Source organism: Pantoea sp. Ae19-2 (assembly GCF_059801205.1).
On record NZ_JBCHWE010000001.1, the window covers coordinates 1,898,939 to 1,955,226 of the forward strand.

Annotated in this window: 59 protein-coding genes (2 of these 59 running past the window's edge); 34 read left to right on the forward strand and 25 right to left on the reverse strand. The window is 53.8% G+C overall.

What is annotated here, in order from left to right:
* On the forward strand, positions 1-343 hold the 3' end of the coding sequence (locus tag AAIE03_RS08700; RefSeq protein ID WP_014605923.1) for an electron transport complex subunit E. It extends 362 nt beyond the left edge of the window; only the last 343 of its 705 coding nucleotides appear in the window; its start codon lies beyond the left edge, outside the window; the stop codon is at positions 341-343.
* Complete coding sequence (gene nth / locus AAIE03_RS08705) at positions 340-972, forward strand: endonuclease III (RefSeq protein WP_015700384.1); 633 nt, start codon at positions 340-342, stop codon at positions 970-972. Before AAIE03_RS08700 ends, nth begins: the two co-directional genes overlap by 4 nt.
* A 55-nt stretch (positions 973-1,027) precedes the next feature.
* On the opposite strand, the gene AAIE03_RS08710 is transcribed toward nth, so the two are convergent.
* Complete coding sequence (locus AAIE03_RS08710) at positions 1,028-1,726, reverse strand: CTP synthase C-terminal region-related (seleno)protein (RefSeq protein WP_014605924.1); 699 nt, start codon at positions 1,724-1,726, stop codon at positions 1,028-1,030.
* Between the two features lie 599 nt (positions 1,727-2,325).
* Between AAIE03_RS08710 and dtpA the strand changes: the two genes are divergently transcribed.
* Together dtpA and gstA are read left to right on the forward strand one after the other, a co-directional pair.
* Positions 2,326-3,810, forward strand: coding sequence for a dipeptide/tripeptide permease DtpA (dtpA, locus tag AAIE03_RS08715; RefSeq protein ID WP_028715090.1), 1,485 nt, complete (start codon positions 2,326-2,328; stop codon positions 3,808-3,810).
* Positions 3,811-3,963: 153 nt separating this feature from the next.
* The gene (gene gstA / locus AAIE03_RS08720) at positions 3,964-4,569 is read left to right on the forward strand and encodes a glutathione transferase GstA (protein WP_014605926.1); all 606 of its coding nucleotides are present in this window, start codon (positions 3,964-3,966) and stop codon (positions 4,567-4,569) included.
* A 28-nt stretch (positions 4,570-4,597) separates the two neighbouring features.
* Here gstA and pdxY read toward each other — a convergent pair whose 3' ends face one another.
* The 5 genes from pdxY to uraH all read right to left on the reverse strand — a co-directional run bounded on the left by pdxY (position 4,598) and on the right by uraH (position 8,643).
* Positions 4,598-5,458 (reverse strand): pyridoxal kinase PdxY, encoded by an 861-nt coding sequence (gene pdxY, locus AAIE03_RS08725; RefSeq protein WP_013025653.1) that lies wholly within the window; start codon positions 5,456-5,458, stop codon positions 4,598-4,600.
* A 56-nt stretch (positions 5,459-5,514) separates the two neighbouring features.
* Entirely contained in the window at positions 5,515-6,789 is a 1,275-nt protein-coding gene (gene tyrS / locus AAIE03_RS08730) for a tyrosine--tRNA ligase (RefSeq protein ID WP_014605927.1), read from the reverse strand.
* 137 nt (positions 6,790-6,926) lie between these two features.
* Positions 6,927-7,583: a pyridoxamine 5'-phosphate oxidase gene (gene pdxH, locus AAIE03_RS08735; RefSeq protein ID WP_015700385.1), complete on the reverse strand. Its 657-nt coding sequence runs from the start codon at positions 7,581-7,583 to the stop codon at positions 6,927-6,929.
* Between the two features lie 23 nt (positions 7,584-7,606).
* Positions 7,607-7,921: an MliC family protein gene (locus AAIE03_RS08740; RefSeq protein WP_013025650.1), complete on the reverse strand. Its 315-nt coding sequence runs from the start codon at positions 7,919-7,921 to the stop codon at positions 7,607-7,609.
* 302 nt (positions 7,922-8,223) lie between these two features.
* The gene (gene uraH / locus AAIE03_RS08745) at positions 8,224-8,643 is read right to left on the reverse strand and encodes a hydroxyisourate hydrolase (protein ID WP_013025649.1); all 420 of its coding nucleotides are present in this window, start codon (positions 8,641-8,643) and stop codon (positions 8,224-8,226) included.
* 230 nt (positions 8,644-8,873) lie between these two features.
* On the opposite strand from uraH, the gene AAIE03_RS08750 reads away from it, so the two are divergent.
* From AAIE03_RS08750 to ycgZ, 4 genes are all read left to right on the forward strand, one after another.
* Positions 8,874-9,107 (forward strand): YgdI/YgdR family lipoprotein, encoded by a 234-nt coding sequence (locus AAIE03_RS08750; RefSeq protein WP_014605928.1) that lies wholly within the window; start codon positions 8,874-8,876, stop codon positions 9,105-9,107.
* Positions 9,108-9,138: 31 nt separating this feature from the next.
* Positions 9,139-9,366, forward strand: coding sequence for a YgdI/YgdR family lipoprotein (locus AAIE03_RS08755; protein WP_014605929.1), 228 nt, complete (start codon positions 9,139-9,141; stop codon positions 9,364-9,366).
* Positions 9,367-9,935: 569 nt separating this feature from the next.
* Positions 9,936-10,205, forward strand: a complete 270-nt coding sequence (locus tag AAIE03_RS08760; protein WP_014605930.1) for a hypothetical protein — start codon at positions 9,936-9,938, stop codon at positions 10,203-10,205.
* 233 nt (positions 10,206-10,438) lie between these two features.
* On the forward strand, positions 10,439-10,678 hold the full coding sequence (gene ycgZ / locus AAIE03_RS08765) for a regulatory protein YcgZ (protein WP_024471826.1): 240 nt from the start codon (positions 10,439-10,441) through the stop codon (positions 10,676-10,678).
* 166 nt (positions 10,679-10,844) lie between these two features.
* On the opposite strand, the gene AAIE03_RS08770 is transcribed toward ycgZ, so the two are convergent.
* From AAIE03_RS08770 to umuD, 5 genes are all read right to left on the reverse strand, one after another.
* Positions 10,845-11,048 carry a hypothetical protein gene (locus AAIE03_RS08770; protein ID WP_013025644.1) on the reverse strand — a complete coding sequence of 68 codons (204 nt, stop codon included), beginning with the start codon at positions 11,046-11,048 and terminating at the stop codon, positions 10,845-10,847.
* A 153-nt stretch (positions 11,049-11,201) separates the two neighbouring features.
* A complete protein-coding gene (locus tag AAIE03_RS08775; RefSeq protein ID WP_014593623.1) occupies positions 11,202-11,843 on the reverse strand; it encodes a TetR/AcrR family transcriptional regulator in 642 nt (213 codons plus the stop codon).
* 140 nt (positions 11,844-11,983) lie between these two features.
* The gene (gene hchA / locus AAIE03_RS08780; RefSeq protein WP_015700389.1) at positions 11,984-12,829 is read right to left on the reverse strand and encodes a glyoxalase III HchA; all 846 of its coding nucleotides are present in this window, start codon (positions 12,827-12,829) and stop codon (positions 11,984-11,986) included.
* A gap of 148 nt (positions 12,830-12,977) precedes the next feature.
* Positions 12,978-14,240 carry a translesion error-prone DNA polymerase V subunit UmuC gene (gene umuC / locus AAIE03_RS08785; RefSeq protein WP_015700390.1) on the reverse strand — a complete coding sequence of 421 codons (1,263 nt, stop codon included), beginning with the start codon at positions 14,238-14,240 and terminating at the stop codon, positions 12,978-12,980.
* A gap of 2 nt (positions 14,241-14,242) precedes the next feature.
* Entirely contained in the window at positions 14,243-14,662 is a 420-nt protein-coding gene (gene umuD / locus AAIE03_RS08790; RefSeq protein WP_014605933.1) for a translesion error-prone DNA polymerase V autoproteolytic subunit, read from the reverse strand.
* An 890-nt stretch (positions 14,663-15,552) separates the two neighbouring features.
* On the opposite strand from umuD, the gene AAIE03_RS08795 reads away from it, so the two are divergent.
* A complete protein-coding gene (locus tag AAIE03_RS08795; RefSeq protein WP_029569959.1) occupies positions 15,553-15,831 on the forward strand; it encodes a helix-turn-helix transcriptional regulator in 279 nt (92 codons plus the stop codon).
* Between the two features lie 144 nt (positions 15,832-15,975).
* Here the strand turns inward: AAIE03_RS08795 and AAIE03_RS08800 are convergent, their stop codons facing one another.
* Positions 15,976-16,863 (reverse strand): LysR family transcriptional regulator, encoded by an 888-nt coding sequence (locus AAIE03_RS08800; protein WP_196492566.1) that lies wholly within the window; start codon positions 16,861-16,863, stop codon positions 15,976-15,978.
* A 278-nt stretch (positions 16,864-17,141) separates the two neighbouring features.
* Between AAIE03_RS08800 and bla the strand changes: the two genes are divergently transcribed.
* Complete coding sequence (bla, locus tag AAIE03_RS08805) at positions 17,142-18,023, forward strand: class A beta-lactamase (RefSeq protein WP_015700395.1); 882 nt, start codon at positions 17,142-17,144, stop codon at positions 18,021-18,023.
* 240 nt (positions 18,024-18,263) lie between these two features.
* Positions 18,264-19,055 carry a BPL-N domain-containing protein gene (locus AAIE03_RS08810; RefSeq protein WP_013025636.1) on the forward strand — a complete coding sequence of 264 codons (792 nt, stop codon included), beginning with the start codon at positions 18,264-18,266 and terminating at the stop codon, positions 19,053-19,055.
* Between the two features lie 106 nt (positions 19,056-19,161).
* Here the strand turns inward: AAIE03_RS08810 and AAIE03_RS08815 are convergent, their stop codons facing one another.
* Complete coding sequence (locus tag AAIE03_RS08815; protein WP_014605937.1) at positions 19,162-19,386, reverse strand: hypothetical protein; 225 nt, start codon at positions 19,384-19,386, stop codon at positions 19,162-19,164.
* Between the two features lie 675 nt (positions 19,387-20,061).
* Between AAIE03_RS08815 and AAIE03_RS08820 the strand changes: the two genes are divergently transcribed.
* A complete protein-coding gene (locus AAIE03_RS08820) occupies positions 20,062-20,319 on the forward strand; it encodes a biofilm development regulator YmgB/AriR family protein (protein ID WP_014605938.1) in 258 nt (85 codons plus the stop codon).
* A 363-nt stretch (positions 20,320-20,682) separates the two neighbouring features.
* Positions 20,683-20,871, forward strand: coding sequence for a ferritin family protein (locus tag AAIE03_RS08825; protein WP_022622461.1), 189 nt, complete (start codon positions 20,683-20,685; stop codon positions 20,869-20,871).
* A gap of 47 nt (positions 20,872-20,918) precedes the next feature.
* Here AAIE03_RS08825 and AAIE03_RS08830 read toward each other — a convergent pair whose 3' ends face one another.
* The gene (locus AAIE03_RS08830; RefSeq protein WP_028715085.1) at positions 20,919-21,887 is read right to left on the reverse strand and encodes a UV damage endonuclease UvsE; all 969 of its coding nucleotides are present in this window, start codon (positions 21,885-21,887) and stop codon (positions 20,919-20,921) included.
* Positions 21,888-22,216: 329 nt separating this feature from the next.
* Between AAIE03_RS08830 and AAIE03_RS08835 the strand changes: the two genes are divergently transcribed.
* The 6 genes from AAIE03_RS08835 (at position 22,217) to budC (ending at position 32,999) form a co-directional block, all read left to right on the forward strand.
* Complete coding sequence (locus AAIE03_RS08835) at positions 22,217-22,393, forward strand: con-10 family general stress protein (RefSeq protein ID WP_014605940.1); 177 nt, start codon at positions 22,217-22,219, stop codon at positions 22,391-22,393.
* 520 nt (positions 22,394-22,913) lie between these two features.
* Entirely contained in the window at positions 22,914-25,178 is a 2,265-nt protein-coding gene (katE, locus tag AAIE03_RS08840; protein WP_029568738.1) for a catalase HPII, read from the forward strand.
* Between the two features lie 472 nt (positions 25,179-25,650).
* Positions 25,651-27,438, forward strand: a complete 1,788-nt coding sequence (treZ, locus tag AAIE03_RS08845; RefSeq protein WP_014605941.1) for a malto-oligosyltrehalose trehalohydrolase — start codon at positions 25,651-25,653, stop codon at positions 27,436-27,438.
* Positions 27,435-29,966, forward strand: coding sequence for a malto-oligosyltrehalose synthase (gene treY / locus AAIE03_RS08850; RefSeq protein ID WP_028715082.1), 2,532 nt, complete (start codon positions 27,435-27,437; stop codon positions 29,964-29,966). Before treZ ends, treY begins: the two co-directional genes overlap by 4 nt.
* A 59-nt stretch (positions 29,967-30,025) precedes the next feature.
* Positions 30,026-32,098 carry a glycogen debranching protein GlgX gene (glgX, locus tag AAIE03_RS08855; protein ID WP_013025627.1) on the forward strand — a complete coding sequence of 691 codons (2,073 nt, stop codon included), beginning with the start codon at positions 30,026-30,028 and terminating at the stop codon, positions 32,096-32,098.
* 136 nt (positions 32,099-32,234) lie between these two features.
* Entirely contained in the window at positions 32,235-32,999 is a 765-nt protein-coding gene (gene budC, locus AAIE03_RS08860; protein WP_013025626.1) for a meso-2,3-butanediol dehydrogenase, read from the forward strand.
* A 221-nt stretch (positions 33,000-33,220) separates the two neighbouring features.
* Here the strand turns inward: budC and AAIE03_RS08865 are convergent, their stop codons facing one another.
* On the reverse strand, positions 33,221-33,496 hold the full coding sequence (locus AAIE03_RS08865; RefSeq protein WP_014605943.1) for a hypothetical protein: 276 nt from the start codon (positions 33,494-33,496) through the stop codon (positions 33,221-33,223).
* Positions 33,497-34,217: 721 nt separating this feature from the next.
* On the opposite strand from AAIE03_RS08865, the gene AAIE03_RS08870 reads away from it, so the two are divergent.
* Complete coding sequence (locus tag AAIE03_RS08870; RefSeq protein WP_013025625.1) at positions 34,218-35,429, forward strand: diguanylate phosphodiesterase; 1,212 nt, start codon at positions 34,218-34,220, stop codon at positions 35,427-35,429.
* Between the two features lie 229 nt (positions 35,430-35,658).
* On the forward strand, positions 35,659-35,892 hold the full coding sequence (locus AAIE03_RS08875; RefSeq protein ID WP_006119000.1) for a DUF4060 family protein: 234 nt from the start codon (positions 35,659-35,661) through the stop codon (positions 35,890-35,892).
* A gap of 32 nt (positions 35,893-35,924) precedes the next feature.
* Here the strand turns inward: AAIE03_RS08875 and anmK are convergent, their stop codons facing one another.
* Positions 35,925-37,061 (reverse strand): anhydro-N-acetylmuramic acid kinase, encoded by a 1,137-nt coding sequence (anmK, locus tag AAIE03_RS08880; RefSeq protein WP_028715081.1) that lies wholly within the window; start codon positions 37,059-37,061, stop codon positions 35,925-35,927.
* 284 nt (positions 37,062-37,345) lie between these two features.
* Between anmK and slyB the strand changes: the two genes are divergently transcribed.
* The gene (gene slyB, locus AAIE03_RS08885) at positions 37,346-37,813 is read left to right on the forward strand and encodes an outer membrane lipoprotein SlyB (RefSeq protein ID WP_013025623.1); all 468 of its coding nucleotides are present in this window, start codon (positions 37,346-37,348) and stop codon (positions 37,811-37,813) included.
* Positions 37,814-37,857: 44 nt separating this feature from the next.
* Here the strand turns inward: slyB and slyA are convergent, their stop codons facing one another.
* Positions 37,858-38,295, reverse strand: coding sequence for a transcriptional regulator SlyA (gene slyA / locus AAIE03_RS08890; protein WP_013025622.1), 438 nt, complete (start codon positions 38,293-38,295; stop codon positions 37,858-37,860).
* 141 nt (positions 38,296-38,436) lie between these two features.
* Between slyA and AAIE03_RS08895 the strand changes: the two genes are divergently transcribed.
* The 3 genes from AAIE03_RS08895 to AAIE03_RS08905 are packed head-to-tail and all read left to right on the forward strand — an operon-like array spanning position 38,437 to position 41,539.
* Positions 38,437-38,679: a DUF1656 domain-containing protein gene (locus AAIE03_RS08895; RefSeq protein ID WP_013025621.1), complete on the forward strand. Its 243-nt coding sequence runs from the start codon at positions 38,437-38,439 to the stop codon at positions 38,677-38,679.
* Positions 38,680-38,684: 5 nt separating this feature from the next.
* Positions 38,685-39,542 carry an HlyD family secretion protein gene (locus tag AAIE03_RS08900; RefSeq protein ID WP_197665913.1) on the forward strand — a complete coding sequence of 286 codons (858 nt, stop codon included), beginning with the start codon at positions 38,685-38,687 and terminating at the stop codon, positions 39,540-39,542.
* Positions 39,539-41,539, forward strand: a complete 2,001-nt coding sequence (locus tag AAIE03_RS08905) for an FUSC family protein (RefSeq protein ID WP_028715080.1) — start codon at positions 39,539-39,541, stop codon at positions 41,537-41,539. Before AAIE03_RS08900 ends, AAIE03_RS08905 begins: the two co-directional genes overlap by 4 nt.
* Here the strand turns inward: AAIE03_RS08905 and AAIE03_RS08910 are convergent, their stop codons facing one another.
* The 4 genes from AAIE03_RS08910 to AAIE03_RS08925 form a co-directional block, all read right to left on the reverse strand.
* Entirely contained in the window at positions 41,540-42,007 is a 468-nt protein-coding gene (locus AAIE03_RS08910) for a hypothetical protein (protein WP_014593614.1), read from the reverse strand. It abuts the gene before it with no gap.
* A gap of 136 nt (positions 42,008-42,143) precedes the next feature.
* On the reverse strand, positions 42,144-42,662 hold the full coding sequence (sodC, locus tag AAIE03_RS08915) for a superoxide dismutase family protein (protein ID WP_014593613.1): 519 nt from the start codon (positions 42,660-42,662) through the stop codon (positions 42,144-42,146).
* Between the two features lie 81 nt (positions 42,663-42,743).
* Positions 42,744-43,640: an aldo/keto reductase gene (locus tag AAIE03_RS08920; protein ID WP_498562954.1), complete on the reverse strand. Its 897-nt coding sequence runs from the start codon at positions 43,638-43,640 to the stop codon at positions 42,744-42,746.
* A gap of 68 nt (positions 43,641-43,708) precedes the next feature.
* Positions 43,709-43,948: a DUF1289 domain-containing protein gene (locus AAIE03_RS08925; RefSeq protein ID WP_071785158.1), complete on the reverse strand. Its 240-nt coding sequence runs from the start codon at positions 43,946-43,948 to the stop codon at positions 43,709-43,711.
* Between the two features lie 175 nt (positions 43,949-44,123).
* Here AAIE03_RS08925 and AAIE03_RS08930 point away from each other — a divergent pair, with 175 nt between their 5' ends.
* The 4 genes from AAIE03_RS08930 to rnt all read left to right on the forward strand — a co-directional run bounded on the left by AAIE03_RS08930 (position 44,124) and on the right by rnt (position 47,178).
* Complete coding sequence (locus tag AAIE03_RS08930; protein WP_014605950.1) at positions 44,124-44,726, forward strand: TetR/AcrR family transcriptional regulator; 603 nt, start codon at positions 44,124-44,126, stop codon at positions 44,724-44,726.
* Positions 44,727-44,771: 45 nt separating this feature from the next.
* On the forward strand, positions 44,772-45,869 hold the full coding sequence (locus AAIE03_RS08935) for an alkene reductase (RefSeq protein ID WP_250331012.1): 1,098 nt from the start codon (positions 44,772-44,774) through the stop codon (positions 45,867-45,869).
* 110 nt (positions 45,870-45,979) lie between these two features.
* On the forward strand, positions 45,980-46,387 hold the full coding sequence (gene gloA, locus AAIE03_RS08940; RefSeq protein WP_110286828.1) for a lactoylglutathione lyase: 408 nt from the start codon (positions 45,980-45,982) through the stop codon (positions 46,385-46,387).
* Positions 46,388-46,506: 119 nt separating this feature from the next.
* On the forward strand, positions 46,507-47,178 hold the full coding sequence (gene rnt / locus AAIE03_RS08945) for a ribonuclease T (RefSeq protein WP_029569947.1): 672 nt from the start codon (positions 46,507-46,509) through the stop codon (positions 47,176-47,178).
* A 46-nt stretch (positions 47,179-47,224) separates the two neighbouring features.
* Here rnt and AAIE03_RS08950 read toward each other — a convergent pair whose 3' ends face one another.
* Positions 47,225-47,560 carry a Grx4 family monothiol glutaredoxin gene (locus tag AAIE03_RS08950; protein ID WP_170934913.1) on the reverse strand — a complete coding sequence of 112 codons (336 nt, stop codon included), beginning with the start codon at positions 47,558-47,560 and terminating at the stop codon, positions 47,225-47,227.
* A gap of 364 nt (positions 47,561-47,924) precedes the next feature.
* On the opposite strand from AAIE03_RS08950, the gene AAIE03_RS08955 reads away from it, so the two are divergent.
* Complete coding sequence (locus tag AAIE03_RS08955) at positions 47,925-48,746, forward strand: C40 family peptidase (protein ID WP_019105305.1); 822 nt, start codon at positions 47,925-47,927, stop codon at positions 48,744-48,746.
* Between the two features lie 64 nt (positions 48,747-48,810).
* Here the strand turns inward: AAIE03_RS08955 and cydH are convergent, their stop codons facing one another.
* Positions 48,811-48,900, reverse strand: a complete 90-nt coding sequence (cydH, locus tag AAIE03_RS08960) for a cytochrome bd-I oxidase subunit CydH (RefSeq protein ID WP_019105306.1) — start codon at positions 48,898-48,900, stop codon at positions 48,811-48,813.
* A 280-nt stretch (positions 48,901-49,180) separates the two neighbouring features.
* On the opposite strand from cydH, the gene purR reads away from it, so the two are divergent.
* Positions 49,181-50,206: an HTH-type transcriptional repressor PurR gene (gene purR, locus AAIE03_RS08965; RefSeq protein WP_014605954.1), complete on the forward strand. Its 1,026-nt coding sequence runs from the start codon at positions 49,181-49,183 to the stop codon at positions 50,204-50,206.
* On the opposite strand, the gene punR is transcribed toward purR, so the two are convergent.
* Entirely contained in the window at positions 50,203-51,108 is a 906-nt protein-coding gene (punR, locus tag AAIE03_RS08970) for a DNA-binding transcriptional activator PunR (RefSeq protein ID WP_014593608.1), read from the reverse strand. The two genes, purR and punR, sit on opposite strands and share 4 nt — an antisense overlap.
* Positions 51,109-51,216: 108 nt before the next feature.
* Between punR and punC the strand changes: the two genes are divergently transcribed.
* Positions 51,217-52,419 (forward strand): purine nucleoside transporter PunC, encoded by a 1,203-nt coding sequence (gene punC / locus AAIE03_RS08975; protein ID WP_013025605.1) that lies wholly within the window; start codon positions 51,217-51,219, stop codon positions 52,417-52,419.
* 286 nt (positions 52,420-52,705) lie between these two features.
* Complete coding sequence (gene cfa / locus AAIE03_RS08980; RefSeq protein ID WP_024471835.1) at positions 52,706-53,854, forward strand: cyclopropane fatty acyl phospholipid synthase; 1,149 nt, start codon at positions 52,706-52,708, stop codon at positions 53,852-53,854.
* A 291-nt stretch (positions 53,855-54,145) separates the two neighbouring features.
* On the opposite strand, the gene AAIE03_RS08985 is transcribed toward cfa, so the two are convergent.
* The gene (locus tag AAIE03_RS08985; RefSeq protein ID WP_014605957.1) at positions 54,146-54,817 is read right to left on the reverse strand and encodes a riboflavin synthase; all 672 of its coding nucleotides are present in this window, start codon (positions 54,815-54,817) and stop codon (positions 54,146-54,148) included.
* Between the two features lie 204 nt (positions 54,818-55,021).
* On the opposite strand from AAIE03_RS08985, the gene AAIE03_RS08990 reads away from it, so the two are divergent.
* A protein-coding gene (locus AAIE03_RS08990) for an MATE family efflux transporter (RefSeq protein ID WP_014605958.1) crosses the window boundary here: on the forward strand, positions 55,022-56,288 show its 5' portion. 107 nt of this gene lie beyond the right edge of the window; the window shows 1,267 of its 1,374 coding nt (coding positions 1-1,267); the start codon lies at positions 55,022-55,024; its stop codon lies beyond the right edge, outside the window.

Sequence of the window (56,288 nt, forward strand, 5' to 3'; positions counted from 1 at the left end):
AAGCAGCATCCCTCTTGCAGCCCTTGATGGTTTTGCCATTGGGATGGGCGCAACCTGCGCAATGGTGGTGTTGGGTTCCCTCCGTGAAATTATTGGCAGCGGGACGCTGTTTAACGGTGCAGACCAGCTGTTAGGCCCGTGGGCAAAAGCATTAAAAATTGAGGTGATTCATCTGGATTCACCGATGCTGCTGGCGATGTTACCACCAGGCGCCTTTATTGGTCTGGGCATGATGCTGGCGGGTAAATACCTGATCGATCAAAAAATGAAGCAGCGTGCTGTGCGCCGTGCTGAAGAGCAGGCGCTGGCTGCACCGCAAGGCAATACCGGAAAAGCCGTGTGAACCAGACAAAGCGTACCGAGATCCTCAGCCGTTTGCAGCAGGCTAATCCTCATCCTACGACCGAGCTGCAGTTTAGCTCGCCGTTTGAATTATTGATTGCGGTTCTGCTCTCTGCCCAGGCCACCGACGTCAGCGTGAATAAAGCCACCGCAAAGCTCTATCCGGTCGCGAATACGCCCGCTGCAATGCTGGCGCTGGGCGTGGACGGTGTGAAGGAATACATTAAAACGATCGGACTGTTCAACAGCAAGGCAGAGAATGTCATCAAAACCTGCCGCATTCTGCTGGAACAGCACGGCGGTGTGGTGCCCGAAGATCGTGTAGCCCTGGAAGCGCTGCCCGGTGTGGGCCGTAAAACGGCAAACGTGGTGCTCAACACCGCCTTTGGCTGGCCCACCATCGCAGTGGATACCCATATTTTTCGCGTCTGCAACCGGACAAATTTCGCCCCCGGCAAGAATGTCGAGCAGGTCGAAGAAAAACTGTTAAAGGTTGTGCCTAAGGCATTCAAAGTGGACTGCCACCACTGGCTGATTCTGCACGGTCGCTATACCTGTGTGGCCCGTAAGCCGCGCTGTGGCGCCTGTCTGATTGAGGACCTGTGCGAATACCCGGATAAAGTGGAATAACGCGAAGGTGTTGTCTGATAAAGCCTGTGAACACACAGGCTTTTTATTTTCTGATCTAACGCTGATCCAGAGCCGCCTGCATCCAGGCAATCACCAGCGGAGAATCCTTATCCTGTAAGGCTGCACGCTCGGACTGGAAGAGCGTGGCGACGTAAAAAGGATGATCGGTCAGTTCTATGCCGCGTACATCGCCATTGAGATCCCAGGCGGTGATACGCAAATTGTTGCCTTCCAGCGCTGCACTGAAGTCCGGGTTAACGCCAAAGTTGCAGTGATAGCCTTCATCGCTGGAGAGGCTGTCGTAGGCGGTGGCAATACGTGAACCGGGTTCAAATGTCACCTCACCGCGCTGCTCCACCAGCGAGCAACTTAACGGCGCAATCACCATCCGCCCTTCATCGCTGGTTTCTGCATGATTCGCATCATGCCAGCCCAGTACGTGACGTGCATAGTCGATAACGGCATACTGAAAACCGCCACAGGAACCCAGAAAAGGTTTTTCCCCTTCCCGTACCCAGCGCAGCATACTGAAGACGCCCTCATCATTTTTATAGGGACTTCCCGGCACCAGCCATACGGCATGGCTTTGCCTGATGGCGGTTAAATCGCCCAGCTCAGGTGTTGGGATCCACTCAGGTTCAATATCGATAGCAAGATGGGCAGCGGCACGGGAAAGCGCCAGGGGAATAGCCTGATGCGCAACGGCTTCCGGACGATAGTCGCCGACTAACGCGAGACGTAAAGGTAACGGCATAGCAAAATTCCTCTTAACGAAATAAGGATGCTACGGCAGGGGGCAACGGATGTCGAGTCCCGAAGTGCGGCTCTGTCGTGTCTCCCACCCGATACAGCGAAGCGCTACGGGCACGCCGTACCCAGATAAGCTTTTTTCTCTGCCTGAATTAACAGGCAAAAATGTGACCTTAATCAATCTTTTTACGCCTTTGGTGGAGATTAACGTCATAATACGCAGACTATTTCATCAAATCGGCGTCAAAACCTGCTTTATAGCCAGATTGTCCTGAGAAAATATCACTTTCCGTTGTAAAGCTCGGCGTAACGCCGCTTTAGTAGTTAATGTCATTATTAACACTCCTGCAACCCCACCGCGACGTCATTACTTCACATAAACGCTTAAAATCAGAATTAAATTCCAACTAATAATATTTATTTAGGTTTTAACGCCACACGATCGCTTTCCGGCAGAAGGTAGAAAACGCTTGCCCTGTCGCCTTTATTCAGCCAAATTAGTCGCCGTTTTTCCCATCTAATAAAAATCTGGCCCATGGTCTGATCACATGGCGCGGACTTAATTCCTGTCGCGACACAGGATATGAAATAACAGAGGTACAAGTGTCAACTGCAAACAAACACACCGACGAGGCCGTCAGCCTTAACGCGTTCAAACAGCCCAAAGCGTTTTACCTGATCTTTTCTATCGAATTATGGGAACGTTTTGGTTACTACGGCCTGCAGGCCATTATGGCGGTTTACCTGGTGAGACAACTGGGGATGTCGGAGTCCGACTCTATTACCCTGTTCTCCTCATTTAGCGCCCTGGTATATGGCCTTGTCGCCATCGGTGGCTGGCTGGGTGACAAAGTCCTCGGGACCAAACGCGTCATCGTTCTTGGCGTGCTGGTTCTGGCAATAGGTTATGCCCTGGTGGCCTTCTCGGGCCACAACGTCAGCATCGTTTATGTTGGTATGGCGACCATTGCCGTGGGAAGTGGCTTGTTTAAAGCTAACCCCTCTTCGCTGCTCTCGACGTGCTATGACAAAGACGATCCCCGTATTGATGGGGCCTTCACCATGTTCTACATGTCCATCAATATCGGTTCGCTGTTTTCAATGATGCTGACTCCGTGGTTAGCGGAGAAGTACGGCTACAACGTGGCGTTTTCGCTCTCGGTTGTCGGCCTGGTCATCACGCTGCTTAACTTCCTGTTCTGCAAACGCCTGGTGAAAGACTTCGGCTCTAAACCGGACTTTGCCCCACTACAGTTCGGCAAACTGTTGATGACCCTGGTGGGAATCGTCGTCCTGGTCGCCCTGGCAAACTGGATGCTGCACCACCAGTCAATCGCCCGCATGCTGTTAGGCGTGATAGCGTTAGGTATCTTTGTCATCTTTGCCAAAGAAGCCTTTGCCCTTCACGGCGCAGCCCGTCGTCGTATGATTGTTGCGTTCCTGCTGATGGTGGAAGCCATCGTGTTCTTCGTGCTCTATATGCAGATGCCAACGTCGCTTAACTTCTTTGCGATTCGCAACGTTGAGCACAGCATTTTGGGTATCACCTTTGCCCCTGAGCAATTCCAGGCGCTGAACCCGTTCTGGATCATGCTTGCCAGCCCGATTCTCGCCGCCGTCTACAACAAGCTGGGCGATAAACTGCCCATGCCGCACAAGTTCGCCATCGGTATGGTGCTGTGTTCCGCAGCCTTCCTGGTGTTACCGGTCGGCGCGAAGTTTGCCAGCGATGCGGGGATTGTGTCTGTTAACTGGCTGATTCTCAGCTATGGCCTGCAGAGCATTGGTGAACTGATGATTTCCGGTCTTGGCCTGGCGATGGTGGCGCAGCTGGTTCCGCAGCGTCTTATGGGTTTTATCATGGGTTCATGGTTCCTGACGACGGCGGGCGCTGCGGTCATTGCCGGTAAAGTGGCAAACCTGATGGCCGTTCCTGAAAACGTTACCGATCCGCTGATCTCCCTGGCCACCTACGGCAGAGTTTTCCAGCAGATTGGTATCGCGACGGCGGTCATCGCCGTGCTGATGCTGATTACCGCCCCTCTGCTGAACCGCATGACTCAAGATACGGCAGCAGACAAAGCCTGACTGACGTCATGACTTTTCACGAAAACCGGGCCTGCCCGGTTTTTTTTGTTTTTGTCGCCGATCAATGCCTCGCACATTCCTGCGCCTTATTACTGGCAATTCCGCGCCATGAGATTACTATGCAAACACGATTCGAAACATGGTGGCCTCATTATGAAACTGTTTTGTAAAGCTGGTGCCTGTTCCCTTTCACCGCATATCGTCATGCGTGAATGTGGTCTGGACTTTACGCAGGTTAATGTTGATCTGCAGACTAAGCTCACCGAGCGCGGTGAAGATTTTCGCCAGATCAACCCCAAAGGTCAGGTGCCGGCCCTGCAGCTGAGCGATGGGAATGTATTAACGGAAGGCGCGGCGATTGTGCAGTATCTGGCCGATCTTAAACCCGATCGTCACCTCCTGGCCCCGGTGGGGAGCCTGACGCGTTATCACACCATTGAGTGGCTCGGCTATATCAGCAGCGAGTTACACAAAAGCTTCTCTCCCCTGTTTCGCAACGATGCGCCTGAGGAGTACAAAGCGTTGGTGCGCCGCCAGCTGGAGGCGAAATTTGCCTGGGTAAACGATGAGCTTAAAGACAAACAGTGGCTGATGGGCGTGCACTTCAGCGTCGCGGATGCCTATTTATTTGTGGTTACCCGCTGGGCAAAAGCGCTGAACCTGGATTTGGCCGCGCGGGACCACCTGCAACACTGGTTTGAACGCGTTGCAGAGCGGCCGTCGGTTCAGGCCGCGCTCAAAGCGGAAGGACTTAACTGATACGATGAGGGCCGTAACCGGCCCTTTTTTACAGCTTCTCAGCGGGGAAGACGTGCGTCGGTCGGACAATGGCATCCTGAGCGGCAACCAGTTGCAGTTCATACTCGCCCATCTCATGCGTTTTCAGCATCACTTCATAGACCGCAGCAGTGACGTGTTCCAGCGCCGCCTGCAGCGACAGCCCGTGCAGCAGATCGACCAGCAACAAGCCACTGGTCAGATCGCCCACGCCCACCGGTTGACGAACGCCAAAATCCACCAGCGGACGGCTGATGTGCCAGGCTTCACCGGCGGTCACCAGCAGCATCTCAAACCGATCGCTGCGGCGCCCTGCGCGCGCCAGGTGCTTAATCAGCACGACTTTCGGCCCCTGGCTAATCAGCATACGTGCCGCGTCAACCGCCGTTTCTACGCTGGTTACGCTGCGTTCGCTGAGCATTTCCAGCTCCAGCAGGTTGGGGGCGATGATATCGCTGGCGGGAAGCGCCAGTTTGCAGTGGAACTCCGCCACGCCGGGTGCAACGATGCAGCCCTTTTCCGGGTGCCCCATAACCGGATCGCAGAAATACCAGGCTTCCGGGTTCGCGGCTTTTACCTGGCGCACGATTTCCAGAATGTTTTCGCCCTGCTCGGCCGAGCCCAGATAACCGCTGAGTACCGCATCACAGGTTTTCAGGCGGTCAATATCGGCAATGCCTTTGACGATATCGGTTAAGTGCGTGGCCGGCATCACGGTACCGGTCCAGTGGCCATATTGCGTATGGTTAGAAAACTGCACGGTATTCAGCGGCCAGACGTTCACACCCATACGGCGCATCGGGAACTCTGCCGCCGCGTTGCCCGCGTGACCAAACACCACGTGCGACTGAATTGCTAAAACGTTTTTCACTTTTTTGCCCTGTAGTGCCTTGCCATAAAAAAGGGCCGGAAACCGGCCCTGAAAGGTTACTGCCAGTTAATCAGGCAGTAATGCTTTTTACCGCGACGCAGTAGCGTGAAGCGGTTGAACAGCTTATCGCTGTCACTGAAACGGTACTCAGCATCAGACTGCTTTTCACCGTTCAGCGACACGGCATTCGAACCAATCATGGTGCGAGCCTGACCACGTGAAGGCACCAGCTCAGCTTTGACCAGAGCCTGTTGCAGATCGTCTTCGGCACTTAGCGTGATGGTCGGCATACCATCCTGCGCCAGCTGTTCGAAGTCGGCCTCTGTCATATCGCTCAGCGCGCCAGAGAACAGGCTCTCGGTGATTCGTTTCGCGGCAGCCAGCCCCTCTTCGCCGTGCACCAGGCGCGTGACCTGCTCGGCCAGCACGTACTGCGCGCGCGGCGCGGTTCCGCTGTTTTTATCTTCTTCTTCCAGGGCATGAATCTCTTCAATGCTCAGGAAAGTGAAGAACTTCAGGAAGCGGTAAACATCCGCATCTGCGGTGTTGATCCAGAACTGGTAAAACTTGTAGGGACTGGTTTTCTTCGCATCCAGCCAGACCGCGCCGCCTTCGGTTTTACCGAACTTGGTGCCGTCCGATTTGGTGATCAGCGGAACGGTCAGACCAAATACCTGGTTCTGGTGCAGACGACGCGTCAGATCGATACCGGAGGTGATGTTACCCCACTGGTCAGATCCGCCAATCTGCAGGGACACGCCGTGCAGCGCATTCAGACAGGCGAAGTCGTAACCCTGCAGCAGGTTATAGGAGAATTCGGTGAACGAGATCCCCTGGTCGTCACGGTTCAGGCGCTGTTTAACGGCTTCTTTATTGATCATCTGGTTAACAGAGAAGTGTTTACCGATGTCACGCAGGAAAGTCAGCACGTTCATATTGCCAAACCAGTCATAGTTATTGGCCGCAATCGCGCTGTTGGCGCCACAGTCAAAGTCCAGGAAGGGTGCGACCTGCGTCCGGATTTTTTCTACCCACTCACCGACGGTTTCGCTGGTGTTGAGTTTACGCTCTGCAGCTTTGAAACTGGGATCGCCAATTAAGCCCGTGGCGCCGCCTACCAGCGCAACCGGCTTGTGCCCGGCATCCTGAAAACGTTTGAGGCAGAGCAGTGGAACCAGATGGCCCAAATGCAAGCTGTCAGCAGTGGGGTCAAAGCCGCAATAGAGCGAAATTGGCCCTTGCGCCAGTTTCTCTACTAACGCGTCTTCGTCCGTCACCTGGGCGATCAGGCCCCTCTCTTGCAATTGTTGTATCAGGTTACTGCTGGTCATCACTGACTCCAAATTGATCAGGCTGCACCTATGCTGGTACACAGCTTTCCGCTGAGTTGCGGAAGGAAAAATTAAGGGCTATAGCATAAAGCGCTGACGCCTTCTGTGCCAGCGCTGATGAGGGGGAAAACGCAGTTTTACGGCGCGAGTCGGTCAATTTTCCAGCCGTCGTTATCTCGCTGATAGAGGAAACGATCGTGAAGACGATGTTCGCCCCCCTGCCAGAACTCCATCGTATTAAATTTCACCCGATAACCGCCCCAGAAACTGGGCAGCGGCACGTCACCCTGTTGAAATTTTTGCTTCAGCTCCAGAAACTTGCCTTCCAGAACGCCGCGGGCAGAGATCCGGCTCGACTGTCGGGAAACCCAGGCGCCAATCTGGCTGTCACGGGGACGGCTGCTGAAATATTTCAATACCTCCAGCGGCGACAGCTTCTCGACTTCGCCCAACACCATCACCTGACGCTCTAAAAAGTGCCAGGGAAAATGGAGGGAAATACGCGGGTTGTGACCCAGCTGCTGTGCTTTACGGCTGCCGAGGTTGGTGTAAAACACCATGCCCTGCTCATCGTAGTGCTTGAGCAGCACGATACGTTGATAAGGCTGCCCTTGCTCGTCCACCGTGGCCACCGTCATGGCGGTGGGATCGGGCAGTTGCGCCTCGCAGGCCTGCTTTAGCCAGCTTTCGAACAGCGCCAGCGGATTATCGGGTAGATCCTTGCGACGCAGCCCACCTCGCGTATATTCACGGCGCAGATGGGCAATAGTTTGTAGCATGTCACTGTCACTCATGATGCACATTCACTCCGGTAACGTTAACGGGCAGGTTGCAACTCGCAATCGTTTACAACGATCTTATCATTGCGCTCAATAAAGGCGCCGTTTCCTTTGGACCAGAAAACATAGTGACCGTCGCTGTAGCGAGCGCCGGAAGCGGAAACCGTTTGTGTCAGGGTCAGCGGCTTGCCGTCCATGATAAAGCTTACCTGCTGTTTGGCATTATCCAGCGTCACGGTGAGCGGCAATGTGCCACAGCGGTAGTGTAACGTTTCTGGCGCGGGCGACGACTTGTGCATCAGGCTACAGCCCGACAGCACTAACACAGCAGCCACGGTTAATCCTTTTAACATCAGCGATTCTCCTGTACGGAAAGCAGGGCATGGGGCGTTCTGCTTGATTAGGTGTCATTGACCTTCGCCGGAGAGCCACGCGGGCGCACCGGCCTGTCAGGGCAATTTAACCGATGATAGCCTGGGCATCAGCAAAAGTGTTTAAATAAGGCAGTGGAATAAAGACGAATACGGCGGGCGCGTTCCGCCACCCTGCAGGAGACGCAGGGCGGCAGGTAGAGGGTCAGCAGCGGCATGCTGCCTACGCGAAGTGCCCCTCACTGGGCCGGCAGTGCCTCTGAGCAGTACGCTGCCGGGTGAAATTAGTTACCGCGATAGGTTGAATAGCCGTAGGGACTCAGCAGTAACGGAATATGGTAATGAGGCTCGCTGCTTTCCATGTGGAATATCACCGGAATTTCCGGGAAAAAGGATTTGTGCTGAACTTTCTGGTAATAATCGCCTGTTTTAAAGACGACTTTGTAATCGCCTGTTTCAACTTTTTTCCCTTCGGGGAACAGCGCACTAATTCTGCCGTTTTTATCGGTAACACCGGAGGAAAGTTTTACCCACTTATCCTGCTCTTTATGTTCAAGGTCAACGGAAATACCCGGCGTTGGCGTGCCCGACTCCAGATTTAATACATGAACGCTCAGGGGATTTTTCATGCTGTCTGATTGTGCTGCATAAGCACTCACTGAACCCATTAATAACGCTGCGACTGCACTCATTTGCCATTTCATTGTCGATTCCTTTATTTAGTTAACCTGTTACCAAGGTTACAGAGCGCCCGATGAAATACCTAACGACAGGCGCTAAATGTGAATTTTCTGAGAGACAGGATGCTTTCCTGCTCTGTTTTAGCTATTCGCGCTATTTTCTTTTCATCATTTATGTCGTTTCGCGCTTTGGCCTGCAAAAATCTCAAAAGCGTCTATGCTGTTTAATTCAAGGTCCACTTCAAGGAGATGAAATGCATACTAAATCCTTCTCAGCTGCCGTTTTACTTGCCCTGTCCCTGGCAACGTTAGTAGGTTGCTCTTCAAACCAATCTATTAAAACATCAGACGGCCGCACGATAGTGACCGACGGTAAGCCTCAAATTGACAGCGATACGGGGCTGGTTTCTTATCGTGATGCACAAACAGGCAAAACCGAACAAATTAATCGCGATCAGATCAGCAACATGAGTGAACTTGATAACTAATTAATTCCATCATGGATATAAGGTGAAGACTATGAAGAAGACGCTGATTTTACCGCTGGCCGTTTTGATCGGCATGGCCGCATTAAGTGGCTGTACTCGTACCAGCTATGCCATTCACACTAACGATGGCCGTACCATTATTAGTGACGGCAAACCTTCTGAATCTGACGCCGGTTTACTGGGCTACACCGATGCAAACGGTGTGAAACAGCAGATTAATAAAACCGACGTTAAAGCCGTTTCAGAAGTTCCAAACTAATAAACGCGCCGCCCCGAACAGGGCGGCTTTTTTATTGCCCGCAGCCCTGTTCTGTTTCCCCTCGCCTTATCGTCTCCCCTGCTCGTTAATACGCCGCTCACGCTCCAGTTTATTCTGATGTCAGAATCGAATGTAAACAGGGTGACGTCAGACCCGTTCTGTTTTCTGCTATCGGCTTCAGCTTAAGGTGACTTTTCATCTTGCGTCTGACTTTTCGCCGTTCTGGCGATCTTTTTTTAACGCTTTTAGGGCCTCATAACAGGTTTATTTTACCTGCTACGATCCGAATAGTGCCGCAATTTCGGCCTTTAACTGTCAAGCACCTATCTTAATTTCAGGCCAATGACCGCGTATCTAGTGCTTTAATCACTTCAATTTCTTTCTGGAAAACCTCTCTGATTGCGCTTTTTCCCTGCTTTTTAAGAGCTTAGCGCGCTTATCACAAAGTTCACTTTTTTCACGGCTTTCTTTGATAGGTAATGCCTAATGAAATTAGGCTTTCACTATGCATTTCTTTTACTAGACTAATTACTGGGTCGACGACATTCTCACTCACTCAGGAGGTGCATATGTATTTTCACGATGAAGCTACCGGCCATAAGATTATTGGTGAAGCTGCGGTGAACCTGGCCCTACAGGATGAGGAGATAACTGTGGTTTCGCTGATCCGTCAGCTGAGCGTTATGGCGGATAATGAAATCGACGACGAGCGGGTCATTCAAATCGCGGATGCCCGTAAATGGCTGAAGAGCTTTATTAACGTCGCGACACGGGAGCGGGCAGAGCTCAACTGGATGGCCGTTACTGGCCAGGTGCCTGCCAACCTGACCGAACACTAACCCTCCGGTCAGGGGTTATCCCTCCACGCGGGCGCGCTGTGCGTCCGCGTTACCCTGGTCCGGCCCTGCTCTCTTCTTTGTTTTCCCTTGTCAACGGGCTGTTGCAGCCTGCTTTTTCCCTCTCCGCCAGCAACCGTTCATTTTTACATCGAAATAGCTGTACAAGTTTTATTTTATTGTATAACTTTATGCTACTTTCAACTGACGACTTTTGGACCACTGCGAGAGCACCTATGCAACACAATCATCGCCTACCTCAGAGCGCCGACGATATCTCACGTTATTTTTCTGCGGTGAACCTGCCTTCACAGCAAGAGCTGCTGGGACAGATCGTTGTTGATATTTTACGCGCAGGTCAGAACGTAAACCGTAAATCTATCTGTACTAAACTGCTGCGCCGCCTTGAGCTGTCGGCAAGTCAGGAAGAAGAGCGTCTTTGTCGTGAATTGATTGGGTTGCTGTTTGGGCGGTGACACGGCAACTGACTGCCGTTATTCGGGCGGGTCATCTTTGTCAGAGCAGTAGCGGCATAACCGCTGTTACTGCTTCTGGTGCTGTTACTGTTTCTGTTGTTTCTACTACTTTTACTGTTTCTTCCGCTGCTTTGCAGAACCCTGTCCGGCAAATGATCCTCACACGCTAGTGAAGTTTATGCGCCAGGATGCGGATGGCCTGTTCGCAAGTCAGCCTGGTCTTTTCGCACGCCGTCTGAAGACTTTGCTGGTGCAGCGCGCTGATAATGTCCTGTACCGTCACCGCTTCTCCGGGCTGAAGAATACCTGACACAATCCTTCCTAAAAGCGCGTGTATTTCTTCACCGATCTCTGTCCTGTTTTGTTTCACGCATTTTCCTCAAACTTTACTTTTCATTTAATATTCATTCGTTTATCAAAATGGCGCTTTTCCATTCGTCCTGTTAGCGCATCAGATCGCATGCGTTAGCTGTCATCTTCGCGCTATAATTTAGGAAATATTCGCTTCCTAAATAGACAAATGTTAATCCAGTATTTTCAAGGCCAGGGCGATGGTCGCTTGCTCATTGGCAACATCGGCGACCTTGCCCGTGACGCGCATGCCAAATGCGATACGCAAAATCAGGCCTGCGGCCGTTTCAATATCAAGATCGGCGGATATTGAGCCATCGTGCTGCCCTTCTTCCAGTAATGACATCAGAAAGTGCTTATTGCGGTTGATCACCTGGGCAACCAACTGCGACAGCTCTGCGTCGAGCACCTGTAGCTCAATGGCACTGCCGACCACGAGACAGCCGGTGCGCCCTTCACCACCACGAGAGGAGTCCAGATAAAACTGCAACAGCTCGCTTAGCTTCGCGCGGCCGGTGGCGTATTGAGCCAGCCGCTCCCGCAAATCCGCATTGCGAACGGCGATATAGCGCTGAAAGACCAGCAAAAACAATGAACGCTTATCCTGGAAAGCCTTGTAGATGCTGCCGACAGAGAGGTTCATTGCTTCACCGAGATCGGCCAGCGATGCGGCATGATAGCCTTTTTGCCGAAACACAATCATTGCCTTATCCAGAGCCTGTTCCATATTGAACTCTCTGGGCCGACCGCGTTCTCTGTGTTTACAGGCTGTAGATAGCTGGCTGTTCATGACGACCAATGTGAAAGGCGACATCTTCGGCACTGGCCGAAAACGATATGCACCCGTGATTGTATCTCAGGCGTGGATCACAAGTATACCCCGAATCCCAGCCCTGATGCAGAAGCCTGCACGAAGGCATTGCAGGCGACCGCTCAGGGCGCACGTGCGAGCCTTTAGCGGTTAGCGTTAAGTAATGCTTCTGCAGCCAGTTTACCCAACGCATTGGCGGCAAACGGGCTGTCGCCGGTTAATACCCGACGGTCTTTATGTACGGTGCCTTTGATATCACTGTTGACCAGCGTGAGCCCCATTGCCTGAAGCTTCTCGCCAAAATACCAGGTCAAATGCCCCGGCATATAGCCGATATCGGGCGTTTGCTTATCCGCTGAATCCGGGAATGCGCAGATAGCGTAGCCGTTAAGCGGGTTTTCCCCTTTACCCAGCGCAAGAAACGCTGCCGGGCCATGGCATAGCGATATCAGATGACGATCGTTTGCCAGCGTCCAGCGAATCGCCTCTGCGACCGCCTCACTTTCTGGCAGCCCAATCAACGCACCGTGCCCCCCCGGAATAAACACACCGGCATAGTCTGAATGAGGCGTAAGTGATGCCACCACGTCGCTTAGCGTTAAAGGTGAACGGAACAGCGCCAGGCAATGGTTGTAAAATCCGACCACCACCTCATCCTGTTGGGGCATTGCCCAGTGTTCAAACTTCACCATCTGTCCGGACAGCGTGGCCACGTCAAACTGAAAGCCGGCCTGATACAGGTGGTACAGCGGCAGCAGGGTTTCAATGGGATGATTCCCGGTTGAAAACAGCGTGTCGTTATCCAGCGGCAGATAGCGCTCGTCAGCGCAGATGACCAGAATTTTTTTGTGCCCTGAGTACGGTTGCGCGTATTCAGCATCGCTCAGATCGGATTTAGGGCTGGTGAACTGGTCAAGAGAATAGGCTGACGGGAAAAACGCGTTATGTTCAGCCTGATCGGCCACTGGAGATTTACTGAGTTCTGACATGACAATGCTCTCCTTAAGGGCGAATGAATACCTGTTTCATCCTAGACCAGAAAGCCTGGTTTACGCAGAGCGGCAGCACAAAACGGACCCTTTATGAGAGCATTCCGTCTTATGACCGCGCCTGAAACCGATGTCACGACGGCCGCCGTCACTTCACCACGGGCAAATCGCTCAGGCGGGTGGTGTAAGCCGGCGACAGCATCTCGCGCTTCATGGCCCAGCGTTTTTCCGTCCCCTGCCCGGCAAACCACATCTTTCCTTTGCCCTCTTTGTGAATCAAATCGATCACCTGCATCAGATCGTTACGGCCGGGGTTAACCGATCGTTCGTCGAACAGATCCAGCTGCGTTACGCCATGGTCGAAAAAATCACTCAGGACAATGCCGGCCTTGATATAGCGATGCCCTTCTATCCAGATATAGTCGAGCATCTCGGTCGCCACCCGGATGATGTCGCGCGTATCGTGAGACGGCGTCAGGAGTTGCCCCGTGGCCTGATTACCGTAAAAATTTTCGCCGGGCGCGTGTGGACTGGTGCGCAAAAACACACCGATTTGTCTGCAGTACTGTTTTTCTTTGCGAAGTTTTTCGGCCGCACGTTCGGCGTAGGTGCAGACGGCCTGCCGCACCTGCGTATAGTCTGACAGGCGACTGCTGAAGGAGCGTGAGCACATAATCTGTTGTTTGGTGGGTTCGAGCGCCTCCAGATCCTGACAGGGTTCGCCGCGCAACTCTCTTACGGTGCGCTCCAGCACCACGCTGAAATTTTTACGAATCAGGCTGGTGCTCTGGCAGGCTAAATCATCTGCCGTTTTAATCCCCATTTCCTCAAGTCGCTGGCTGAGCCGTCTGCCAACGCCCCATATATCGGCGACCGGCACAAGTGAAAGCAACTTTTTCTGTCGATCTCTGTTGGACAAATCCAGAACACCGCCTGTCTTACTCCACTTTTTTGCGGCATGGTTAGCCAGCTTTGCCAGCGTCTTGGTGGGGGCAATGCCGACGCACACATTGAGATGAACTTCTTTTTTTATTCGGGTTTTGATCTCGCGGCCGAAGGTGTCGAGCGACATACAGTGACTGACGCCCGTCAGATCCAGAAAGGCTTCGTCAATGGAATAAATCTCTACCGAGGGCGCCATTTCCTCCAGCAGCGTCATCACTCTGGTACTCATATCCGCATAAAGGGCGTAGTTGGAACTAAAAACCTGCACGTTGTGACGGGCAATAATCTCCCGCATTTTGAAAAAGGGCACGGCCATCGTAATGCCCAGGGCTTTTGCCTCCGCATTGCGTGCAATCACACAGCCATCGTTGTTAGATAACACAATAATGGGCTTTCCTTTGAGATCGGGCCGAAACACCGTTTCACAGGAGGCATAAAAGTTGTTCACGTCCACCAGCGCAAACATGATTAATAAACCGACTTGATCACATAGGTCACCACACCAAACACTTCCAGCGCATCCTCCGTGCTAATCGCAATCGGTTTAAACTGCCGGTTCATCGGCATCAGTTGCAGACAGGGCTGAAGCTGAAGACGCTTAACGGTAAATTCCCCCTCGACAGAGGCGACCACGATATCGCCATGCGAGGCTCTTAGCGCGCTGTCCACCACCAGCATATCGCCGTCATTAATGCCTGCGCCGGTCATCGACTCTCCACTTACCCGTACAAAGTAGGTCGAACTGGGGTGCTGAACGATCAGCTTGTTCAAATCAATACGTTGCTCTACGTAGTCCTGAGCCGGCGATGGAAAACCACATGGCACCCGCTCCATAAACAGCGGCAACGCGAGTAACGCACTGACGTTTGCTGGCCTGATAAGCTCCACATTTACCTCCCTTCCAAAATAACTGTATATAATTACAGTAATCGCGATCAACGGGTTTGATCAAGTGAAATGGCAAGGGTTTATATGAAGCGGTTGATGTGGATACAGATTTTTTTGCAGCCGCGCCGGGCAGGTTTTACGCAACTGTTCAGCAATCCTGCATTCAGGTCATTCTTTCACCTGCGGCTTTCTCTGCGCCTTAACCTGTTTTGTTCGTGGCGCGCTTTTTGTCTGACGCCGTGGCTGCGTCATGTTCACGACCCTGAAACGGTTACACGCACGGTATTTCAGTGGGCCGTTCACCTGCATGTTTCCCGTTAATTAACGCGCTTTTCTGTTTGGTCCCGATGAACGGCAGCGTAAACATCGACAGCATTTGTATTCTGGCGCTGACTGATTTAATTTTCTGCCAATAATAAACTGCAAATAATGATTGTCGTTATGCCTTATATTAATACCGACGTATCGCTATTCAGATAGCGATTTGATGAAAGACACAACATGAAAGACACAAGGCGCCGCCTGTTGCGTTAACCTCCGGCCGTTTTTATTCTTCTTCCCGGCCTGATGCCAGGACAGGGTATTTATCCCCGCACGCACAGCACACCGTTCGATAAAGCGGAATCACAGAAACCAGGCCCGTCAGTGATAAGCCGTTTCAGCTGGCCCCCGGCGGGGCGCGCCCGATATCGCGGTGCGGTAAGAGATGCTTTTCCTGACTGCTTCTGATCATGCCTGCGTAGATCAGATCTGATGAAGACATATAAACACCTGATTTAACTGTTAATATAATTATTAAGATAAGTAAAGAATACGTGAAGTGTTCTCACCGCCGCCCAGCGCTATGATGCGCCCTGACCTGACAGCCTTATAAGGGAAAGGAGCACAGCATGGAATTAAAAAACCGTCACGGAAAAAAAGTATCTTTAACAACCGATGAAATTTCATTAACGTGGTTTTTTATGACGGGAATGGAAATGAATAAAATAGCAGACTGGATGGCGCTTCCCGTGCACGCTGCATATTATATTAAGCAACGTGTCATGAAAAAACTTGGCGTGAAAAATAACAGTGAGTTTATCATCTGGTTTCTTAATTACCGGGAAACCAGCGAAAATGAAAAAGCGGCGCAGAGCATTCCTGAACGCAGAGTGGGCATAATAAAATGAATCCCTGTTTTTTACGCCTGTGACGAAGGGGCCAGTGAAAAAACCGCTGGCGGCTCACAGGCCGCCTTGCTCTCTTAATCCGGTTAACGCGGGTTACCTCGACCCGAGTAATGTTATTCACAACAGGCTGTCCGGCTTATCCGGCTATTCGCCTTCGCCTGTTGCCCGCCGCCCTATCCATTCACGGAATATTTCCATCGATGGCGTCATCTTCTTTGAACGGAGCCAGGTTAGCCAGTAGCTGCCGACATCAATCTCTAGCGCAAAAGGACGGGCCAGCGTACCGGCATCCAGTTCACGCTGGAACATGCACGCCGGCACCAGCGCAACGCCGCCCGTATGAAACGCGGCCTCAATCATCAGACGTGACGAGTCAAATACCGGGCCGGTGATCCTGGGCGGTGTGATCCCCGCTGCCGTAAACCAGCTGTCCCACTCATCAGCCCGGTAGGAACGTAACAGATTTTCCCGTAACAGGCAGGCGGGTTGTTGCAGGCGGCGGGCAACGTCGGGGCGACAAAGCACCGTAAGCGGAGCCGTAAACAGCCGTTCATTCTGCGTGGCGGGCCAGGCGCCAGAGCCAAACCGAATCGCATAGTCCACGCCCTCGCCCGCCAGGTTGACCACGTTATTGTTGGTGCGTACGTTCAGTTCCAGCGCCGGATGCTGCTGACGGAACGCCTCAAGCCGGGGTAACAGCCAGCCCAATGCAAAAGTCCCCACGCAGGCGACAGTCACTACCTCTCGGTACTCACCCCCTTCGAAACGACGCCAGGCGTTTTCAAGCTGCGTGAAGGCTTCTGACACTTCAGCAAACAGCAGCCTGGACTCATCCGTCATCTCCAGACCGCGCGGCAACCGGCGGAATAAGACGACGCCCAGTCGTTCTTCCAGCAGTCTGACCTGCTGACTGACGGCGGCCTGAGAGACAAACAGCTCCAGGCCCGCGCGGGTAAAATTCAGGTGGCGGGCGGAGGCTTCGAAAGCCCGAAGTGCGTTAAGCGGAACATCATGTTTCACATTTACCCCCAGAAATTCTTTTGGCTCCTCTCAAATTATCTCGCTTGTCGGAATTTTGAAATCCCCTACCATCTCCTCCGCTAACGCTTTTCTTCAGAAAAAACGTGCTATAGCAGGATGCAGGCCTCAGCGGACAGCTTCCCAGGCGCGAGACATCTTTTAAATCGACATAAGTTTAACGAGGGGCTGAAGGGCAACTTTTCGTTTAATCCTGACCGCGCAACGATGCGGCTAACCGTTATGCCTTGCCTCTGTTCAGCGAGGCGGGCATTCATCAGTGGAGATTGACTATGACTCATCTGTTCAGACGACGCGCCAGCACGGCCGTTACCCTGCTGGCACTCGCGATGCCGCTTGCCGCCCAGGCCGGCTTTGACGAGGCCGCACTGCAACGCGGCATCCAACAGCTGGAAAAAAACGCGGGCGGACGACTGGGTGTGGCGGTAACCGACACCGCCGATGGCACCGTTTTCACCTACCGGGGAGATGCGCGCTTTCCGCTATGCAGCACCAGTAAAGTTTTCGCCGTTGCGGCCATCCTGAAAAAAAGCGAAAGCGCGGACGGCTTGATGAGTGAAAAAATCGCCATTCATAAAGCCGACCTGGTTAACTATAACCCCATCACTGAAAAACACGTCGGCGCCACCATGACGGTAGCAGAACTCAGCGCGGCGGCGCTGCAATACAGCGATAATACCGCTATGAACGCACTGCTGACCCGCCTGGGTGGCCCGCAGCAGGTCAATGCGTTTGCACGTAGCATTGGCGACAGCACCTTTCGGCTCGATCGCAAAGAACCGGAGCTGAATACCGCTATCCCGGGTGATAAGCGTGATACGACATCGCCTGATGCCATGATGCAAAGCCTGAAAAAGCTGGTGCTGGGCAAGGCGCTGGCACCCGCGCAACGTCAGCAACTGACCGACTGGATGAAAGGCAATACAACAGGTGCTAACAGCATACGCGCAGGCCTGCCCGCCAGCTGGACGGTTGCAGATAAAACCGGAAGCGGTGATTACGGCACCACCAATGATATTGCCGTCATCTGGCCACCGCATCATGCACCGCTGGTGCTGGTAACCTATTACACCCAGCCTGATAAGCACGCCGCTGCGCGTAAAGATGTGCTGGCGGGTGCAGCGAAAATTGTCGCCTCAGGGTACAACAAATAAGGGCGTTCAGCGCGCGACTGCGCACACCGCCACCCCGCTGGCGGCGGTGTGCTCAAGAGTCTCGTCGGCCAAAAGGGTTAGTGCGGGATAATCACCGCCCTGAATTGAGCAGTTGCTCAAGAACATCAGATTGCGGTATGTTGATGTCGGCCTGGCACGCTGCCTGAGCCAACCGGCTTTCCGTTGCGGCAGCGGCCGTTACGGAAATCTTCTCTTTCTTTGTCTGACAGGAAATGCAACATGCGCCTCGCTTCTGACGCATCACAACGTGTCCGCTATCGACGCGGGATTTTCACCGCGATGCTGTTTGCATTGAGCGTCGCATCCGGCGTTAGCCTGGCGGCACAAACTCCGCTAAACGTTGCCGTTTATCGCGGTGCGGCAGGCTGTGAGGGCTGTTCTGAAATGGTGGTGAAAGCGCTTCGTGGCGTCGCGATGCCACTCAGCATTGCCTATATCGGTGAGCACGAAAAACGAAAGCTGAATGCACAGAACCTGCGCCAGTTTGATCTTTATATCCAGCCCGGCGGCGGCCAGGACATCCCCGCTGCCTATGACGCGCTCGGTGATGAAGGGGCCCGTGCCGTGCGCGATTTTGTCCGCAGTGGCAAAGGCTATCTCGGTCTGTGCATGGGAGCCTACCTGGCGGACAGTAACTGGCTGGGGCTCATCGCCTCGCCCCTTGACTCTGAAGTGGGACGTCCGGGCTCACACATCGCGGATGAGGGTGATTACACGATCGCGGTGACCTGGGATCACAGACAAGAAACCTTTTATTATCAGGATGGCCCTTATCTTGTTGGTCAGACACAGCAGGACGGTTTTACACCTGTGGCTTTTTACCGTAATGGCGATGTGGCGATGGCGCGTTACGTCTACGGCAAAGGGACAGTTGTGTTAACCGGGCCGCATCCGGAAGCGGATGAGCGCTGGATGGGCGACGTCAGCGACAGTGGCGCAACTGACACCTCACCCCAGCAAAAGATGACGCGCCTGCTGGCTTATTTCTCCACACAACGCGCGGCGAAATAATGCGGATCGCCGTCAACGCCTGACGGGCTGCGCCGCCCGGACAACCTGAGCCCCGGCGGCTAATCCAGGGGCCGGACGCTGCCCTGACGACAGCGCACTGACACCGTTATACTTCGTTATCGGACTCCAGCGCGTCCTGAATCGCATCGGCCAGATTGGCGATTTCGTTTGCCACGGCCTGCAGATCCCACGCCGCTTTCGAGCCATTCGCAGACGTTGAAGCGCTGACGGACTCTTTTGCCACCGCCAGTGCCGCCGCAACCGCCACCGTACGTTTATGCTGTTCCTGTGTCATGCCTGCCGGCGGCAGCGAAAAATAGTCGTTAACCATTATCATTTCCTTCTGATTCGAGAGGCGTAAACCTTAACGCCCTGCGGGGGCAGAAGGAAGTGAATTATTGCAACGCCGCCCACAAAGCCAGCGTCAGGCCCCTGTAACGCACAAACAGGGTTGCTACTGCCCTCTTTCTGATTTCTGACGCGCATGCAACATGGACGTCATCTCTGACGCTATCTCGCCACCCGGCAGCGCAGCGCCATCCTGTCGCTTTGACAGATTATCGCACCTGCCAGCGGACAGGGATCGGGCTCAACGCGGCTTTATCAGCGTTATGTTGTACAGATTTTTCCTGGCGGGCAGCGTTTTGATGCCGTTTTATCCCAGGTTATACAGCTTGATCTGTACAACTTTGTACAGTCTTGTACAACAGCGAGGAGGAAACCGAAACGCGGAAAAATGAAAAAAACCCTTATAAATCAGAGTAAAATACCGAGCAGAGCCATTACACAGCGTTGCTGATGGTGAAAAAACTCCTCCGACCACCGATTTTTTTTCGCAAAAAATTGTACAAAGGTAATTTTTTTGTATAACTTTACGGCGTGATGTTAAGTCACTTGTAACGAAAGGTGCCTTGCACCGCATCTGAAGGTGAGTGGATTTCCACCTTCAGATGCAAAATTTTTCTCTGCCACGGGCAGAAACGGTTTCCACGATTTTGAGGCTACTATGCAAACGACAACCAATACCGAGTCTCAGATTTCTGAATATTTCATGAATGCGGGTGAGCATTTCACCAGTGAAAAAGATGTGATTGCAGAGACCTGGTCAGAACTCGCGGCCTTTAAAGCACACGTTTCTGAAAAAGATATGGTGCTGGGCTTAATCCATAAACTGGAAAGCGAAACCGACGCGACCAAACAGGATATCTATCGTCAGGCCCTGGAGATTGTGCTTCAGCGTACGCCGGGCGAGGCTCGTTTTTAATTTTGTTGTGATGACACGCTACTTAGCAAGGACGCTTTGCCTTCCCTAAAAATTTGCCCCTGATTCAGGGGCTTTTTTATGCCTGTCTGGCAATCTTTTCACGACAATAGTTGAGCAAGAGGGCGTGATAACCCTGCTCGTCGCGCGTTATCTTTCGCCCGTTTCTGTGAATTTTCCTGCCGTTGGGTTTAATTACGGCTGGGAGAAGCATGTTTCGTCACTCATCAAGCTGTACGAGGAGGAACCTCCCCCTTCGTTAGGCTGTCAGCAGGGAAACGCCAGCGAAGGACACACTCGCTGGCGGCAGAAACCCATCCCGGATCCTCTCATCGGCCCTGCCCGTCAAGGCGAACGGCAGGCCTTTTGATATGCGCCCTTAGCCAATGGGATCTGCTGGCAGAGGTTATCGCCGAAGCAACAGGTCAGGTGCTGGCTACGCGGCGTTATCCTCAGACAAAGGATACCGGCCTGAACGATTTTCTGGCATTCCCGATCGCGCTGCGACCGTCGCGATCAAAGCGCAACAGCCACTGCGGGCTGCTGGCCGGGTAAGCCGGTGCCCGCCGCTGACGTCACTTCAGACCCGCAACGGGCACGTCTCAGGTAATCAGGCTATTACGCCTGCCCCAGTCATACAGTTGTTCACGCGCCAGGTTTTTCATTTTTACCTCACACATGATATCGAAGTCGCCGAAGGACAAGGCCCAGCCGTTGAGCGTGGCATTGAAATAGTAATCAGAATGCGCACGCAGTTTGGTTTTCGGCACACTGAGATCCTGCTGGTCCGGAAAGCCTTCGGCCGGAATAATTCCCTCCTGCGAAATCGAGTAGTGCATCACCGGGCGTACGCCGCGCCAGGAGTCGATAATCTGCGCCATCCTTGCATCACTGGCCTGAATAAACTGATTCTCTTTAACCCAGTGATGATGAATATCCAGCACCACAGGGCAAAGCGACCGGGCCTGCAGCACATCATCCAGCGAACACGATATCTCATCGTTCTCCACCGTCAGCATCAACCGGGCTTCGGGGCTGAGCCGCTGAAATGCCTGCCTGAACCCTTCAAACCCGAGTTTGCCATTCATATGAATGTTGATTTTAAAATCCTGAAAGGTTTTGCCGTAGCCCATCAGGCAGGCACAGAGAGCATGATATTCCACATCCTCTAAGGCACGTGACACGACATCAGGATTATCCGACGCCAGCACGCTGTACTGTCCCGGGTGGAATGACAGCCGGATATGATGCGTCCGCGCCAGCTCGCCGCAGCGGGCGAACAGCGGATACAGCTCGGGTAAAAACGTTGCAAATAACGGCTTTGCCTGCGGCACCGTATACAGCGGCAGTAAATCACTGCCAATGCGCATCATCCTTAACGCCTCTGGCAGTGCCGCAATAGCTTCCAGCGTCAGATACAGGTTCTGCAAATTTGTCTTTGAAATCTCGTAAATCAGCGCGGTGCGCTGGGCCTCACCCAGACCGAGAAAACGGGTACGCGTGGTCGCGCGGAAGGGAAAATATTGCTTGCCCTGTTCGTTTAAGTACTTACATGCAAAGCCTAATTTCATAAACACTCCTGAACGGTATTCAGAAAGTGTAACAGCTAATTCAAATTTCGCCATTTAGAGCATAACTTTCAATAAGTTAATGCTTTATTTTACCAATAATTTCGCACTGACGGGCAGAGTGTAACGGATGACGTATAACAGCACATTGCGGCGCCCGACCTGTTTAGTCTGCGGGCAGAATTTATTCACTGATTTTACAAGTAAATACCCTTAGATTTCGACCAGGAACAAGGGATGACAAAGTGGCATAATTTCGTATCAGAACTAAACTTACCGCTGTGACTAGCTAGTCCTTCTTATCTAAGGAACCCTGATATGAGGTCTTGTCTATGACACAACAGAAATACAGAGGTGGTGCCGGTAATTTTGCCAACGATCCTGAGCGAGCCAGTGAAGCGGGCAGTGCAGGAGGCAAAGCCAGCGGAGGTAATTTCAAAAACGATCCTGAAAGAGCCAGGGAGGCCGGTCGGAAAGGAGGCAAAAACAGCCGTCGCACCTCTAAGTAGATCTGAGTAAGGCGCCTTAAGGAGGTAATACGCCATGGACTGGCGATTTTCACCCTTTCTCACCCCTGCCTGTTATTCCCGTTAAGGATAACGATCCCCATGTTTAAATACCGATTGCTCACGGATAATATCGGCTTCGCTTGCGCGTTAATAAGCGCAACGGAAAAAATAAAACTCAGCCGACTTTAGCGAAGCGTAACCGTCTTAATCCCCGCTTTTTCAGAAAAGGCCTGGTTTGATAAAACAGCTTCACGCCATCAATACACAATAACCTCCACGACCAATAAATAACAAACTGATAAATATCAATAGATTAAACCACATCCGTCGCGCTTAAATAACCATTTAGTTTCATCGTTAAATTATTTTCTCCTTTCTTAACATCTCCCTGATTTTGCGTTACGCCATCCGATAATTATTTTACCATCGCCATTAAACGCAATATTTATAAGCTTATTAATTAAGTTGTTCTATATTTACTGGCACCTCAAGTAGTAAAAAAAAGCTGGAGCAACGTGTCATGCCGAATGAGAAAAAGAATAATCCTCTGAATCACCCAGCCCCCACAACGGGTCCGGAATCCTCACAACCCGGACTGGGCTCGCTGGCACCTAAAGAGGGTTCACATCAACCCCCAGCCGAACCGACACCGCCGGGTAAAAAACCCACCGCGCCGGGTAGCCTTAAAGCACCCGACACGCACAGCACGAAACTCGATCAACTGGAAGCGAACCGTAAAAACGGAACGGACAGCCCGCTGACGACCAATCAGGGCACCCGTATTGCAAATGATCAGAACACATTACGCGCCGGCTCACGTGGGCCGACGCTGCTTGAAGACTTCATCATGCGGGAGAAAATCACGCATTTTGACCATGAGCGCATTCCGGAGCGCATCGTGCATGCGCGCGGTTCAGCCGCCCACGGCTACTTTCAGCCCTACTGCTCACTAAAGGATGTAACTAAGGCGCACTTCCTGAGTGAGCCAGAGCAGATCACGCCAGTATTTGTGCGCTTCTCGACGGTCCAGGGCGGCGCGGGGTCAGCGGATACGGTGCGTGATATTCGTGGTTTTGCTACCAAGTTCTACACCGATGAAGGCGTTTTTGACCTGGTCGGTAACAACACACCGGTGTTCTTTATACAGGACGCCCACAAGTTTCCCGATTTTGTACATGCGGTAAAGCCTGAGCCGCATAATGAAATCCCTCAGGGACAGAGTGCTCACGACACGTTTTGGGACTATGTGTCGCTACAGCCTGAAACTCTGCACAACGTGATCTGGGCGATGTCTGACCGGGGTATTCCGCGCAGCTACCGCACGATGGAGGGGTTTGGTATTCACACCTTCCGCCTGATTAACGATGAAGGCAAAGCGACATTTGTTCGTTTCCACTGGAAACCGCTGGCAGGCAAAGCCTCGCTGCTGTGGGATGAATCCCAGAAGCTGACCGGTCGCGACCCCGACTTCCACCGCCGCGATCTGTGGGAAGCGATTGAAGCGGGAGATTTCCCGGAATTTGAGCTTGGCCTGCAGATGATCCCGGAAGAAGATGAGTTCCGGTTCGACTTCGATATTCTGGACGCCACCAAGCTTATTCCGGAAGCGCTGGTGCCCGTCGTGCGCGTCGGCAAAATGGTGCTGAACCGCAATCCGGATAACTTCTTTGCTGAAACGGAACAGGTTGCCTTTCATCCGGGGCATCTCGTCCCGGGACTCGATTTTTCTAACGATCCGCTGTTACAGGGCCGTCTGTTCTCCTACACCGATACGCAAATCAGCCGCCTCGGTGGGCCAAACTTCCACGAAATCCCGATCAACCGCCCGGTTTGCCCGTACCACAATTTCCAGCGCCAGGGCATGCACCGGATGGATATTGATACGAATCCGGCCAACTACGAACCCAACTCCATCAACGACAACTGGCCACGGGAAACACCGCCTGCCGCAAAAGGGGGCGGTTTCGAAAGCTATCAGGAGCGCGTTGAAGGCCACAAAGTTCGCGAACGTAGCCCCTCGTTTGGTGAGTATTATGCCCAGCCGCGTTTGTTCTGGAACAGCCAGACTGACATTGAACAGCAGCACATCATTGCCGCCTACTCTTTTGAGCTGAGTAAGGTGGCCCGCCCTTACATCCGTGAACGCGTGGTGGACCATCTGTTGCGCATCGATGTCAAACTGGCCCAAGGGGTGGCCGCCAACCTCGGGATTGATCTCAGCGATGAGCAGCTCAACACCGCCCCGCCAAAAGACGTCAATGGCCTGCAGCGCGATGACAGCCTGAGCCTGTATGCCATTCCCGATGCCGACATCAAAGGCCGTCAGGTCGCGCTGCTGCTGAGCGAAGGCGTAAAAGCCGACGACGTATTGGCTATTCTGCAGCATCTCACCGCTGCTGGCGTGCACACCAAACTGCTGGCGGCGCATATGGGCCAGGTCAGCGCGGACGATGGTTCTTTGTTGCCGATCGATGCCACGTTTAACGGGCTACCTTCGCTGACCTTTGATGCGGTGATCGTCCCCGACGGTAACGTTGATGCCCTGCTGAAAAGCGGAGATGCACGCTACTTCCTGCTGGAGGCTTACAAACATTTGAAAGTCATTGGCCTGAGTGGTGAAGCACGCCGTTTCAAAGCGCAGTTTGATCTGGATGAAAATCAGCAGGAGGAAGGCATCGTGGAAGCCGATAATGCTGAAATCGCGCTGATGAATGATTTTACTGCTGCGATGGCAGAACACCGCGTCTGGTCGCGTAGCCAGAAGGCCGAATCCATTCCGGCCTGATGACAGGAGCAGCCCGCCCTGCCACGGGAGGGCTGACACCTTAAACGCACGCAGAATGGGCGTCCACCTGGTCTGTTTGCGTCAAAACCGCTGTTAAAGGCGGTTTTTTTCTGCCTGATGCCCGTGCTCTTTTTCTGATTTCCCCAGTGCAGAGGCAAATGGAGGCCGGGCTCATCGGACAGCCCGGCCTCGCTGGGGGAAAAGCCACAGGGTACATTGCGCGCGGCGGCAGTAAATGTTGGAACCTGGTCTATGATTATTTGTTGAGAGTGTTGTGTGAAGCAGGCACTGCCGGGTGCCTCATGCGGTATTACACATAACAATATCTGAATAATGGCACGGGGAAAGGCTGTTAAGGCGCACCGACCTCCCGGGCTCCTGATCTCGCTAACATCATTTTGCATTCGCATCATCGGCTTACCGATAGCGTGGTGGTGCTTATTGCGTACTTTCTGGTTAAAGAGGCAACGGAATGGTATCTACATCTTTTTTTAAGAGTTGGGGAAGCGAATATCTGGCCGATGGCAACGTGCGTTTCCGCGTCTGGGCAACGGGTCAACAGCAGGTTAGTTTACGACTTTCGGATAAAGATCTTGCCATGACGCCCGCCGGAGACGGCTGGTTTGAGCTGCAGGTCAGCGATGTACAGGCGGGGGCAACCTATAACTTTGTGCTGAACGATGGCACGGTGATTCCCGATCCCGCTTCACGCGCGCAACAGAATGACGTTAATGGCCCGTCTCTGGTCGTCGATCCTGCTCACTACCGCTGGCAGAACACCACCTGGCAAGGCCGCCCGTGGCAGGAAAGCGTGGTTTATGAAATGCATATGGGCACCTTCACCGAAGAAGGCACGTTCCAGGCTGCGATAAAGAAACTGCCTTATCTGGCGGAAACCGGCATTACCATGATTGAAGTCATGCCCGTTTCTCAGTTTGGCGGGCAGCGCGGTTGGGGCTACGATGGCGTGCTCCTGTACGCGCCACATGCCGCTTACGGAACGCCCGATGACTTTAAAGCGTTTATTGACGCGGCTCATGGCTATGGCATGGCGGTTGTTCTGGACATCGTGCTTAACCACTTCGGCCCGGAAGGGAATTATCTGCCCTTGCTGTCACCAGACTTCTTCCATAAAGACCGGATGACGCCATGGGGCGCCGGCATTGCCTATGATGTGGATGCGGTGCGACGTTATATTGTTGAAGCCCCGCTCTACTGGCTGCAGGAATACCACCTGGACGGCCTGCGCTTCGATGCCATCGACCAGATTGAAGACGTTTCCGACACGCCTGTTTTGATCGAAATCGCTGAACGCATTCGCGCAGATATTCCCGAGCGCCAGATCCATCTCACCACCGAAGACTGTCGCAACGTGATTTTCCTGCATCCCAGAGCGGAAGATGGCACCGCCCCACTGTTCACCGGCGAATGGAATGATGACTTTCATAATGCCGTTCATGTGTTTGCCACAGGTGAAACGCATGCCTATTACAAAGATTTTGCCGATCGGCCGGAAAAACGTGTGGCACGCGCGCTGGCTGAAGGGTTTGTCTACCAGGGCGAGGTCTCAGTGCAGTCTGGTGAAGCGCGCGGTGTTGACAGTACCGGACAGCCGCCGGTGGCCTTCGTGGACTTTATCCAGAACCACGATCAGACTGGCAACCGTGCGCAGGGAGAAAGGCTGATTTCTCTGGCCGGTGCCGAACGTACTCAGGTGCTGCTGGCAACGTTGCTGCTGTCGCCCCATATCCCTTTGTTGTTCATGGGGGAAGAGTACGGCGAAACCCATCCTTTCCTGTTCTTTACAGATTTCCATGGCGATCTGGCGAAAGCCGTGCGGGAAGGCCGGGCGAAAGAGTTTGAAGGACATGCCGGTCATGAGGGCGAGAGCGTTCCCGATCCTAACGATGAAGCGACCTTTACCCGTTCAAAACTGGACTGGAGCAAGCTGGAGAGCGAAGAAGGAAAACGCTGGCTGAAGCTGACCCGCTCACTGCTGGCACTCCGGCAGCAGCATATTGTGCCGCTGCTGGCGACGGCGGGTGGAAACAGCGGAAAGGTACTGGACACCGCAGAGGGATTTGTTGCCGTGAGCTGGCGTTTCCCGGCGGGCACGTTATCAATGGCATTCAACATCGGCGAACAGGATCGCGCCCTGCCGGCGATGCCGGGCGAGACAATCTTCGCCTGGCCAGAATCCACCGATGCGCTCCCTCAAAACGCGATCGTTGTTCGTCTGGCTGCCGGAGAACCTAAATGAGCATTCCAACCGCCACCTACCGTATTCAGTTCCGCAATGGCATGACCTTCGATCGCGCTGCAGCGCTGGTGCCCTATCTGAAAAAAATGGGGATCAGCCATCTCTATGCCTCACCGATCTTTACCGCCACCCGTGACTCCACTCACGGTTATGACGTGACCGATGTTAATGAAATCGACCCGGCGATTGGCGGACGCGCGGGGTTTGATCGTCTGGTCAGCACGTTAAAACAGGCCGGACTGGGGCTTATCATTGATATCGTCCCCAACCACATGGCGGCATCGCTGGAGAACGGCTGGTGGCACGACGTGCTTGAACACGGTAAAGACAGTCGCTATGCCGACTACTTCGACATCGACTGGTCACGCCGTCTGACGCTGCCGTTTCTGGGTGATGATATTGATACCGTTCTGGAGAATGGCGACCTTGCCGTTAAACGCGATCCCCAGACCGGCAAGCCTGCGCTGGCCTATTTTGAAAGTTACTATCCGCTTACGCCGGAAAGCTGGCAGGGACAGGAAGAAGCCGTGCTCCAGCTGCGCAGCAAAGCCGGGCTGGATGCATTGCATCAACAGCAGCCCTGGCGGCTGATGTCGTGGCGCGATGCCGCACGGGACCTCTCCTACCGCCGCTTTTTTGAGGTGACCGGGCTGGTTGGCGTACGGGTTGAAGATCCCACCGTCTTCAGGGATGCACACCGGCTTATTCTGGAACTGGTCCACAGCGGCGCGGTTGACGGCCTGCGCGTCGATCACGTTGACGGACTGGCCGATCCTAAAGGTTATCTGACGCAGTTGCGTCGCGAGGCCGGCGAGGCATGTTATATCACCGTTGAGAAAATCCTGGGTGAAGGCGAGCAGATCCCCAGCGACTGGCCAATTTCCGGCACCACAGGCTATGAGTTTATCGCCGCGCTGTCGCATGTGCTGGTTGATAATCACTCTCTCAACGCCCTCCGCCAGGCCTGTGAAAGCGTCAGCGGCCAGGTCGTGCAGATGGACGACGAACTTCGTAAGGCAAAATGCCTGATGGCAGATCGCAATTTTGCCGGGGAATTTTCGCGCCTGATGGACCTGGCCAGCGCCATTGCCGAGGGGGAACACATCGCGATTGATCCCGAGCGGCTCCGCAGCGCACTGCGCGAACTGCTGGTGGCGTTCCCGGTCTATCGAACCTACGGCAATGCGCACGGCCTGCCTGCCAACGACCAACAACGTCTTCAGGCCGTCGCTGACGGCGTCAGGGCGTCGGAACATGCACCTGACAGCCACATGCTCGATTTCCTGCTGCAGATCATGCAGGGCGACGTCGCCAGCCAGTCCACCGCGCTGGCGAACAGCTTCCGGACCCGCTTCCAGCAACTCACTGGTCCGCTGATGGCGAAATCCATCGAAGACACGCTGTTTTACCGACAGAACAGCGCGCTGGCGTTAAATGAGGTGGGCGCGGAACCCTTACAGACGCAGTTTTCCCCGCAGCAGTTTCACCATGAGATGGCAACGCGTCTTGCGCGTCAGCCGGACGCCCTTTCCGCCAGCTCGACGCATGATACCAAGCGAGGCGAAGACGCGCGCGCGCGGCTTTACACGTTGACGGAAGCCCCCCAGCGCTGGGCCGAGAACGTGGCGCGCTGGCGCGAACTCAATCGCCAGGCCGTGGGTGCCCTTGAGGACGGCCCTGCGCCGGAACCATCCGTGGAGTGGATGCTGTATCAGGCGCTCGCCGGTGTCTGGCCGCCCACCTTAGATCCCCGGGACAGTGCGGGGCTGGATGCCCTTGCCGAACGCTTCGCAGGCTATGTCGAAAAAGCCCTGCGTGAAGCCAAACTGCGCACTGACTGGACCGAGAACAACACCGCGTACGAGCAGGCCGTGCTGGGCTACGCGCGTCACCTGCTCTCACCTGCAAATCAGCCTTTCCTGCAGGATTTCGTTGAGGCGCTGCAACCCTTTATCCGTGCTGGCCTGGTGAACAGCCTGAGCCAGAGAGTCATTAAGCTGACCGCGCCCGGGGTGCCGGATGTGTATCAGGGAAGCGAAGCACTGGACTTCAGCCTGGTCGATCCTGATAACCGACGTGAACCGGATTATGCCGCCCTGGAAGCGATGTTACGTTCTGCGACGACGGCCCTGCCCGGTAGCCATGATAGCTGGCTCAGCGGTCAGGTTAACCAGCTTGCCACCCTGGCGCTGCTCAATTTACGCCGGGACAGGCCTGAACTCTTTGCCCGGGGCAGTTATCTGCCGCTTATGGCCGAGGGCGCGCAGTCCGACAGGCTGCTGGCGTTTGCGCGAACCCAGGGCAGTGAGGCCATTATTGTGGTGACATCCCGACTTGTGTTCGACGCGCAGCTCAAGCTGGAAGCGCCCCCAGCGACGCACTGGGCCGCCACCGAGATCGTGCTGCCGGATGAACTGGCACATCGCCGTTATCGCAATGTGCTGAGCGGCGAAACGATCAACCTGACCGACCGTATTTCGTTGGAAACGTTAAATAACTACTGGGCACTGGCATTGTTAGCTTGCTGAAAGCAGGTCAGTACATGGATTGAAACACCGTAACGGGGTTCGTTAATTGAGAGGGACAGATGTCAAATCATCGTTTTGAAATTACGTCGGGATCGGGCCAGCAACTTGGGGCGAACTTTGATGGCAAAGGCGTAAACTTTGCGCTGTTTTCTGCCCATGCAGAACGCGTGGAGCTGTGTCTTTATGACCCAAGCGGAAAAAATGAAATAGCCAGACTGGATTTGCCCGAGTTCACACATGAGATTTGGCACGGTTACGTGCCCGGCTTGCAGCCCGGCGCGCTCTATGGCTATCGCGTTTACGGTCCTTACGATCCGGAAAACGGCCATCGGTTTAACCCGAATAAACTCCTTGTCGATCCCTATGCCCGCGAACTGGCCGGGGACATCGCATGGAATGAGGCGCACTTCGCTTATGACCTGTATCACGAAGACAAAGATCTGACGTTCGACGATCGCGACAGCGCCCCCTTCACGCCAAAATGTCGCGTGATCGACCCCAACGAATTTGACTGGCAGGACCAAAACCGCCCGCAGGTTCCCTGGTCTGAAACGATCGTCTATGAAACGCATGTGAAAGGCTTTACCCAGTTGAACATGGCGCTGCCGCCTGAAATGCGCGGGACTTACGACGGCATGAGTCATCAGTCCACGGTGGGCTATATCAAGAGCCTGGGTATTACCTCCGTCGAACTGTTACCGGTGCACTGGTTTCCGGACGATCAGCACCTGCTGGATAAAGGACTGAAAAATTTCTGGGGTTATAACTCGCTGAACTTTTTTTCTCCGGCGACACGCTATTTTGGTCCGCGAGGCATTCAGGGTTTCCGGGATATGGTCCGCGCCTTCCACGACGCGGGCATTGAGGTGATCCTTGACGTGGTTTATAACCATACTGCGGAAGGCAATGAACTGGGGCCAACGCTGTCCTTTAAAGGTATTGATAACTTCTCTTATTACCGCACCTTACCCGATCAGCATCGCTATTACATTAACGATACCGGCACAGGAAACACCGTAAACACCTCTCATCCGCGTGTGTTACAGATGGTGACGGATTCACTGCGCTACTGGGCGGACTCCATGCATATCGATGGTTTCCGTTTCGATCTTGGCACCATTCTGGGCCGTGAACCAGAAGGCTTCGATCCCCGCGGCGGCTTCTTTGACGCCATTACGCAGGATCCCCTGCTTTCACGCTTAAAACTGATCGGTGAGCCCTGGGACATTGGCCCTGGTGGTTATCAGGTCGGCGGCTTTCCACCGGGCTGGGCGGAGTGGAACGATCAGTATCGCGATACCGTGCGCGATTACTGGAAAGGAAACAATGTCCCGACCGATTTTGCCGCCCGTCTGCTTGGCTCTGGCGATCTGTACGATCAGCGCGGACGTCGTCCCTGGGCCAGCGTTAACTTTATCACCGCGCACGATGGCTTTACGTTGAACGACCTGGTGTCTTACAACGAGAAGCACAACGCCGACAATGGTGAAGACAACAACGACGGTCACAACGATAACCGGTCTTATAACTATGGCGTGGAAGGCCCCACTGACGACGAAGGCATTAACGCCGTTCGCGAGCGCCAGAAACGTAACTTCCTGGCCACGCTGTTTTTCTCCCACGGAACCCCGATGCTGCTGGCAGGCGATGAGTTTGGCCGCAGCCAGATGGGAAATAACAACGGGTACTGCCAGGACAGTGAAATTTCATGGGTTCACTGGGATAACCTGCCCGCTTCGGCCGAAGCCCTGCGTGAATTCACCCGTCATGTGATTTCACTGCGCAAAACCCAGCCGCTGTTACGGCGTGAAAGCTGGCGCGACGGGATGGAAATCAAGTGGTTCAATGCCGGCGGCGGCCTGCAGCAGGCTGAGCAGTGGGACGAAGGTTCAACGCTCGGTGTCTACATCGGCCGACCCGATCTGCAACATCAGGATGGCGTCTGGTATGACGTGCTGATGCTCATCAACCCGTTTGAAGGTAATGTGCCCTTCCAGATCCCTCAGTTCGGTGAGGGCGGCTGGGTGCTGGAACTGACCACCAGCGATACCAGCAAACACGGGATGGTGATCACCAAAGAGAAGGACTTTGAACTGGAAGGCCGCAGTATGGCGCTGTTCAGAAGGCCTTAAGGACGCCCGGCGCGGCGCGAACCGGATGCGTAACGGTTAAACAATACGCATCCGGTACCGTTGCGCTTGACCTGGGCCGCAGGGCTGCCAGGCTGAACAGGGTTAAAACAGTAAGCGACGCCATTAAGGAGGCAAAATGTCCAGATTTACAGGTAAAATCGTTGTAGTGACAGGAGCCGGATCAGGAATTGGTGAAGCAAGCGCCAAACGCTTCGCACAAGAAGGCGCATCTGTCGTGTTGGTTGGCCGTAATCAGGATAAGCTGCAAAAAGTCCTGGCACAGTTGCCCGGCGATGGCCATATGGCAGCGGCCTGCGACGTGGCTGAGGCCGATCAGGTAAAAGCGCTGGCCGCCCGCGTTGAAGAAAAATATGGCCGCATGGACGTGCTGGTTAACAATGCCGGGATTATCGTTCAGGGACGCATCCACGAGATCGAACCCGCTGACTGGAAGAAGCTGATGAGCGTCGATCTCGACGGCGTATTCCACTGTGTGCACTTCTTTATGCCTGCCCTGCTGAAATCGAAAGGCAACGTAGTGAATATTTCGTCGGTATCAGGATTAGGTGGCGACTGGGGCATGAGCGTCTATAACGCGGCCAAAGGCGCCGTTACCAACTTCACCCGGTCACTGGCCATGGATTATGGCGCGGACGGCGTGAGAGTGAATGCGATTTGCCCGGGCTTTACCTTCACCGAGCTGACGGAAGCGGTGAAAAACGATCAGGCCCTGCTTGAGCGTTTCTATGACCGCATTCCGCTTAAACGCGCAGGTGAGCCTGAAGATATTGCTGATGCCATTGCCTTTATCGCCAGCGATGACGCACGTTATATTACCGGCGCAAATCTGCCGGTTGATGGCGGCCTGACCGCTTCGAACGGACAGCCTAAACAGGCGTAATCATCACAGCGCTGTAGTTTTCGGCGTTAAGCTGTAGTTTTCGGCGTTAATATTAACAGGCGTGAGCGTCACGCCTGTTAACCAGGTAATAATGTGCACCCTTCTTCGCGGTTATTATTATTTCACCTTCACACATTATTTCTTTATATCGCGCTCACGCCTCAGGCGCAGTAAACCGATATCTCCGCCGCGCGTAACGTCGGCGCTGACGTCCGTAATATTCAGGAAGACTTAGGTGTATGTCGCGTCGGCATGGCCCGATTGCGCGATGCCAGACTCCGCCCGGCAGTGGGACAGACGAAAGGGCTAAGGCAGGCGGTGCAGAGAATCGCATCCGGATGATGGATTTTCGCGACCGTTAAGGCCTGTTGCCGGGTGTAGAGTGAACCGATAAATTCACTTCCACGGCTGTTATCCAGCTGGCTACAACCTTCTTTATGAATTATCCATCCGCCTCGGGTAAAAGGACATACGTAATAGTAGCTTGATTTAAGCATAGGACTGCCCCTGCTGGTCGCTGTGTCAATCAGGACGATAAAAAGAGTGATGTAAGGTTTTATTTAATAATGTAGCGTTGTTAACCCTAGCTGAGAATTATCCCTAAAACCACAGGGATAATGACAAAACAGGGGTTTTGAGATTTATTCGCAGCGGGGTCACTGACTTACGTTAGCATCTTATCAGACTCTGGCTGCTGAAAAAGGCGCCAGGTGCAAGATCAGATTTGATACTTTAATCATTGTGTTTACCTCTCTTCTTCGACATTTTGGTTAAAAAAACATGCCAAATCAGGCTACTGCTGTTTTCTTTTCAAGGGCAGCAGTCAGGGAACCAGGATAATTTGATTACCCCAGGTAACCTGAGAATAATACTCATCGGTGTCATTTATTAACGGACCATAACCTGCAAAAAAGATACGTCTATTCAATACCTAACCACTGAAGTGCTGATATAATAGAAACAATGCGTAACACGCTGGTAATGAACAGAATAATAAAAAACCTGTTTGCCCCCGCCATGGTCTGTTATCCACCCCATGGATCGATCGTGTTAAACCTTCTGTGACAACGGAACATCACAGGTAAGCGCCCCCTGTGCCGTGCTGGAGAAATGCACGGCAAGGACACATTTTGCGATGGTAGTACAGCAGGATTAGGCTCCGCCTGATAAGCGATCTGGCAATGTGTGCGGTAAAAAAACAAGAATCTGGAAGACTTTATGTTGTCTACAATTATCTATCGCAGTCACATCGCTGACCATGTTCCGCTTAAGATGCTGGAGGGATTAGTCACCAAGGCTAACAAAATTAATGAATCATCCAGCGTCACCGGTATTTTATTGTTTAATGGCACCCACTTTTTTCAGCTCCTTGAAGGTCCTGAACGTGATGTGCTGGCGGTTTACGAACGTATTTGCCGCGATACCAGCCATCATAATATTGTGGAATTAATGCGCGATTATGCCCCTGCGCGACGTTTCGGCAACGTGGGCATGGAGCTGTTTGACCTGCGGCAATACGATAAAACCACGGTGCTTAATGCGGTGCTGGAAAAAGGCACCACCAAATACCAGCTGACCTATGAAGATCGGGCGCTTAAATTCTTGCGTACCTTTGTTGAAGCGCGCGAGAAAGAAAATTATTTTGAAATTCCCTCAGCAGACAGCTGGGATTTTATTCAGGATGAGGCCGAAACCCGCGAAGGTGATGTTGCCATGCTGAATCAGGAAGGCGTAAATTTTGCTTTTCAGGCCATTATTGATCCCTTTGCACGCAAAATTGTTTCCCTTGAAGCGCTGCTTCGCGGCAATCAGGGTGAAACGCAACAGCACTATTTTTCCCGCCTTGATCCGGATGATATCTACCGCAACGATTTGCACTCTAAACACACGGCCTTTGCACAGGCAAAGGCGCTCGGCCTGGATGATATGGTGCTGTCGATCAATCTGCTGCCGATGTCGCTGGTGCTTGTTCCCGACGCGGTCGACTTTCTGCTGACGGAAATTCATGCCCACCAGCTGGTGCCGGAGCAAATTGTCGTTGAGTTTACCGAGAATGAGATCATCTCTCGTCCTGACGAATTTGCCGCCGCGCTGAAACAGCTCAAAGCCGCCGGTATCAGCGTCGCGCTCGATGATTTTGGCGCGGGTTATGCCGGGTTATCACTGCTTACCCAGATCCAGCCCGATAAAATTAAAATCGACCGCAGTATTATTAGTAACGTGCACAAGAGTGGCCCGAAGCAGGCTATCGTCCACGCGATTTTAAAATGTTGTTCATCGCTGGAAATTACCGTGATTGCAGAAGGGATTGAACAGCCCGAAGAGTGGATGTGGCTGGAAGCCGCCGGCATTTCACAGTTTCAGGGATTCCTGTTTTCCTGGCCGAAATTAAATGGCGTATCTTCCGTTTCCTGGCCCGAGCTTAAATAAACCCTGGCTCCCGCAACACAATAAATTTTCATTCTCTCTTGCCGGACATAAAACGTGCTGCTAAATATTAGTAGCACGTTTCAGATTGTGTCATTGCGCTGCAATATTAGACGTGCACGCTGTTTTTTAAATTATCGATGATGTTAAGCAGTCAGATGTTCAGTGTTAAAGACCGACGCAACGCGCCCTGTTAAGGCGTGCCCCACAGGTATAGCATTTGAGGGACTGAATGAAGCAAATCATCCGCGGTGATAAAGAACCCGTCCATATCGTTGCCGCCTCGCGCGCGCTGGAAGCCCATATGTCTCGTTATGGTGAGGGAAATAAATACCATCCGGTTATCTATTCAATTGCCTATCGCAGCAAATACTACCAGGTTGAAGTCATTACCCGGCGTGAAACCATCGTGGCAACCGTCATCACGGGCGTGCGCAAGTTAACGCATCTGCCTGGCGTGGCCTGATTCGTTTTACGCTGTTCTAAAAGGGGACAGATTCAGTCCCCTTTCCCCTGTCGCATGAACAACGGATTGGCGGGATAAATGGCGCCAATCACGCTTTTTTCGCGTGCGCCGGTGACCGCAGGCAAATTTCCGGGCAGGCCGGACAGGGTGCGAAACGCCAGCCAGGCAAACGCCAGCGCTTCCATATCATCCCCGTTGATACCGATCGTGTCGGTTGTCGTCACTTCGGTACCCGCAAGATGCGAAGCCAGTCGCGCCATCAGTAACGGATTGCGGCTTCCCCCACCACAGGCCAGTAAACGATCGCATCCGTCATTGAGTTTCACCTGTTGCGCGATGCTGACGGCGGTAAATTCATTAAGCGTAGCCTGAACGTCCTGTGCGGCGATGCCAGGAAAATGACGCAGATGTTGTTCAAGCCAGCCCAGGTTAAACAGCTCCCGCCCGGTGCTTTTAGGCGGCGGCAACGCGAGCCAGGGCTCGCGCAGCAACGTATCAAGCAGGGCATGACTGACTTTGCCACTCAGCGCCCACTGGGCATCTTTATCGTAAGCTTTGCCCTGATTACGCCATATCCAGGCATCAAGCAGCATATTGCCAGGCCCGGTATCAAACCCGCGAACAGGCTGCCCCGGAATAAGTAAAGAGAGATTCGCAATCCCGCCTATGTTCAGCACCATGCGACGTTCGGTGGCATCCATCATCAAGGCCTGATGGAAGGCCGGCACCAGCGGTGCGCCCTGCCCGCCCAGCGCCATATCACGCCGCCTGAAATCCCCCACGACCGTAATGCCGGTCGCGGCAACTATCTGATTGTGATCGCCAATTTGCAGCGTATTCGGCGCTGCGCTCTGCGGCTCATGCCATACGGTTTGCCCGTGACAGCCGATCGCCGTGATATCGCCAACTTCAAGGGATTCACGGCGCATCAGGGTCAATACCGCCTCAGCAAACAGCTGCCCCAGCCGCGTATCAAGCTGCCCTAACTGCGACAGCGTCAGGGCCTGTCCCTGGCAAATGGCCAGAATAGCCTGACGCAAATCCGGTGGCATGGGATGACAGTAGCTGGCCTGCTGAGCCACCATATTTTCGTCAATGGCCGCCAGAACCACATCCACACCATCAAGACTGGTGCCCGACATCACGCCGATGTAGCGTCCTGATTTCATAGCCGTTCCTTTTCATTAAGGTGAAAATGGTGTTACGCGCGTTAAGCCTGACAAAAAATTGCGGTTAAATCCATGATTAATTTGTTTTTAATCAATAAATTGCCTGTGAGTTAACGCCTTAGAAATTTTTTTCTCATCGATTGAATCATTGTTAAAATTTAACGGTCTATGCTGGCGTCAGCCATGTTTTATACCGGCAAAGGTCAATTCTCCAGTTTTCTGTCTTATACTGTTTACAGGATTTCGCGAGAGATAGGCGCATTCTTGAATAAAGGAGTTTTCAAATGATTAAGCGTGTAATTGTGGTCGCTTTGACTGGAGTGATGCTTGCAGGTTGTAGCAATACCGATACGTTGTCGGGCGATACCTACAGCGCCAGTGAAGCCAAACAGGTCCAGAGCGTTTCATACGGTACCTTAGTGTCCGTACGTCCGGTTAAAATTCAGGGCGGCGATGACAGCAATATCATTGGCGCTATCGGTGGTGCCGTACTGGGTGGATTCCTGGGCAACACGATTGGCGGCGGTGCGGGACGCAGCCTGGCAACAGCCGGCGGGGCCGTACTGGGTGGCGTTGCGGGCCAGGGCGTGCAAGGTGCGATGAACAAAACAGACGGTGTTGAACTGGAAATCCGCAAGGATGACGGCAACACCATTATGGTGGTGCAGAAACAGGCCGCCAGCCGTTACTCTGTAGGACAGCGCGTAGCGATGGCGACCGATGGCAGCCAGGTCACCGTTTCTCCACGCTAATACAATCACCCACCGACGCCGGTGACGGGCACTGTGCGTCGGTATTACTTTTCTTTGTTCTGTAGTTCGAGAATATTCTTCTCAAGGCGCGCAATCAGCGACACCATCTGATTGATCTCATCGCGGCTGATACCGGTGAGAATATCGTCACGGGTAATGTCAATCACGTGTTCGACCTGCTGAATAACCGGCTCGGCCTGTTGTGTGAGCTTAATGCGTTTGGCTCGGCGGTCATGTGCGCAGGTGGTTCGGGTAATCAGCCCTTTTTCTTCAAGCTGATCTAAGGTTCTGACCAGCGAAGGTTGTTCGATACCGATGGCTTTGGCTAACTGAATTTGTGACTGCTCAGGCGGTAACTGATGGATATTGTGCAGCGTAACCCAATGCGTTTGGGTTAAATCGAGTGGCTTCAGGCGTTGATCGATCAGAGCCCGCCAGATGCGCACCAGTCTGGACAGGTCCGTTCCGAGTGGGGTATCCATGTTATCTCCTTATAATTAGTCGGCTAGCTATCAGGCTGCATTGTATAGTATTTTGCAAGCCGGAAGTTAAATTACTAATCACTAAGTAGACAGTTTCGGCTGAAAATATTTCACTAACCTGTTCCAGAGTGCATCCCCATAATGGATATCATCAGCAACGGATTTCTCAGTGTTCACCCACTTACGGAACTGATTTTCGGTGCGTCACTTTACTTTCCTCCCCTGTTTAAAGCGGTGCTGGCCGGTTTTTTTCTCTGGCTGCTGATTCACCCACTGCTGCGCGGCTGGCTCGCCTCTGGCGACGTCTGGCATCCCACACTGTTTGATCTTTCCTTATTTGTGCTGTGCGTGACGGCCTCACTCTGGCTGATGGATCACGGATGAAAACGATGAAATTTTCCGGATTAAAGTACTTTTCAACGCTGATTGTTTTTACCCTTGCGCTGCTCAGTGCCTGGTGGGCCTGGAATTACTACATGCAGTCGCCCTGGACACGAGATGGAAAAGTGCGTGCCGAGTTAGTGGATATCACGCCGCAGATTTCAGGACGCATTGTGGCATTGAAGGTGACAGATAATCAGTTTGTTCACAAAGGCGAAACGTTGTTGACGCTGGACCCCGTCCCCTGGCAAATCGATCTGAATAAAGCCGATGCGCAGCTTAGCCAGGCAAAAGCCGATCTCGCTAAAGCGCAAAACGAGTTCAGCAGGCGAAGCCGGCTGCCGCGCAATACCATTTCAGGTGAAGATCTGGATGTTGCCCGTCTGAACGCCGATGCCGCACTGGCCAGCGTGAAGGCGGCACAGGCACAGCGTGATCAGGCGCAATGGAACTTGCAGCAAACCACCCTCACCGCCCCCACGGACGGTTGGGTGAGTAATTTAACCCTGCGCCCTGGCAACTACGCCAGCGCCGGTACGCCGCTTTTTGCCCTGGTCGACAGCCACTCTTACTACGTCGTCGGCTACTTTGAAGAAACCAAGCTGCGCCACATTCATCCTGGCGCCGCTGCCAACGTGGTGCTTTACAGCAGCGGCGCGCAGTTGACCGGTCAGGTAGAAAGCATCGGGCGGGCTATCTACGATCAAAGCCTGGAGGCGGATAACGGTTTACTGCCGGATATTAAACCGAACGTGCCCTGGGTTCGTCTGGCGCAACGTGTCCCTGTCCGTATCCGCCTCACATCGCTTCCCGATCGCGCGCTGTTGATCGCCGGTACAACCTGCACGATTACGATAGCACCATGAATCTCAACGGGCTGGCCTGGGGAAACCTTCCCTGGGTAAAGGCGGATCGCAATCAATGGCGCTATGCGTTACGCAATGCAGGCGCGATGTGCCTTGCGCTGAGCATTGCCTATGGTTTGAACCTGGACGAGCCTTACTGGGCCATGACCTCAGCAGCAGTGGTAAGTTTTCCTACCCTTGGCGGCGTGATCAGTAAAAGCCTGGGCCGCATCGTGGGCAGCCTGTTGGGGGCGGCCGCTGCGCTGTTGATTGCCGGCCATACGTTAAACGAGCCTTGGCTGTTCACCCTGTATATTGCCGGCTGGCTGGCGCTGTGCACCTGGGTGGCAAACCACTATCAAAACAATGTGGCCTATGGTTTTTCGCTGGCGGGTTATACCGCAGCCATTATTGCCTTCAGCTGTGTCAACCTGACGGACATCACCAGCCTGTGGGAGATTGCTCAGGCGCGGGTATGTGAAGTGATTTCCGGGCTGCTGTGCGCGGGCTTTATGATGATGCTCTTACCCAGCACCTCTGACGGCGATGCACTCATCCACGCGCTAAAACAGATGCACGCCCGCCTGCTGGAACATGCCACGCGCCTGCTGCAGGACACCCGTAATGACGAGATACGCAGCGCCCATGAAACGGTGATTGGTCAGATCCTGACCATGAACTTATTACGCATCCAGGCCTTCTGGAGCCATTATCGCTTTCGCCGCCAGAATAACGTGCTGAATTACATCCTGCATCAGCAGCTGAGACTGACCAGCGTGCTGTCCAGTCTTCGTCGTATGCTGCTGAACTGGCCCGATGCACCTGAGGCGCTGTTTGAGGTACTGAAGGCTATCATGCAGGAACTGGCCAAACCCGACTGCAATAAGTATCGGCTCGCGGCGTTGTTGCGCACGATTACGCCTGCCAGCGAAGGGGATTATCGACAGCGGGCGTTCTGTCAGCGGCTGCGCTACTTCTGCTGGATGTACCTCAACGTATTGCGCTGGATACGACTGCTGGAGCACGCCGAGGCGGATACCCGCTTTCAACCACCGGCCGTATCGGCGCTGGCCAGTGAGAGCGATAGCGCAGAGGCAGGCTGGAGTGCACTGCGCACTTTTACTGTCGTGGTCGCGGGTTGCGCATTCTGGATTACGACGCAGTGGTCTTCGGGCGCATCGGCGCTCACCTTCACGGCGATCGCCTGCGTGCTTTACGCCTCGGCTCCCTCACCCACAGGCAGCATTACGTTATTACTGAAAACGCTGTTGTGGCTGTTTGCATTTAGCTTTGTGTTTAAATTCGGGCTGATGGTGCAGTTTAATCAACTATGGCAACTGCTGGCGGTGTTATTTCCGTTGTTGCTGACCCTGCAACTGTTCCGGGTGCAGCAGAAACAGCGGGCCGCCATGTGGGGACAGTTTATTGTTTTTCTGGGATCGTTTCTGGCCGTGACCAATCCACCAGACTGGGACTATCAAACGTTCTTTGACGGCAATATCGCCAAAATTTGCGGCGTACTGCTCGCCTGGCTGGCGTTTCAGCTGCTGCGCCCCAGTTCGGATAGCCGCCGCAGCCGACGCCATATTCAGTCTCTGCGCATGGCTTTTCTCGATCAGCTTCGCCCCCGGCCCCATTTGAGTCAAAACCGCTTCGAGTCGCTGATCTATCACAAGATCGGCCAGCTCAGCAGCAGTCGGGATGAAAAAGCGCGCGTCTGGCTACTGCGCTGGGGCGTGGTTTTGCTCAACTGCTCACACCTCGTCTGGCAGCTGCGCGACTGGCCCACCGAATCCGCAGTTCTGAATCAGTATCGCGAGCGTGCGATGCAGGATCTGCAACATGTGATGAGCCTTCGCGGTGTTCAGCACCGGCAACTTGATGCGGCACTGGATGCGCTACAGACGATGACAGATGAAACGATCAGGGAAAATACCCGGGAAGCCGAAACGCTTGCCGGATTGTTGTGGCGCTTACGTTGTTCGCTGGAACAGCTGAAACAGGCCATTCCCGACTGACTACTGACAGTACTGCTGATGCTGGCGGTTAAAATCATCCTGCAGTTGCTGTACCGTTTTTTGTCCTTCGAATCGCGTCTTATCCGCCTCAGAAACCGGCTCAATAACCAGCGCTTTTTCATCCGGGGAGAAAATAAAGCGCCGGGAAATGAAGGTGCCAGTGAAGCTTTTCCCCGTGATGCCGCCGCAAATCATCACCGTATTGTGGTGATAGATCGTGGTATCTGTGAAATTGGTTTCCGTGGCGCTACGCAGAACATTTTGGCAATGCGATGCTTCAAGTTTTTGCACCACGTCCCGACTCAGCCGCTCACGGCCTTTCGCGATATGTTCACACCGAATCCGTGCAGGATTGGTATCAATGGTACGCTGAAGCTCTCGCCCGGTTTCGGTTACCAACTGCGTATCATTGGGTTTATCACAGCCTGCCAGCAGCAGGCACAGTAACCATGCGCCCTTCCATTTCATTTACCCTGCTCCTCAGGTTGTCAGGCTTTATGACGGGAATCAGTATCATAGGGGGGAATGAAGGCATGATGCTACAACAAATCTTCAACGTACGAAAAGCCATGCTGGCGGCAACCGATGCCGCCAGACTATCTGATCAGATTACGCCGCAGGCAAAGCGTGCCCCGCCGCCGCCGAGCGGTTTCGGGTGATCCGCGTGATTATCGCCGCCCACGTGAACCATCAGTGCCTTGCCTTTTATCTCACTCAGGTTTTTGATCCGGGGTGCCAGCATGGGATAGCTGGCCTTGCCCTGGTCATCCACGTAGAGCGCTGGCAGGTCCCCTAAGTGACCTTCACCGTAGGGTCCGAGATGTTTACCGGTATTATCCGGGTCCAGATGACCACCCGCCGCGCCCGCGGCCACCGTTTTCCCCTCTGATTCACCTGGTTCACAGCTGCCTTTTGCATGGACATGGAAGCCGTGGATGCCCGGTTTTAGCCCCGCCAGCATGGGCGTAAACTGCAAACCATATTGCGTTTCTTCGATCTTCACCGTGCCAACAGATTTGCCGATACCCTGCGGCGACACCTCATGAATCGTCACCTCTTCACTGGCGGCCTGGGCTGCGCCGCAGGTTAACAGCGTCAACAACGCGATAGTTTTCACTTTCATTGTGGCTCCTTAGTGCTCTGGGTTCAGCTTAAGCCTGGCCTCAGTGCGCAAAGATTGCCGCAAATTGACGAATGTTTACGCTCAGGGTACGTCGTAGCCCAGCGCTGCTTTACGAATACGGAACCACTGTTGGCGACTGAGCGACAGATCCACGGCCCCCGCCGCCTCGGTGACGCGCTGGATTTTGCCGGAGCCGATGATAGGTAACGGCTTGCTCGGCAAGCGCATCACCCACGCGTAGACGACCTGTTCCAGACTGGATGCGCCTGTCTCCTCTCGGACCCGCGCCAGCTCGTCGCGCAACGGCTGGAAATGGGGATCGCTGAACAGACGTCCGCCCCCGAGACAGGACCATGCCATAGGGCGCAGGCGTTGCTGCTGGCAGTGATCCAGCGAACCATCCAGCAGCACGTTTTGCTGAACGGGAAAGATTTCAAGTTGATTAGTGACCAGGCTAAAAGGCAGACGCGACTGCAACAGGGCAAACTGCGCAGGTGTAAAATTGGACACGCCGAAATGAAGCACTTTACCGGCCTGATGCAGTTGAAGAAACGCCTCGGCAACGTCATCGGCGTCCATAAGGGGATCGGGCCGATGAATCAACAGGAGGTCGAGATAATCGGTGTGAAAAGCCTGCAGCGAACGCTCTGCGCTGGCAAGAATGTGTGCGGTATCGGTGATGTAATGGCCAATCTGATGTTCGGGTTTGGCGCGCGTCGCAATGCCGCATTTCGTGACAATCTGAAGCCGCTGGCGCAGCGAGGGTGCCTGTTTTAATGCTTCACCAAACGCCGCCTCGCAACGGTAATCACCATAAATATCGGCATGATCGACCGTGGAAATCCCCAGTGAAAGATGGTGTTCAATAAAGGCGACCCGTTGCTGTGGCGTCATGTCCCACTCCATCAGGCGCCAGTAGCCCATAATCAGCGGTGAAAAGTGGGGGCCCTGTGGCGCAATAGCTTGCGGTTGTAACATCGTGTTCTCCCTGTGACACAAAAGCGGCTGGTTGTCTGTCAGGGAGTATAACGGAAATTGCGCGGGGGTCAGAACAAGGTCGGTTGCTGGGGTTCCTGAGGCTCATCCTTATGCTGTTGACGCAGCATACGCAGGCGGCGCTGATGGCAAAGGCGCAGCACGTCACGTTTCTGGCTGTCGGTATAGCGCATCCAGTTAAAACGCTCGTCGCGGCTGCGCAGGCAACCGAGGCAATAGCCACGTGAATCTGTCTGACAAATACTCCGGCATGGACTGGGAACCGGAAAAAACTCAAGCTGCTCTGCCACAACTGCCCCCGCTAAAACGTGCATCCCTCTATTGAAGACAGACTGGTGCGATTGTGCAAGAAATAATCACAACACGGACGATTTATTCACTTTCAATACGTGATGATTTAACACTCTGTGCCTGTCCCGCGATTAAAATTTGCATTAGACCGATTGGTCTACCAGGATAAAGCCCATGAACAAGATGCCACAACGTCATGAAACACGTGAACACCTGCTGATAACGGGCGAGAAGCTTTGCCTGCAGCGCGGATTTACCGCCATGGGGCTGAGTCAGCTGCTGACACAGGCGGCCATTCCGAAAGGGTCGTTTTATCACTATTTCCCGTCAAAAGAAGCGTTTGGCGTTGCCCTGCTTGAGCGCTACTTTGTCCGCTACCTGCATGAGGTAGAGCAACAGTTGTCTCAGCCAGCGGGCACGGTGAGAGAACGATTGTTAGACCATTTCAGACATGCGCTTGCGGTGTTTGAACAACAGGGGCACATCGTCGGTTGTCTGAGTGTGAAACTGTCGGCTGAAGTTTGCGACCTGTCTGAACCCATGCGCGGTGCCCTGCAGCACGGTGCCAGTCATGTTATCGCGGCTTATAGCCGCGCCTTAACGACGGCACAGCAGGAAGAAGGACTGATATTGCCGCATCCGCCTGAACAGCTGGCAGAGCTACTCTATGTCTTGTGGCTCGGAGCCAGTTTGCAAAGCAAGCTTTCCCGTAAGGCACAGCCCCTGCGGCTGGCATTTATTACCATCGAACAGTGGCTGAAAGCGCCACTGGTTTAAAAAACCACAATTTGTAGACGACCGGTCTACTTGAAAGGAGTTGTTATGGCGAGTACTCAGCTGTTTCGTCCGCTAAAAGTTGGCGCAATTACCGTGCCTAATCGTGTCTTTATGGCCCCGCTGACGCGCTTGCGTAGCATTGAGCCAGGCGATATCCCGACGCCGTTGATGGCCGAATACTATCGTCAGCGCGCCGGGGCGGGCCTGATTATTACCGAAGCGACCCAGATTTCTTTCCAGGCCAAAGGCTATGCGGGTGCGCCGGGTTTGCACACCCAGCAGCAAATCGCCGCGTGGAAAAATATCAACGAAGGTATCCACCAGGCAGGCGGACACAGTGCCGTACAGCTGTGGCACACCGGCCGTATTTCACACAACAGCGTCCAGCCGGAAGGTAAAGCGCCGGTTGCGCCTTCGGCGATTCCCGCAGGCACACGCACTTCCCTGCGTGCCGAAGACGGCAGCGTGTATCGCGAAGATACCTCAGTGCCGCGCGAACTGAGCATCAGTGAAATTCAGCAAATCGTTGCCGATTTTGGTCAGGCCGCTGCCAATGCGCGGGAAGCAGACTTCGACATGCTGGAACTGCACTCCGCTCACGGCTATCTGATGCACCAGTTCCTGTCACCGTCCTCGAATCAGCGTACCGATGAGTACGGCGGCAGCGTTGATAAACGCGGACGTTTTGCGCTTGAAGTGGTCGATGCCGCGATTGCCAACTGGTCAGCGGATCGTGTTGGTATCCGTGTCTCTCCTGTCGGCAGCTTCCAGAACCTGGATAATGGCCCGAACGAAGAAGAAGATGCACTGTGGTACATCGCTGAACTGGCGAAACGCAAGATTGCCTATCTGCATATGTCAGAACCTGACTGGGCAGGCGGTACACCTTACAGCGACGCCTTCCGTCAGAAAGTCCGTGATACCTTCCCGGGCGTAATTATTGGCGCTGGCGCTTACACCGTTGAGAAAGCGGATGATCTTATCAGCCGCGGCTTGATCGATGCCGTTGCCTTTGGTCGGGATTACATCGCTAACCCGGATCTGGCCCAGCGTTTACAACAAGATGCACCACTGAATCCACAGCGTCCCGAATCCTTCTACGGTGGCGGCGCTGAAGGCTATACTGACTATCCTGCACTGTAAAACGCAGGCAGCCGTGAGTCTTTCACGGCTGCGGTTATTCTTTGGCGATTATCGTCGCTATACTGAGTGTTTGTGTCATCCGGGGATGACGTTTTTCAAAAGAGGAAGCTATGCGTTTACTTCATACCATGCTGCGCGTTGGCGATTTGCAACGCTCCATTGATTTTTACACTCGCGTGCTGGGCATGCGCCTGCTGCGCCAAAGCGAAAACGCTGAATATAAATATACCCTGGCGTTTGTGGGCTACACCGAAGAGAGCGAAGGTGCCGTTATTGAGCTGACCTACAACTGGGGCGTTGAAAGCTACGATCTCGGTAACGCTTATGGTCACATCGCGTTGGGCGTTGATGATGTTGCCGCAACCTGCGAGCGCATCCGTAACGACGGCGGTAACGTGACGCGTGAAGCCGGCCCGGTCAAAGGTGGCACCACGATCATTGCCTTTGTTGAAGATCCAGACGGTTATAAAATCGAACTGATTGAAAATAAACATGCCGGACACGGCCTCGGCAGCTAAGCCGTCAACATCAGCCTGCGCAACGCGGGCTGATTCTCGCTTACCTTACCTGTACCTGCTGCAGACGGGGCGCTTTTTTGGCATACTACGCGCTGCCCTTTTTCTGCAATGAGATCCTGATGTCTGAATCGTCTTCCCCCAACGCACTCAATCAACGCTTTCGTGGTTTCTATCCCGTGGTTATCGATGTGGAAACGGCGGGCTTCAATGCGCAAACCGATGCGCTGCTGGAAGTCGCGGCCATTACGCTGAAAATGGATGACGAGGGTTGGCTTCATCACGACCAGACACTGCATTTTCATGTTGAACCTTTTGTCGGCGCTCTGCTGCATCCGGAAGCCCTTGCCTTTACCGGCATCGATCCCAGCAATCCGTTACGGGGCGCGGTGAGCGAATACGAAGCCTTGCATGCCATTTTTAAACTGGTGCGCAAAGGCATTAAAGATACCGGGTGCAATCGCGCGATCATGGTGGCGCATAATGCGACCTTCGATCTTAATTTTATGAATGCTGCCGCCGAACGCGCCAGCCTGAAACGGAATCCGTTTCATCCTTTTGCCACTTTCGACACGGCCGCCCTGAGCGGGTTAGTGCTGGGTCAGACGGTACTGGCCAAAGCCTGCAAAGCGGCCGGGATGGAATTTGACAGCAGTCAGGCGCACTCTGCGCTGTATGACACGCAGCAAACGGCCACGCTGTTCTGCGAACTGGTCAATCGCTGGAAACGTCTGGGAGGCTGGCCGCTGGCTCTAGCGGAAGAGGCAACAGAAGATCAGGGCGCGGCGGAGTAAAGGCCCGTTAAACGAAGAAAAGGCCGACGATGTCGGCCTTTTTTTATTATTCCGCTTCTTTAAACTTCTCAGCGGTTTCTTTGACCAGCGGTTGTAATTCGCCACGCTGGAACATCTCAACAATAATGTCGCAGCCGCCAACCAGTTCGCCATCGACCCACAGCTGAGGGAAGGTTGGCCAGTTAGCATACTTTGGCAGCTCTGCGCGAATATCCGGGTTCTGCAGAATATCCACGTAAGCGAAGCGCTCACCACAGGCAGACAGCGCCTGAACCGCCTGGGCAGAGAAACCGCAGCTTGGCAGTTTCGGCGAACCTTTCATGTACAGCAGGATCGGGTTTTCTGCGATCTGGCGCTGAATTTTTTCTACAGTACTCATTATTGCCTTCCTTAATTCGTCACTTCGTGTTTCTTTATTGTAGCGACTTCCCTTCAGGACTGAAAATGAGATTTTCTTCCCGTTAGGGCAAACCGCCATGTTTGTTAAGTCCGCTTGCGCGCTATCCACCCGCTCATCGGGACCCGAAAGGTGAATGTATTAATAATTTGCAATAATTTTGCTGAGTTAAGCTGCTGAAATTGCTTATTTATGCCTGCTTTTTACCCAAGTTATTAATTAATAAAAAAAGGACTTACTGTTTTAAAAAAAACTGGACTAGAATGTCTTCGGCGCTGATCGTTGATCAGATTTTTCTTAACCTTGTCAGATATCTGTTGAACCTGACAGCTTAACCAGTAAACGGACTATGCGTTCAATTATTACGCTTCTTATTCTGGCTTTTGCGCAACTGTTCTTTAACGTCGCCTCTGCATCACCGCAGGCGCCGGTTAAGGCCAGCTTGCATAAGGTAGAGAAAAAAAGTGCGCGCGAAGATGAGCGGCGCAAGCGACGCACGGTTAAAGCGTCGGCGAAAAAAAGCCGTTCCTCCGCAGAGCAGAAATCCAGCAAAACGCTTAAAACCAGTAAAAATCCCTCTCACGCGGTTGCCTCTCACAAAACCCTGACCAAAGCGACTGATTCACACAAGAAGCTCACAAAAAAAGTGGCGGCCAATGCCACCAGCAAGAAACGCTATGGTCATCAACGCGCGGTGAAGGTGGCGAAAGCGAACAGCAAGGATACCGGCACCATCAAAATGAGCAACGCACACCGTCAGCGCTATCAAAAAGCACGTGAAACGGCGATGGCAAAACTGATGGGACAGCTGGGCAAGCGCTACCAGTGGGGCGGAAAATCGCCGCATACCGGTTTCGACTGCAGCGGCCTGGTGTGGTACGCCTACAAAGATGTGGTGAAATTTAAAATTCCGCGTACTGCAAATGAAATGTATCACCTGCGGGATGCCGCGCCGGTGAATCGGGAAGCGCTGGAGAAAGGCGATCTGGTGTTTTTCCGCATCAACGGACGTGGCACGGCCGACCACGTGGGTGTTTACCTGGGTAACGGTAAATTTATTCAGTCACCGCGTACCGGAAAGGACATTCAAATCAGTGCGTTAAGCGAAGATTACTGGCAGCGCCACTATATTGGTGCGCGTCGCGTCATGACGCCAAAAACCGTTCGCTAAACGTCACTCCTCCGTCATACCGACGGAACGCAGCCGGGACAGGGAAACCTTCCCGGCTTTTTTATTAGTTCAGAATGGCGGTAAAGCTGAACGCAATAATCATCAACAGTGCAGCCGCCGTGGTCATCAATGACAGTTTCAGATCGGTACTCATCACAACTCCTTAGGCACAATTTTAGTAGGGGTTAAGCATTTTCCCACACGCGTGGGTAAAAATCTCGTTTTATCCGTGCAGCCTTGTTAGAATCCCCTCTTTGTTGCGCAACAGCGCGCAACATCGGTTGCGTCAGCACCCTTTTCAACCGTTATTTCCTGCCCCGATGCCCCATAACCGGTCAGAAAAACGATTTTTTTGCAGAAATAACCGTCCGCTGACGCAAACGTTTAACAACATGCTTATCAACAGGTTAGATAAGCCCGGGAGTTCGATTTTCATGGCAACAATTAAAGATGTGGCGAAACGTGCAGGCGTCTCTACCACAACCGTTTCTCACGTCATCAATAAGACGCGCTTTGTCGCAGAAGATACCCGCGAAGCGGTCTGGGAAGCGATTCGGGAATTACATTATTCACCCAGCGCCGTAGCACGCAGCCTGAAGGTGAATCACACCAAAACGCTGGGCCTTTTGGCCACCTCCAGCGAGGCGCCCTATTTCGCTGAAATTATTGAAGCCGTGGAGAATCACTGCTTTGATAAAGGCTACACCCTGATTTTAGGCAACGCGCATAACGACCTGCAAAAACAGCGTGCCTACCTCTCGATGATGGCGCAGAAGCGCGTCGATGGGCTGCTGGTCATGTGTTCTGAGTACCCGGATGATTTGCTGCAAATGCTGGAAGCCAACCGCAATATTCCCATGGTGGTCATGGACTGGGGCGAATCCCGTGCCGATTTTACTGACACGGTGCTGGATAATGCGTTTCAGGGCGGTTATCTGGCCGGCCGCTACCTCATCGAACGCGGGCATCGCGATATCGGCGCCATTCCAGGGCAAATGGAACGTAACACCGGTGGTGGCCGTCATGCCGGTTTCCTCAAGGCGCTGGAAGAAGCCGGTATTCAGCCGCGTTCAGAGTGGATTGTGCAGGGCGATTTCGAGCCTGAATCCGGGTATCAGGCTATGCAGCAAATTCTGTCGCAGAAGCAGCGCCCAAGCGCGGTGTTCTGCGGTGGCGATATTATGGCCATGGGCGCTATCTGTGCCGCCGATGAAATGGGCCTGCGCGTCCCGCAGGATATTTCGGTGATTGGCTACGATAATGTGCGCAACGCACGCTATTTCACGCCTGCACTCACTACCGTGCACCAGCCAAAAGCGCAACTGGGGGAGAAGGCTCTGGAGATGCTGCTGGACCGCATTACCAGCAAGCGTGAAGAGTCGCAAACCATCGAAGTGCATCCGACACTGATTGAGCGACGCTCTGTAGGCTACGGTCCCTATCGCGACTACCGTCGCTAATCCTCGCTCAACCACTCCTGATTGAGCGTTTGCGCATCACCCAGGTAATTGAGCAACCAGCCCAATGCCGGTGATGCGCGATCTTCCGCCCAACTGACGCAGCAGGGACTTTCTGGAAAAGGCTGGGGCAAGTTAAGTTCGGTCACTTCGCCGCTGTCCAGTAGCGGGCGGGCTAAGTGCCCCGGCACCATTGCGACGCACAGCCCGGACCGGACGCAGTCCAGCCCGGTCTGCCATTCAGGCACCACCAGTCGGCGTTGATTATCCAGAGCCCAGGTCATACGGCGCGGTAACGCACGCGAGGTGTCTTCCAGCACCAGCGAAGGCCAGTTGCGCAACGCCTCATCATCCAGCCGGGCGACCTGGGTTAACGGATGTTCCCGCGCGACGATGCAGCGCCAGTTCAGGGTTCCCATATCGCGGAAAGCAAACCGCCCGCCCACCGGAATCGCCTGAGTCGCGCCTATTGCGACCTCGACTCTTCCGTCAGCCAGCGCATCCCATACGCCGTTAAACACTTCATAACTGATGTGGAGCTCCATATCCGGAAAGTGGCGGTAGAAATCCCTGACGAACTGACGGGTTCGGTGCGGTTTCACAATGCAGTCCACCGCAATCGCGATTTGCCCTCGCCAGCCGTTGGCCAGTTGCTGGCACTGACGGCGCGTGGCATCCATTTTTTTGATGACGCTGCGGCCTTCTCGCACAAAATGTTCGCCCGCAGGTGTCAAAACAACCTCCCGGTGCTGCCGTTCAAACAGCGGTACCGCCAGCCAGGTTTCAAGCTGGCGAACGGTATAGCTGATGGCAGAAGGCACACGGTGCAACTCCTGGGCCGCAGCACTGAAACTGCCGCCACGCGCGACCGCATCAACCACTTCAAGCGCATATTCAGACCACATATCCTGCCTTTAAATTTTTTAACAGCAACAGGCAAATTTTACCGTTTCACAGTATGAAGTACAGCTTTTACACTGCCCCGCGTTTATCCTGCAAAAAATGAGAATCAGATGTCAGCTTCTAAAGGATTCATTCCCTATCTTGCCGTGCTCAGTATGCTGGGCTTTCTGGCCACCGATATGTACCTGCCCGCCTTCGGGGCCATGCAGCAAAGTTTTAACACCTCCGCCGGGATGATCAGCGCCAGTATGAGCCTGTTCCTGGCGGGTTTTGCCTGTGGTCAGCTGGTATGGGGACCGCTGTCAGATCGTATTGGCCGCAAACCGGTATTGCTGGCAGGACTGAGCCTGTTTGCGCTGGGTTGTGCGGGGATGCTGTGGGTGGACGACGTCGTACTGATGCTGGTGCTGCGCTTCATTCAGGCCATCGGCGTGTGCGCGGCTGCCGTGAGCTGGCAGGCCCTGGTGGTCGATCGCTATCCTCAGTCGCGCGCGAATAAAGTCTTTGCCACTATTATGCCGCTGGTCGCGCTGTCTCCTGCGCTGGCCCCGCTGCTGGGAGCCTGGCTGATTAGCCATTTTCACTGGCGCTCAATTTTTGTCGTTCTGACCGCGATTGCCGCAGCCCTGATCTTGATTACGCTGCGCCTGCCATCGGTACAAACAGCCCGCCGCCCGGCCCCGTCACAGCCCGGTTTTATGACGCTGCTGCGTTCACGCGTCTACAGCGGTAACGTCCTGATGTATTCTGCCTGCTCGGCCAGCTTTTTTGCCTGGTTGACCGGATCACCGTTTATTCTGGCAGCGATTGGCCTGTCGCCTGCTGATATCGGCTTAAGCTATATTCCGCAGACCATTGCTTTCTTAGTCGGCGGTTTTGGCTGCCGTGCGCTCCTTAACCGTTTCAAAGGGGCGCAGTTGCTGCCATGGCTGCTCATCGTCTATAGCCTTAGCGTACTGGCCCTGTTTGCCGTCGCCCTGTCAGGCTCGGTTTCACTCACCGCTTTGCTGGTGCCGTTTTGCGGCATGGCGCTGGCGAACGGGGCGATTTATCCCATCGTCGTATCCAGTGCACTTCTGCCCTTCCCCCATGCGACCGGCAGAGCCGCCGCCCTGCAGAACACGCTGCAGCTGGGCCTGTGCTTTGTCGCCAGCCTGGCCGTCTCGGCGGGCCTGACCCAGGCGCTGTTCACCACAACGCTCATCATGGCGGTGACGATTGTACTGGCGCTGGCAGGCTATCAGATGCAGCGCCGCACCGGCGCACAAACTGATATTGCCTCAACGGCACATCCCTGCCAGGATAATAACTGAGGCAACGACTTTTGTCGTCTGAGTGATCAACACGTGACGGGCCCGCCAGCGCCTCCTGTGCCGGGCCCTGATTCGCCGTACCATCATAATAACAATGTTTGACGCAGCCTCATCGCTGTGAAGGTGTCTTTGTGGGCAAATGCACTCTGCTGGCCCTTGCATTGCACCCTTTCTCTGTACGCTTAAGGTTGTCTGGCGCAAGGCGTCATCTGTGACTTTTCTCATAATCCTGAGAAACGGCTCCTGCTCTTTCTCAGGTTCTGACAGTTCTGGTGATGGAGTGGCTATGAGTTCAACATGTGTAGCAGAAGTGAATATCGAACGAAACCATTGGTACCGTATCGTTCATGAGTTATTGCAAAAAGCAGACATCGAAATCAACGGTTCCCGCCCATGGGACATTCAGGTTAAACATCCCGATTTTTTTAAACGCGTCCTGCAAAAGGGCTCCCTGGGGCTGGGCGAAAGTTATATGGACGGCTGGTGGGAGTGCGAGCGGCTGGATATGTTTTTTCATCGGGCGTTGAAACATAAGCTTGATGAGCAGCTTCCTCATCACGTGCAGGATATCGTGCGCATTGCGCTGGCCCGGCTGGTTAACCTGCAGTCGAAAAAACGGGCCTGGCAAGTCGGCAAAGCGCACTATGATCTGGGTAATGACCTTTTTACCCTGATGCTCGATCCTTACATGCAATACTCCTGCGGCTACTGGAAAGACGCCACTACGCTTGAGGCGGCACAGGAAGCCAAACTGGACATGATCTGTCGCAAGCTGCAACTGAAACCCGGTATGACCTTGCTGGATATTGGCTGTGGCTGGGGCGGTCTGGCGGCTTATGCAGCAAGAAACTATGGCGTCAGCGTACAAGGCGTGACGATCTCTGCAGAACAACAAAAGCTGGCGCAGCAACGCTGCGAAGGGCTGGATGTCACTATCCTGCTTCAGGATTATCGCGATCTGAATCAGCAGTTTGACCGCATCGTCTCGGTGGGGATGTTCGAACACGTGGGGCCGAAAAACTACCCAACCTACTTTGCCACGGTCAATCGCAACCTCAAGCCAGACGGAATTTTTCTGCTGCATACCATTGGCGCGCTCAAAACGGATATGCACGTCGATCCGTGGATCGGCAAGTATATTTTCCCGAATGGCTGCCTGCCTTCTTTACGCCATATTGCCGACGTCAGCGAACCGCATTTCATTATGGAAGACTGGCACAATTTCGGCGCTGACTACGACACCACGCTGATGGCCTGGCATGAGCGTTTCCAGCGAGCCTGGCCTGACCTGGCCGGACGTTACGAAGAACGTTTCCGACGCATGTTCTCCTACTACCTGAACGCCTGCGCCGGTGCGTTTCGCGCCCGTGAGATTCAGCTCTGGCAGGTTGTCTTCAGCCGTGGCGTTGAGGGGGGATTGCGGGTGGCGCGATGATTGCGCCCGTTTATGCGCCGTGGCAAGGTCAATACTGTCCGGACCGAACGCGGACGGCAGCCGGTAAGCCCGGTTGCCGCGTTATCTGCCTGCCCCCACCTTCGCAGACGGGAAAATCGCGATCTTAAACCGCAGTCCAGGGCAGCAGCACATTCACGCCGGGCGTTTTCGCCCGGGCAGTTGACACTGCACAGACGTCAGTCGTCCTGGAAAACAGCGGGCGACACGGCAACCTGCTGGCCTGTGGGCAACGCTTTGGTCACGGCTGGCGTTATTTACCGCTATTTACCGCTATTCATCCCGATCCGTTTCGGGCTGATCGGCCTGCTCTGCCAGTGCCCTGAGCGCGGCATCTTCACGCTGGGCGAGGACGCGCTCCACCGTGTCCACAATAGCCTGAGTATGGGGATCGATTTCGATGTTAACTCTGTCGCCGAAGGTTTTGGCGCCGAGAGTGGTTCGCTCCAGCGTCTCGGGGATAAGATAAACGCAGAATTTTGTTTTGGTCACGTCGCCTACGGTCAGACTGATACCGTCGATGCCCACAAATCCTTTGTGCAGGATATATTTCATCTGCAAAGGATCCTGAATTTTAAACCAGACTTCGCGGTTGTTTTCAGAGCGGACAATTTTGCAGATTTCAGCCGTGGTCATGATGTGGCCGGACATCAGGTGGCCGCCAATTTCATCGCTGAATTTTGCCGCCCGCTCGATATTCACCACATCGCCCTGCTTGAGATCACCAAGATTGGTCACACGCAGAGTTTCTTTGATCAGGTCAAAACTCACCAGATCGCCGTTGATTTCGGTGACGGTCAGGCAGCAACCGTTATGGGCAACCGATGCGCCCAGCGCTAAACCCGGCAACAGGTCAGCAGGAAGCCTGGCCACATGGGTGCGAAACAGACCTTTATCTTCAATGGACACGATTTCTGCGGTGCCCTGCACAATACCGGTAAACATAGTCTTTGCCTCTACGAAATTTGTGCCAGTTTAACACAGCCATGCTTAAGTGTTAGGTTTCAACAGCCTGAGAGACAGGCGGCACAAGTCCAAAACGCATTGCGTGACAAAGATTGGAGAAATCGGTCGCGCCAGTTACACTAAGCCCTGCTTCGTCTGAAGCAGTCCTCATTTCTTTATTAATCAGATAAGTCAGGTGTTTACGTGCAGAAGTATTTAACAGAAGCGCGTCAATTGCTGGCCCTCGCGATCCCCGTTATCCTGGCTCAGGTGGCGCAAACCGCGATGGGATTTGTAGATACCATTATGGCCGGCGCTGTCAGCGCCACGGATATGGCCGCCGTTGCTGTTGGCACGTCCATTTGGCTTCCCGCCATCCTGTTTGGTCATGGTGTTTTACTGGCATTGACGCCCACCATTGCGCAACTTAATGGTTCAGGTCGCCGTGAGCGAATCGCTGAACAACTTCGTCAGGGCTTTTGGCTGGCGTTTTTCCTTTCTCTGCTCATCATGCTGGTGTTGTGGAATGCCGGGTATGTTATCCGCTCGATGCATGATATCGATCCGCTGCTGGCAGAAAAGGCCGAGGGCTATCTGCATGCCCTGCTGTTTGGCGCGCCAGGCTACCTGTTTTTTCAGGTTATGCGTAACCAGTGCGAGGGGCTATCCAAAACCAAGCCCGCGATGGTGCTGGGTTTTCTTGGGCTGATGCTGAATATCCCGCTGAACTACATTTTTATCTACGGCCATTTCGGCATGCCGGCGCTGGGCGGCGTAGGCTGTGGCGTGGCGACGGCCTCGGTGTACTGGGCCATGTTCTTCTGCATGCGTTTTTGGGTACGACGGATGCGCAGTATGCGAGACATTCGCGTAGAGAGCCGCTGGTCAGCGCCGTCACGCGTTATCCTGCAACGTCTCACAGGGTTGGGTTTGCCGGTCGCGCTGGCGCTGTTTTTTGAAGTGACCCTGTTTGCCGTGGTGGCCCTGTTAGTCTCGCCGTTGGGGATTGTTAACGTCGCCGGGCACCAGATTGCCCTGAACTTCAGTTCGCTGATGTTTGTCCTGCCGCTGTCGTTGGGCGTTGCCGCCACCATTCGCGTTGGCTATCGGCTGGGTCAGGGTTCGACAGAGCAGGCGCGGGTCGCCGCGTGGACCGCGCAGGGCGTTGGCGTCAGCATGGCGGTGATTACGGCCATTTTTACCGTGACCTTTCGCCATCAAATTGCCCAGCTTTATAACGACAATCCCGCGGTGGTCACGCTGGCTGCGCAACTGATGATGCTGGCTGCGATTTACCAGATTTCAGATTCTATTCAGGTGATCGGCAGCGGAATTTTGCGCGGTTATAAAGATACGCGATCGATTTTCTTCATTACCTTTATCGCTTACTGGTTGCTGGGTTTACCTTCTGGTTACATCCTGGCACTGACCGACTGGGTGGTGCCGCGCATGGGGCCAGCCGGCTTCTGGT

What these genes read in the sequence shown, in the direction of transcription:
- AAIE03_RS08710 (WP_014605924.1), bottom strand. Translation starts at nt 1,726, where the DNA reads ATGCCGTTACCTTTACGTCTCGCGTTAGTCGGCGACTATCGTCCGGAA.
- gstA (WP_014605926.1), top strand. Translation starts at nt 3,964, where the DNA reads ATGAAACTGTTTTGTAAAGCTGGTGCCTGTTCCCTTTCACCGCATATC.
- tyrS (WP_014605927.1), bottom strand. Translation starts at nt 6,789, where the DNA reads ATGACCAGCAGTAACCTGATACAACAATTGCAAGAGAGGGGCCTGATC.
- pdxH (WP_015700385.1), bottom strand. Translation starts at nt 7,583, where the DNA reads ATGAGTGACAGTGACATGCTACAAACTATTGCCCATCTGCGCCGTGAA.
- AAIE03_RS08740 (WP_013025650.1), bottom strand. Translation starts at nt 7,921, where the DNA reads ATGTTAAAAGGATTAACCGTGGCTGCTGTGTTAGTGCTGTCGGGCTGT.
- uraH (WP_013025649.1), bottom strand. Translation starts at nt 8,643, where the DNA reads ATGAAATGGCAAATGAGTGCAGTCGCAGCGTTATTAATGGGTTCAGTG.
- AAIE03_RS08750 (WP_014605928.1), top strand. Translation starts at nt 8,874, where the DNA reads ATGCATACTAAATCCTTCTCAGCTGCCGTTTTACTTGCCCTGTCCCTG.
- AAIE03_RS08755 (WP_014605929.1), top strand. Translation starts at nt 9,139, where the DNA reads ATGAAGAAGACGCTGATTTTACCGCTGGCCGTTTTGATCGGCATGGCC.
- AAIE03_RS08760 (WP_014605930.1), top strand. Translation starts at nt 9,936, where the DNA reads ATGTATTTTCACGATGAAGCTACCGGCCATAAGATTATTGGTGAAGCT.
- ycgZ (WP_024471826.1), top strand. Translation starts at nt 10,439, where the DNA reads ATGCAACACAATCATCGCCTACCTCAGAGCGCCGACGATATCTCACGT.
- AAIE03_RS08775 (WP_014593623.1), bottom strand. Translation starts at nt 11,843, where the DNA reads ATGTCGCCTTTCACATTGGTCGTCATGAACAGCCAGCTATCTACAGCC.
- hchA (WP_015700389.1), bottom strand. Translation starts at nt 12,829, where the DNA reads ATGTCAGAACTCAGTAAATCTCCAGTGGCCGATCAGGCTGAACATAAC.
- umuC (WP_015700390.1), bottom strand. Translation starts at nt 14,240, where the DNA reads ATGTTTGCGCTGGTGGACGTGAACAACTTTTATGCCTCCTGTGAAACG.
- AAIE03_RS08795 (WP_029569959.1), top strand. Translation starts at nt 15,553, where the DNA reads ATGGAATTAAAAAACCGTCACGGAAAAAAAGTATCTTTAACAACCGAT.
- bla (WP_015700395.1), top strand. Translation starts at nt 17,142, where the DNA reads ATGACTCATCTGTTCAGACGACGCGCCAGCACGGCCGTTACCCTGCTG.
- AAIE03_RS08810 (WP_013025636.1), top strand. Translation starts at nt 18,264, where the DNA reads ATGCGCCTCGCTTCTGACGCATCACAACGTGTCCGCTATCGACGCGGG.
- AAIE03_RS08815 (WP_014605937.1), bottom strand. Translation starts at nt 19,386, where the DNA reads ATGGTTAACGACTATTTTTCGCTGCCGCCGGCAGGCATGACACAGGAA.
- AAIE03_RS08820 (WP_014605938.1), top strand. Translation starts at nt 20,062, where the DNA reads ATGCAAACGACAACCAATACCGAGTCTCAGATTTCTGAATATTTCATG.
- AAIE03_RS08830 (WP_028715085.1), bottom strand. Translation starts at nt 21,887, where the DNA reads ATGAAATTAGGCTTTGCATGTAAGTACTTAAACGAACAGGGCAAGCAA.
- AAIE03_RS08835 (WP_014605940.1), top strand. Translation starts at nt 22,217, where the DNA reads ATGACACAACAGAAATACAGAGGTGGTGCCGGTAATTTTGCCAACGAT.
- katE (WP_029568738.1), top strand. Translation starts at nt 22,914, where the DNA reads ATGCCGAATGAGAAAAAGAATAATCCTCTGAATCACCCAGCCCCCACA.
- treZ (WP_014605941.1), top strand. Translation starts at nt 25,651, where the DNA reads ATGGTATCTACATCTTTTTTTAAGAGTTGGGGAAGCGAATATCTGGCC.
- treY (WP_028715082.1), top strand. Translation starts at nt 27,435, where the DNA reads ATGAGCATTCCAACCGCCACCTACCGTATTCAGTTCCGCAATGGCATG.
- glgX (WP_013025627.1), top strand. Translation starts at nt 30,026, where the DNA reads ATGTCAAATCATCGTTTTGAAATTACGTCGGGATCGGGCCAGCAACTT.
- budC (WP_013025626.1), top strand. Translation starts at nt 32,235, where the DNA reads ATGTCCAGATTTACAGGTAAAATCGTTGTAGTGACAGGAGCCGGATCA.
- AAIE03_RS08865 (WP_014605943.1), bottom strand. Translation starts at nt 33,496, where the DNA reads ATGCTTAAATCAAGCTACTATTACGTATGTCCTTTTACCCGAGGCGGA.
- AAIE03_RS08870 (WP_013025625.1), top strand. Translation starts at nt 34,218, where the DNA reads ATGTTGTCTACAATTATCTATCGCAGTCACATCGCTGACCATGTTCCG.
- AAIE03_RS08875 (WP_006119000.1), top strand. Translation starts at nt 35,659, where the DNA reads ATGAAGCAAATCATCCGCGGTGATAAAGAACCCGTCCATATCGTTGCC.
- anmK (WP_028715081.1), bottom strand. Translation starts at nt 37,061, where the DNA reads ATGAAATCAGGACGCTACATCGGCGTGATGTCGGGCACCAGTCTTGAT.
- slyB (WP_013025623.1), top strand. Translation starts at nt 37,346, where the DNA reads ATGATTAAGCGTGTAATTGTGGTCGCTTTGACTGGAGTGATGCTTGCA.
- slyA (WP_013025622.1), bottom strand. Translation starts at nt 38,295, where the DNA reads ATGGATACCCCACTCGGAACGGACCTGTCCAGACTGGTGCGCATCTGG.
- AAIE03_RS08895 (WP_013025621.1), top strand. Translation starts at nt 38,437, where the DNA reads ATGGATATCATCAGCAACGGATTTCTCAGTGTTCACCCACTTACGGAA.
- AAIE03_RS08900 (WP_197665913.1), top strand. Translation starts at nt 38,685, where the DNA reads ATGAAATTTTCCGGATTAAAGTACTTTTCAACGCTGATTGTTTTTACC.
- AAIE03_RS08905 (WP_028715080.1), top strand. Translation starts at nt 39,539, where the DNA reads ATGAATCTCAACGGGCTGGCCTGGGGAAACCTTCCCTGGGTAAAGGCG.
- AAIE03_RS08910 (WP_014593614.1), bottom strand. Translation starts at nt 42,007, where the DNA reads ATGAAATGGAAGGGCGCATGGTTACTGTGCCTGCTGCTGGCAGGCTGT.
- sodC (WP_014593613.1), bottom strand. Translation starts at nt 42,662, where the DNA reads ATGAAAGTGAAAACTATCGCGTTGTTGACGCTGTTAACCTGCGGCGCA.
- AAIE03_RS08920 (WP_498562954.1), bottom strand. Translation starts at nt 43,640, where the DNA reads ATGTTACAACCGCAAGCTATTGCGCCACAGGGCCCCCACTTTTCACCG.
- AAIE03_RS08930 (WP_014605950.1), top strand. Translation starts at nt 44,124, where the DNA reads ATGAACAAGATGCCACAACGTCATGAAACACGTGAACACCTGCTGATA.
- AAIE03_RS08935 (WP_250331012.1), top strand. Translation starts at nt 44,772, where the DNA reads ATGGCGAGTACTCAGCTGTTTCGTCCGCTAAAAGTTGGCGCAATTACC.
- gloA (WP_110286828.1), top strand. Translation starts at nt 45,980, where the DNA reads ATGCGTTTACTTCATACCATGCTGCGCGTTGGCGATTTGCAACGCTCC.
- rnt (WP_029569947.1), top strand. Translation starts at nt 46,507, where the DNA reads ATGTCTGAATCGTCTTCCCCCAACGCACTCAATCAACGCTTTCGTGGT.
- AAIE03_RS08955 (WP_019105305.1), top strand. Translation starts at nt 47,925, where the DNA reads ATGCGTTCAATTATTACGCTTCTTATTCTGGCTTTTGCGCAACTGTTC.
- cydH (WP_019105306.1), bottom strand. Translation starts at nt 48,900, where the DNA reads ATGAGTACCGATCTGAAACTGTCATTGATGACCACGGCGGCTGCACTG.
- purR (WP_014605954.1), top strand. Translation starts at nt 49,181, where the DNA reads ATGGCAACAATTAAAGATGTGGCGAAACGTGCAGGCGTCTCTACCACA.
- punR (WP_014593608.1), bottom strand. Translation starts at nt 51,108, where the DNA reads ATGTGGTCTGAATATGCGCTTGAAGTGGTTGATGCGGTCGCGCGTGGC.
- punC (WP_013025605.1), top strand. Translation starts at nt 51,217, where the DNA reads ATGTCAGCTTCTAAAGGATTCATTCCCTATCTTGCCGTGCTCAGTATG.
- cfa (WP_024471835.1), top strand. Translation starts at nt 52,706, where the DNA reads ATGAGTTCAACATGTGTAGCAGAAGTGAATATCGAACGAAACCATTGG.
- AAIE03_RS08985 (WP_014605957.1), bottom strand. Translation starts at nt 54,817, where the DNA reads ATGTTTACCGGTATTGTGCAGGGCACCGCAGAAATCGTGTCCATTGAA.